Here is a 57,671-nt window from a genome sequence, read left to right as displayed (position 1 = left end):
TATAAAAAAGCCTGCATAATTGCAGGCTTTTTTAATGAGCGTTTTAAGGTTTCGGCTGTGATATAGGCGCTAATAAACTCTCATAGCTCATGTCCAGCCTATAGATATTTTTAAGACGCTGTAGCTGATGACGTGCTTCAGCCTCACGACCATTAAATGCTAATAAACGTGCATATTTAATGATGTGGTACTTCGCTGGATAGCTGCGAACCAATTTTTCAGTATCCTGAATGGTTTGTTCAGAAACGATGGAATATGGATTTAAACGAATAATCGCTACCCGATGTCTAAATTCCGTGAGCAAATAGATCGGCTCATGATTGGTGATTTTCTCCGGTGTTTTTTCATATTTTGATGCCTGACCCAGCTGAATCGCTGCATTGGCATAATCACGATAAATCACCGTAATCAGCACGGCGCCAATCACGAAAACAATGCGGATAAACCACGGAGACAGGCTTAAAGTAGCCGTCTGTGGCTTCGCTGCTTGAAGAATCCCAATAATAAAACCCGCAGGCAGTAAGAAATATGCGTAGTTTTGCGGAAACTCCAACATGGCATGAATAACGAAGACACCGACCATCAATAGGCCAATCACAGATAATGCAGACTTGGCTAACTTCTGTAATTGGATGCCCCAATAAGCGAAATAGGTTAAGAAAGGCACACCAATAATGGCGCCATTCCACAATAAGAAATCCAAAATAAAATTGTGTGAGCTACGAATCCATACAGGCCCTTGTACCGTGTCAGAGATCGAGACAAAAGCGCTACTGGTTTGATGCCAACCATAGCCAAACCAAGGCTGTGCAGCTACGGCATGCGCCATTTGTTGCCAAATGGCTAAACGAGACATATCTCCACCAGCACGTTCGGCTACGTCACGACTTTCTTGAATATTCATGTCGGATATTTGGCTCATGATTTGACTTAATTTTGGCATCAATACAATCAGTGCCACAAAGCCGATAAACCAGGCCAAGCTGTAAAACCAGCGAAGACGGATATAATCTTTGTACTGTGCATAAGCCAAATAGACTAGGACACAGATACTTGCCACCCAAGAGGTGCGAGATTGGCTGAGCGCGACCCCAATTAAAATAGGAATTGCACAAGCGACCAAATAGCGGGTTTTAACTTTTTGCTGTTCATAAACATATAAGCAGGCTAACAAGGACATGAGCAGAAACGTGGCCATGTTATTTGGCTGAGCAAAGTTTGCAAATGGGCGCGTAGTTCCACTAATTTTCATCACAAAAGGAAGAAACGAGTCGAAATCTAACCACTGACATATTGCGATGAGTCCCGTCATGACCCCAGATGCAACAAAGGTATAGCTTAGGTATAGGAAGGTTTTTTCGCGTTTTTCCGTACCTTGCGAGAGGCTGAAACCAAGATTGATACACAGCCAGAAGCTGAACACAAACAGCATACAGAGCAAGGCGATACTAAAATAATATACCTGCCCAAAAGCCAGTTGGATGAAGGGAATCAACGCTAAGAGCAACAGGGGCAAGGAAATTTTTGCCACCATGAGCTTTTCTTTAAAGAAGGTTGCCGCTAAGGCAAACAGAGCAAAGAAGGTATAAAGCTCACCGGTATACGTGGCCCAAGGTCGGTAATGAATCGGAATCAGCCATGCCAATGCAATACAGACTGCCGCACAAAGATACAATAGGGTTTTCATGAATATTCAAGATCAATAGAACGCGCCTATCATACCGTGAAAATGCCTAAACTTGGTGAGGGAATAGTCAGCGTCTGTCGAAGAGCTTGATTTGTACAATGACTCCGGAAAATGCAGGATTTTTTTGTTTGTAACTTAGCCTGCGCATGGAGTTTTGATATAGTAAGACCAATTTCGAATCAACATTAGGAAAATGTTATGTCAGCAGCTCCACGTATTGGTATCTTGGGCGCAGGCGGTCGTATGGGACGCATCTTAATTCAGGCGGTTCAGCAAGCTGGTTATCAATTGGCTGCTGCGGTAGAACGTCCTGAAAGTAGCTTGGTCGGTGCAGATGCCGGTGAACTTGCAGGGATTGGCGCGGTTGGCGTAAAGGTTGTTGGTAACCTTGCTGAAGTTTTAAAAGATTGTGATGTCGTGATCGACTTTACTGCACCTGCAGCAACGGCACAGCATCTTAAACTTTGCCGTGAAGCAGGTGTTGCGATTGTCATTGGTACCACAGGTATGAATGATGAGCAAAAAGCTTATCTCGATGAAACAGCAACAGAAACTCCAGTGGTCTATGCAGCGAACTATTCTGTCGGTGTAAACGTTTCAATCAAACTTCTTGAATTGGCATCAAAAGTGTTTGGCGATACTGTGGATATTGAAGTGATTGAAGCCCATCATCGTCATAAAGTTGATGCACCATCAGGTACAGCGCTAATGTGGGGCGAAGCCATTGCCGGTGCTTTAGGACGTGACCTAAAACAAGATGCTGTGTATTGCCGTGAAGGTCATACGGGTCCACGTGAACGTCAAACCATTGGCTTCCAAACGATTCGTGGTGGTGACATTGTTGGTGAACATACTGCGATGTTTATTGCGGATGGCGAACGTGTTGAAATTACCCATAAAGCGACCAACCGTATGAACTTTGCCTCTGGTGCAGTACGTGCAGCTGCATGGGTAGTCGGTCGTGAAGCACGTAAGTACGATATGAAAGATGTACTGGGTTTTAACGATATTGACGTATAAAAGCGCGTTAAAATCCGTTATAACAACAGCATAAAATTAAAATAAGACGATCAATGGAATGAAAAAAGTCATCTTTATGGCCTGTGCTGTCGCATTCACTGCGGCAGTACAAGCGAAAACCATGGATAATGCCAAACTCACGATTAATAAAAATAATATTAAGGTTTGGACCTACCAAAATGCTCAAAATCCTGTCTTTCAATACAAAGCTGAAACTAGTTTTGATGTGCCCATCGAAAAAGCGGTTTCCCTGATTTTAGATGTGGAAAATGCAGTGAATTGGGTCCCTTATATGGGCAGTGTCAAAGTCTTATCCCGCGATGACCAGAAAGGTGAATTCAGTTTATATATGGTGTTGGATTTTCCTTTTCCCTTAAAAGACCGTGATTTGGTGGTACAAGGCAAAATGCGTAAAGATGCACAGGGCATTATTAGCATCCAAAATAAAGCGGTGAAAAAAGGTTATCCGATCAATCCCAATTATGTACGCCTAACCGACTATGAGGGCGATTGGACCTTCCAGCGTTTAGGCAATCAAAAGGTCAAAGTTTCGACCTATGGCTACGCCAATCCGGAAGGCTCCATTCCGCTCAGTTTCGTGAATATGTTCGTGCAGCAGCAGCCTTATCAAATGCTACAAAAAATGAAAGTGCAGTTGGGTAAAAGCAAAACTGCAACGGCATTTCCCGAAATTTTAAAATAAGCAGCAGTAATGATTCAGTTCAATATGAACGATCAATGACTTTGCATCTCAGGCAGGCGAAATGCAGTCAACTGCTGCATGTGTTGTGTTTCTGGAAGTTCGATGCTGAGTAAGGTCTGTTCTGGAAATTGATGCGGATGTAACTTGATTTGAAATTGCCGCGCGGTCATTTGTTCACAGGCAAAGCGAAGTTTGGCTTGCTGCGGCATCATATTCATGCCGTTTTCAGATTTGGCTTTATAAATATATAGCTTTTGATGTAACCCACCGCTGGTGATCGGTTGGATCTGTTCAAGTTCATATTGCGTCAGTTTTTGGGCACTTAAAAAGCCTTGAATTAAAGATTTACAGATAAAATTTTGCTGGCTTTGAGTGTGCTGTTCGGGTTGGCACGCCATAAGCGTGAGTGTGCTGAAGATGATTAGACCCGCTCGAAGCTGTGTGAAGTCATTCATGTAATTGTCCCCCTATCGTTATTTTTGAGATATCAACCTGATGCATTCAGCTTAAATCTGTTAACTTAATGGGTACAGATACAAGAATGATTAAAAAAAGGGTACAGATGGCTTTTCAATATCAGCAGCTTGCGCAGCAGTTGGCACAGAAAATTTATAGTGGTGAATTGGCCGCAGGGCAGCGTCTGTATGCGCTACGTCAATTTTCACAGCAGCATCAGATCAGTTTAAATACCGCGAAACGCTGCTATGAATTACTTGAAGCCAAAGGCCTGATTTATGTCAAAGAAAAGTCTGGTTATTTTGTGCAATCCTCACAGAAAGCCCAGCAAATTGCCGTGCCGAATCATCCTGATTTTGATTCCCGACCTCGTGAAATTTCGAATTTAGAATTGCAAATTCAGATCCATGAAGCATCTGCAAATAGTCGCCTGATTCATTTGGGTTCAATTCAGTTGTCCCCCAATTTTGTTCCTGTTGAAGCAATCAGACGTTCAATCCAAAGGGCATTAAAGCATTGTAAACCAGAAGATTTTTTATATAACAATCGGCAAGGTCATCCACAATTGCGTGAAGCTTTGTCGGCACATTGGGCTGAAGATGGTTTTTATATGCCTAAGGATGATATTTACATCAGCAATGGTTGTATGCCGGCTTTGTCAGTGATGTTACAAAATCTGAGTGCGGAAGGGGAGAGTGTCATTGTCCCGACGCCGAACTATAACGGGCAATTGCAATTATTGGCTTTATTGAAGCGGAAAATTGTTGAAATTCCTGCCAATACGGAAGGTTTTGATTTAGATCGTTTAGAGCAGGCGATGCGGGATTCAGGCGCGAAAGTATGCTTATTGACTGCAAATTTTCAAAATCCTTTGGGTTTTTGTTTAAGTAATGAAGATAAGGAACGAATTGCACAACTGGCTGAAAAATATCAATGTTATGTGATTGAAGATGATATTTATGCTGAGTGTAGTTTCAATGCAAAGCGACCATTGCCTATCAAATATTGGGACCGGGCGGGCTATGTGATCTATTGTGCGTCGATTTCAAAATCTTTATCGCCTTCTTATCGGGTGGGGTGGTTTTGTCTTCCACCACATTTGCAACATTTGCGTCCCAAATTACTTTTGCAAAATGATTCGGTGAATACGCCTTTGCAGTTAGGACTTGCAGATTTGATTTTTAGTCGTGCTTATCGCCAACATCTTGCTGAATTGCGTCCTAAATTAATGGTGCAAGTCGAGCAGTATCGTCAGTATATTTACGATGCTTTTCAAGGGGTTGATATCCGTCTAAATCGGCCTCAAGGCAGTTATGCACTGTGGTTGCAGATGCCTGAACAAATAGACAGTTTGGCGCTGTATTACCATGCGCAAAAACATGGCATCAATATTGTGCCAGGTTTAATTTTTGGTGAGGACAATCGTTATAACAATTGTATTCGTTTAAATGCAGGGCATGAGCTATCGACAGAAATTCAGCAGGCCATTTTGTTGCTTGCAGATTGGGTGCGTAAGGAATGCAGAAACACAAATGTCATCTAGATTAATGAGTCCATAAAGCATACAAAAAAAGCCTGCATGCAGCAGGCTTTTTGGGCTTAGATTTTTGCCGTTAAAAATCAGCTTTCAGCACAATTCGATAACGCACGTTTCCTGAATGCAAACGTTCAATCGCTTCATTCACCTGAGACATTGGATACATTTCAATTTGTGGTGCAATATTTTGACGTGCGGCGAATCGAAGTAATTCACGCAGTGCTGCAGGAGAGCCTGTTGATGAGCCAGTGACAGATTTAGCACCACTGATCAGCATACCTGCGGGGATTTGCATCGGCTCAAGTGCTAGGCCGAGCATGTGAACGCTTCCATTCGGTGCCAAAGTTGAAAGATAGGCTTGCCAATCCAACGTCACATTGACCGTGCTTAAAATTAAATTGAACTTACCACGTTGTGCTTTAATTGCAGCAAGATCACGACTATTCACCACATGGTCAGCCCCCATAGCTTTAAGTTCATCGGTTTTATCTAAGTTTGAGCTGAATGCGGTAATTTCACAGCCCCAAGCTTTGAGCAATTTAATCGCCATATGACCTAAACCACCAATGCCGATCACGGCAACATGGTGAATGGCCTGAATTTGGTGCTGTAATATGGGATCAAATACCGTAATCCCGCCGCAGAGTAGAGGACCAGCACTGGTTGGATCGAGATCATCTGGAAGTGGAATAACCCATTGCCAGCCCGCACGGACTTTGTCGGCAAAGCCACCTGCATGACCGACGATTGTCGCCGTCTTGGTTCCAGTACATTGCACTTGGCGACCATCGATACACGAGTCACAGTGTTGACAACTTTCTGCTGTCCAGCCAATGCCTACACGCTGTCCGACTTTGAGTCCTTTTGCTTCGCTGCCGAGTTGGGTAATGGTTCCAATTACTTCATGCCCAGGGACTACAGGATATACCGAAGATTTCCAATCATTTTGGATAATAGAAATATCTGAGTGACAAAGACCGCAATACTCGACTTTGACTTCAACCTGATGGGCTTGTAATTCACCTGCATCAAATTGATAGGGAACAAGGGCTTCACCACTGTTCATTGCTGCATAGGCGTGGATCGTATTGTCACTCATTATTCTATCCTTTCTGCTTTTGAGGTCATTCTGCGTGCGTGTATTTAAAGTCACAGTGATTTTCATGATCATTGACCATGCCGATGGCTTGCATCAGAGCATAGCAAGTCGTTGGGCCGACAAATTTAAAACCATGCTTTTTTAATGCTTTGGACATGGCCTGACTTTGAGCGGTTTGTGCAGGGGCGCTGCGATATTCAACTACATCATTATTGGCAATGTGTCCTTCGACAAAATTCCAAAGAAATTCCACAGGATGAATCCCTTGGGCTTTTAACTGTTGCCATGCTTTGGCATTATCACGAATGGCAGTGAGTTTGCCGATATGGCGAATCAAACCTGAATCTTGTAATTTTTCTTGTAATTGTAGGTCACTCAACGCTGCAATTTCGGCAATGGGATATTGAAAAAAATGCTGCTGATAACAGGCCCGTTTTTTCAGCACAGTGATCCAAGACAGCCCCGCTTGTTGTCCTTCAAGACACAGCATTTCAAAGAGATGCTGCTCATCAAAGCTAGGTTTAGCCCACTCAGTGTCGTGGTAGGCAATATATAAAGGATTTTCGGAGCACCAAGCACAGCGTTGTATCGTCATGTTGAATGCTCCTTTTTGACTTAAATTTTAAAAGCTGTCCATTGGTCGTTTTTATTGTCCCAATACAACAGTTCCGCTTGATCGAGATCGGCAAATTGAATCCATACATCTTTACCTGATTTGTCTGCGTAACCGGTGCTGATGAGTAATGCTTCTTCAGTGATCTCCATGATCCAGCCCTGATAAGACTGTCCATTGAGGCTGATTTTTTGTTGATTACCAGATTCTGCAAATTCCACCAGACGATTGATCAACGCTTCTGACATGTATGTTTCCTAAAATTAACGTAAATACGGATAGGGGTTAACGGCATTGCGACCTTTACCACCCAAGTAAATGCCATAATGCAAATGTGGTGCAGTATGTCGAGCATTGCCAGTATTACCTACATAGCCAATGACATCACCTTTTTTGACATAGTCGCCGACGTTTAAGCCACGTTTATGACCATCAAGATGCGCATAATAATGCCAAGAACCTGCGGGCCCCATAATCCATATCACTTTACCACCCAAATTGTTATTACGTAAGTCAGCAACTAAACCTTCTGTAGCACTGAGAACTTTTGTTCCACGTGGAACAATAATATCAATGCCTTCGTGGCTTCGTCCTTGGCTACGCGCTGCGCCCCAAGTATCCTTGAGCGCACTTCGTTTGACTTGATGAACAGGAACAGGCAATTGATTGGATAAACGCATGTTTTGTAATTTTTTCACTTCATGAGCAGGCAATGTACTGCCTGATGGTTTGGGTGGAGTCGACGTACAGGCGCTGAGTAAAAGCAAAATAAAACCAATACCGCTGAACAACCCTTTGCGAAGCTGAAAAAATCCTTGAGTCACATTTGTCCCTATTCAATTGATGAGCAGTTCAAAACTATGGCATAGAATGGCTTTCGAGTTCTAGCGTAGAAATGAGTTTTTTCATGGCGGTTGGAATACCGAGTGCAGTGGCTTGTATCGGGGTATACCACTGTGCGTTGCATTCAATGGCTAAATGCTCTTTTTGATCGGCAGCAACGGTAAATACAGTAGCTTCTAAAAGCCAAGTGAAGTGGGTAAAGCTATGTGATATCTGCACTTGAGTGGTGGTAGGTTTCAGTCCAAGCTGCTGAGTGTAGGATTGAAACTCATGGGGTTGATCAAAAATAGGTAAACACCACAGACCACCCCATAGACCGCTATTCGGACGTTGTATCCACAACCATTCTCCTGCAGATTGAATCAGCATGACTTGGGCCTCTCTCACTGGAACAGGCTTTTTAGGCTTTTTATAAGGTAATTCAGTCTCTAAACCTTGAGCATGTGCTTTGCAGTGCTGCTGCATAGGACAATATAAACAGAGCGGCTTTTTCGGCGTGCAAATGGTTGCACCAAGATCCATAATCGCTTGGGTATAATCGTGGTTGCGTTCAGTGGGGCAAAGCTCACTCGCCAGTTGCCACATGGACCTTTCATGTACAGGTTTCGATAAATCATCTTCTATAGCAAAGAATCGAGACAATACTCGCTTGACGTTGCCGTCCATAATCACGCCATATTGTCTTAAACCCAAAGACATTAGCGCACCTGCGGTAGACGGGCCGATGCCGGGTAGTTCCATCCATTGCTCAAGATTGCTTGGAAAATGTCCCTGACGTGCAACAATACCTGCGGCTTTGTGTAAGTTCCGAGCCCGTGCATAGTAGCCTAAGCCAGCCCAATAGGGTGCCACATCATCCCAAGAAGCATGGCCTAAATCTTCAACAGTCGGAAATCGTTGAATAAATCGATCAAAATATTGTAGGACAGTTTTGACTTGGGTTTGTTGCAGCATAATTTCTGAAACCCACACTTTGTAAGGGTCATCCTTCACTTGCCATGGTAAGTCATGACGACCATGGACATCAAACCAGTCGAGAAGGGCATCAGAAAAGTTAAACATGCAATACAGTCAAAATTGAAAAAACCTGCCTAGTATACATCTTTCAATAGTCATTCTTTTTGTTTAAAACGAAAACTGTATATCAGGGGAAATGCAAAAATAGTAGCCATCAAAAAAGGAGCCGAGGCTCCTTAGTGAGTGTAAATTTAAAGTTTAGCTTTTAAAGCCCCAGCGGGTATCGAGCGCCAATGTTTGGTTTTCATAACGTGGAATAATGTGAATATGCACATGTTCAGTGGCTTCGCCAAAAACTTGTCCATCATTAAACCCAATATGAAAGCCAGTAGGTTGATAACGTAAATTTAATTCATTACGTGCTTGTTCAAGTAAGGACATTAAACTTTTACGTTCTTTATCAGTAATTTCAAAAAAAGAACCAACGTGACGTAGCGGGACAATGACAGCATGTCCTTTAGACAGTGTGTGTGGTTCAGGAAGTACAACTCCAAAATCATTTTTTGCAATCACGTCATATTCGTCAAAATTGCAATATGGACAATTGAGATCTGTCATTGTGCTCTCCTCATTTTTATAAATTAAATATTGGTATTGGTTCTTAGCGCTTTAAGAACCAAGCTGGCGTGCTAACAAGGCATACATGGCTGCTAAGCTTTGCTGTTCTGCAGCAGCGTTATAAGCTAAATCTACGCCGTTGGCTTTGGCACGTTCGTCCGCCATCGGGTTGCTAAAGCCGTGTTTTGCGCCTTCAAAAATATTGATTTGATACTGCACTTGGGCAGCATCCATTTCATTTCTAAAGGTTGCAACATCATCTAAGCTCACCATCGAGTCGAGCTCACCATGTTGCACTAAAATCTCTGCTTGGACTTGTCCTGTTTGTGCAGGAGTTGCTGTAGCAAGTGTTGCATGGAAGGTCACCACAGCTTTTAATGCAGCACCTGAACGAGCTAAATCCAGCACGACTTTTCCGCCATAGCAAAAGCCTATAGCTGCGAGTTTATCTGCATTTACTTCTTTTTGCTGTGCCAAAGTGTTTAATGCAGCAGACGCACGGGTCACAACGGTGTCGGCATGATCAAAAGTCTGCATCATCCATTCATAAGCTTGCTTGGCATCTGTGGTGACTTTTTTATCACCATACATATCCAAAGCGAAAGCAGCATAGCCTTGTTCTGCCAATTCACGTGCACGTTGTTCGGTATATTCATTGCGTCCCCACCATTCAGGTGCAACTAACACACCTGCGATCGCAGTGTCTGACTCTGGAGCAGCAAAATAGCCAAAAAGTTGAGTTCCATCCGCTGCTGTATATTGAATTTCGCGAGTCTTAATTTTAACGGTCATGGTCAAATCCTTATGTGCGGCTACGCAGTTGATGAAGATTTAAAATAAATGGAAATTGGTTTTTGTGAAATAAATATAAGATATCAATGTGAATTTTAAGTCAAATCAATCAAAAAAATTGTAAAAGAAAATAATGGTATGAATAAATATTGAGGAGCACCGAGATTTGTCGATGCTCCTGAAGTGGGTATTGTTATTTAGAGAGAACTTCGATGAGCTCTACATCAAAAATCAGTGTGCTGTTTGGCTCAATGATGTCTGCTGAACCAATTTGACCATAGCCCAAATTTGCAGGAATGAAGAAGCGATATTTTGCACCTTCTTTCATCAACTGTAGACCTTCTGTCCAACCCTGAATGACTTGGCTCACTTGGAACATCGCAGGTTGGTTGCGTGCAATTGAACTATCAAAAACAGTGCCATCAATTAAGCGACCTTCATAGTGAACTTTCACTGTTGAATTGGCTTTAGGTGACTTACCTTTGCCGGCTTGAATGACTTGATACTGCAGGCCAGATTTCGTGACCTGAATGCCCGGTTTTTTGGCATTCTCAGCAAGAAACGCAGTGCCAATAGTCGCATTTGCGTCCGCTTTTTTCTTCAATTCAATCAGTTGTTTCGCTTCGGTTTGCTTTTTATATTGAGTTAAAGCACGAGTCATTTCTTCATCTGTTAATGACGAAGCTTGACCTTTAGAAGCTGCCTTTAAACCTGCAACAAATGCATCAATATCCAAATCCTTAATGGATTCAGCATTACTGCGTCCCATTAAATAACCAAAACTATAACCCACTTGTTCTGCAGCACTACTTTTATTACTGACATCTTTGGCAAATACAGTGCTTGAGCAGAGTGCCAAACACAACATACTGATCTGTAATTTCATGACCGAGTCTCAAAATAAAGCAGGAGAGCAAAAAAGCTCTCCTGTACCGGTTTTATTATTTAACTTCAATGAGTTCTACATCAAAAATTAAAGTACTGTTCGGTGGAATTGTTCCTGGAACACCTTGAGCACCATAACCTAGGTTTGAGGGAATATATAAAGTAGCTTTGCCACCTTCCTTCATTAACTGTAGACCTTCAGTCCAACCCGGAATTACTTGGTTCAACGGAAATTCAATTGGCTCGCCGCGCTGTACTGAACTATCAAATACTGTGCCATCCACTAACTTACCTGTGTAGTGAACTTTAACAACTGATGTAGCTTGCGGTTGTTTACCTGTACCTTCTTTCGTTGTTAGGTACTGTAAACCAGAAGCTGTGGTTTTAACCCCAGCTTTGCTTTTGTTTTCTGTTAAGAAATTATCGCTGCTACTTTGTGCTTGCTTATTGCTTTCGAGCTGCTTGTTTTGCATTTCTTGCTGGAACTCAGCATATGCTTTTTGTAATTCTTCTTCAGTATATGCAGGTTTTGCACGAGCATGGCCTGCACGAACGCCAGTGACAAAGCTATCAATATCTAATTCTGGAGGTGTTTGATGGGCAACTTCATAACCTAGAGCATAGCTGATTTTAGCGACAGCCGAAGCGTTTGCAGCTGGTTGAGTTGATGTTGCTGATTGCGTAGCAGGTGTTTTAGTTGCATAGTAAACAGGAACAAGTGCGGCACCGCCGAGTAATACAGCGACAGCGATAGGTAGGGCCTTACTCATATATTTTCCCACAATTATTTTATATGTAAAAAGTTGCTGAAATTCTAGCAGACTTTTCCTGTTCAGCGCTTACCTATCTCTACGATTAGGTAAGGTGCAGGAAAGATCATCATAGTCATGTTCTTATTTTTATACTATAACGGTATGAATATATAAAACATTTTTTATACAGAATGATGCATGCAACATAAATTTCGCACATAAAAAAAGCCACCGTATTCGGTGGCTTTTTTGAATAGGCTTGAATTAGTCTTGGTCTTTTGAAGCTTTATAACCATAAGAATAGTTATAGCCATAACCATAACCAGCTGAGCTACGTTGAATGTCGTTTAGAATAATACCATTGACCTTCACACCCACTTGTTCAAAGCGGTTCACGGTTAACTCTAGTTCTTTCAACTGAGTTTTCGCATAACGAGCAATCACCAAATTCACACCAGCATATTGCGAAATAATGATACCGTCTGTCACCGCAAGTACAGGAGGAGTATCAATGATCACATGATCAAACATCGGTGAAATCAAATCTAAGAATTCTTTGAATTTACCAGAACTTAAAAGCTCAGATGGATTAGAAGGGCTTTTACCACGAGTAATCACACTCAAATTTGGAATTTCAGTGGTTTTAATGATGCTGTCTAGATCACGCTGACCATTTAAATACTCAGAAAGACCTGGTTGGTTGTCATGATTGAAGTATTTGTTCAAATAACCACGACGTAAATCGGCATCAATAATTAAAACACGTTTATCGCTTTGCGCAAGAATCGTAGCCAAGTTGGTTGAAATAAACGATTTACCAACTTCTGGTGCAGGCCCAGAAATCATGATCAGGTTGTTTTTTGCAGATGTCAGTGCAAAGTGAATGGCTGTACGCATGCTACGCAAACTTTCAATCGCAATATCATCGCTATTTTTAACTGCAAGTACAGGAATGGTCTTTTTCTTCTTGAGTAACTTGATGCGACTTTCTTGAACAAGCGAACGTGGAACGGTGGCATAGACAGGAAGATCCAGAGTGTTTTCAATTTCTGAAGAATCTTTAATTCCCGAACGAAGCATGTTACGTAGTAGTGCAAGTAATGTACCGAGGAAACCACCGAGGAAAATTGAAAGTATCAAGATTTGTAGTTTTTTTGGTGCAATCGGTTGAATTGGCTCTACAGCAGTATCCACAATACGGACATTACCAATTTCACCAGCTTTGGCAATACGAAGCTGTTGGTAAGAATTCAACAACGCTGTATAAAGTTGTTGTTTCACTTCAACTTCACGATAGAGCTGTAAATAACGACGTTGTAAGTCTGGTAATTTTTTTAAGGTGGTATTGAGTTCACCAATTTTGCTATTAATTGCCCCCAATTGTGCATTCATTTGCTGCATCACTGGGTGTTCGCTGGTGTATTTTGCAGACGCCTCAGCTACTTTTTGTTCAAGCTGTGCTTTTTGGGTTTCGAGTGTAATACTTTGAGTTAAATACAACTCAGACTCTTTAGTGACATCTACCGTATTAAACTCTTGACGGAATTTGTTAAATTCGCGTTCCGCAACATCCAGTTGTTGTTTTAGTTCAGGTAGTTGCTCATCCAAAAACTTTAAGGTCTGCGCGCTTTCAGCTGAACGGCGTTCAATATTTTGATGACTGTATGCTGCTAAAATGGCATTTAGAACCTGAGTAATATGTTCTTTATCTTGGCCTTGATAGTTAAGGCCAAGCACGCCCGTCATTTTACCTTTTTCAGCAACAGAATAATTTGCCAAAATACTGTCAACTGCGGCAGGAAGAGACTGCTTTTGAATTAAATAGTGATCTTTGAATTGATCTTTACTATAAATTGAGATTTCCCAAAGGCCTTCTGCAGTACGTAAAGAATTTTTTTGGTTCAATGGTGCTGTTAAAATTGTTTGCTCAGTCTGAAGATCAATTAAAGAAAATTTATTTTCTTGAAACTGTACACTAAGGTTTTTGTCACGATATTGCGCAGGGATATCAAATTGGCGGATTTCAAAACTTTTTTCATTATCTTTGAAAACGACTGATTTATTTTTATATTCGGTGGCATATTCATGCGGTGAAAATAAGCGATCAGTGAAAGAATTTTCAGTACCTGAAATTTTTAGATCGAGATGTAAGTTTTGAATCACGGTACCTAGAACTAAGCGTGATTTAAGAATCTCAATTTCTGCTTGGGCGGGTTGTTTTTGATCAATCATATTAGAAAGATCACCTAACAACGCAGCAGAAGCCCCTTTATTCTCTTCGACCTGTACTAAAGCATTGACTGCATAAGTGTCGGGGGTGGTTCTAAGATAAAGTAAGGCGCAAACAAGACTTAAAATTACACATAGAGCAATTAACTTCCACTGTGCAATCAGAGAGAAAAATAATTCTTTTAAATCAATTGTATCTTCTGTATTGGTATTTTGGCTCATAATCGTACATCAAAAGTTAAATTTGTTTAGTCCAATCTGCAACGCAAGATTGGATCAGTTCTGAGGTCTGGTCAAAAAAGGCTTGATCGTGCTGGTATGGGTCAGGCACATTTTTACCTTGCCAATGTCCTAAACGAAAGGTCTTGCCCTTTGCAAATGGCCACGTTTGTTCAATATGCTTTTGTTGATTTGAACTCATGACTAAAATTAAATCTGATTTCTTGATCAGTTCAGCATTCAATTTTTGGGCAATATGTCCACTCATATCGATGCCAATTTTTTGCATACAGTATTGAGCTTTTTCATCTGCTGGATGTCCAACCATGCCTGAGATTCCCGCTGAATAAATATTCAGATCGGGATGATTCTTTTTCAGAAGATATTCTGCCATAGGACTTCGGCAAATATTACCTACACACACCACCAGAATATTTTTAAATAACATTATTGACCCATTCTGTCGATGTTATAGATCATATTTGAGAAAGGAATCACCTGATTGATCACACGCTGCCAACGAGCCAAGCCAGATGCATCAACATATACAATATCATTGCTACGCATTCTGAACTGGTTTGCGAGTCCAAAGTCACCAATACTGGTTAAATCCAAATGATAAATTTCGGTCATCGGACTATTCATATCACTACGTACTACGTAGATTTTACCTCGACTTGCAGAAAGCGAGTTTACCCCAAGACTTTCGCCCAAGACGTCACTTAAACTCATTCCTTGATCACGCATTGGTAGGGATTGATTTTTACCAGATTCACCCATTACATAAATTTTCTGATTTTCGCGTGAATTGACATAAATTGTATCGTTAGGCTGTATGAGTAGATTATGTAGTGAATAGCCAGCCTTTTCTAACTGAATGCTATTTAAGTTGTAAGTTTGTCCTTGGCGTACCAAGGTAATAGACGTATTATCGCCAAATTGCGTATTCACACCGCCAGCAAGACCAAGTGCAGTATATACGCTGGTAGGTTGGTCGGTGAGATTAAATTGCCCACCTCTCATTACATTACCTTGGACAGAATAACGCTGGCCTTGGTAGGAAAGAACGCGAACAATCACATCTGGAGTTTTTAAATAGCGGGCAAGTTGGCTACGTAACTCCTGATTGACTTTTGTTAGGGATTTTCCGGCAGCTTTATATCGGCCAATAATAGGGAATTGAATATAACCATTTTGGTCGATTTGGTAACCGTTTGATTTAATCGCTTCCTCATTGCTTATTGTATTTGTGGGTGGTGTAATTTCAGGGTACGCCCATAAATAAATAGATAAAATATCACCAGAATTTAATCGATATTGTTGTTGTTGTTGATTGAAAAGGTGAGCAAAATTTTGTTGATTAATCTGTGCGGGTTGAACGGCTGCTAAATTGTCTTGTGATAATTTGATGACATTTACAGTTGAACCTAGATCTGTTTGGAAAATACCTTCTTTTGGTAAATCATATGTTTGAAGACCTGATGTGATTGCACAACCCGTCATACCTAAACTGAGTGCTAACAAGAAGCTATAACGATAGTAACTCACTCGAAATCCTACTTATAAAAATAATTGAATTGTAAAAAGGCAAAAGCCAGATTTTTAAAATATATAACGCAGCATTTTATACTATGTAAAGTAAACATCCTAGGATTTGCTGTCAAAATGTGTTGCTACAGTGTAATGATTATTGTGTGAAATAAAACACATATTTGTTAATCAATAAATAATAAATTCATTTAGGAAATTGGTGTTAAAAATCAAATATCAATATATTGGTTAAAAAATAAACGTTTAATTTTGCAGTTATAATTTTCGATTACGAAAAATAATAATTCCCGAAAAATATAAGGGCGATTTCTGCTATATTATGAGGCGTTTTTCACATGATTAAATCATAAATTATAAGGCTCTGGAATGTTGCAACTCTCGGAACTAAAAATAGCAGTAATTGGGTTGGGCTATGTAGGTTTACCTTTAGCTGTTGAATTTGGTAAAAAAAGCCCAGTTGTTGGTTTTGATATCCATCAAAAAAGAATCGATGAATTAAGAAGTGGTCAAGATCACACTTTAGAAGTTTCGCCTGAAGAATTAAAAAAAGCAGAATATTTACAATTTTCAGCTGATTTGGACGATTTAAAAAATTGTAACTTCTTTATTGTGACTGTGCCAACCCCGATTGATGGTGTAAACCGACCAGATCTAACTCCGTTGCGTAAAGCAAGTGAGACGATAGGCAAAGTAATATCTAAGGGCAATGTTGTTGTTTACGAGTCGACGGTTTATCCAGGCGCAACAGAAGAAGTTTGTATTCCAGTTATTGAAAAAATATCAGGGTTAAAATTTAACCAAGATTTTTACGCAGGCTATAGTCCAGAACGTATTAATCCTGGTGATAAAGTAAATACACTGACTAAGATCAAAAAAATTACCAGTGGTAGCACACCTGAGATCGCAAATTTAGTTGACGCTGTATATAGCAGTATTATCACAGCAGGCACTCATAAAGCTGCAAGCATTAAAGTCGCAGAAGCGGCTAAAGTGATTGAAAATACGCAGCGTGATTTAAATATTGCACTAGTGAATGAGTTGTCAGTGATTTTTGATCGTCTAAATATAGATACCATAGACGTATTAGAGGCTGCTGGTAGTAAATGGAACTTCTTACCTTTCCGTCCAGGTTTGGTGGGTGGTCACTGTATTGGCGTTGACCCGTATTATTTGACACATAAGGCCGAAGAAGTGGGCTATAACCCACAAGTGATATTGGCGGGCCGTCGTATTAATGACAACATGGCGCAATATGTTGCTCAATCTACCATTAAACATATGGTTAAAAATGGAATTGATGTTACCACTGCAACTGTCGGTATCTTGGGTGTGACGTTTAAAGAAAATTGCCCTGATATCCGTAACAGTAAGATTGCGGATGTCATTGCTGAGTTTAAACAGTGGGGCGTAAAAGTTGTGGTTTGTGATCCTTGGGCAGATGCAGCAGAAGTCCAGCATGAATATGGTGTTGAATTAGGTCAGGTTGACGCTGAACACCAAGTTGATAGTTTGGTTGTTGCTGTAGGTCATAATGAATTCCGTGATATGTCCGCTTTAGAATTACGTAATTTGGTGAAATCTGAAAAGCCTGTCATTGCAGATGTGAAAAGTTTATTCGATCGCGATCAATTAACTGCTCAAGGTTTTACTGTATTCCGTCTCTAATCTGAAAATTAAGAAGTTTTATAAATGAAAAAATTTGCCCTTATCGGTGCTGCTGGTTATATCGCTCCACGTCACTTAAAAGCGATTAAAGAAACAGGTAACGATTTAGTAGTTGCTATGGATGTAAACGATTCTGTTGGGATTATGGATAGTCATTTCCCAGAGGCAGAATTTTTTACTGAGTTTGAACAGTTTGAAGCCTATGTTGAAGATCAGAAGCTTAAAGGTCAGAAATTAGATTACGTTGCGATTTGCTCACCAAACTATTTACATGCGCCTCATATGAAATATGCCCTAAAAAATGGTATTGAGGTGATTTGTGAGAAGCCATTGGTTTTAAATTCAGAAGACTTAAATATGTTAGCTGAATATGAAAAACAGTATGGTGCAAAAGTAAACTCAATTCTTCAATTACGCTTACACCCATCAATTATTGCTTTACGCGATAAAGTACAAGCAGCGCCTGCAGATAAAGTATTTGATGTCGATTTAACTTATCTGACTTCACGTGGTAAATGGTATCTAAAATCGTGGAAAGGTGTAGATAAAAAATCTGGCGGCGTAGCAACCAATATTGGTGTGCATTTCTATGACATGCTGCATTTCATTTTTGGTGATATCGTTAAAAATGAAGTGCATTATCGTGATGAGAAAACAGCATCAGGCTATTTAGAATATGAACGTGCTCGTGTTCGTTGGTTCTTGTCTATTGATGCAAATAACCTGCCATCAAATGCTGTAAAAGGTGAAAAGCTAACTTACCGTAGTATTACGATTGAAAATGAAGAATTAGAATTTTCAGGCGGTTTTACAGATTTACATACGCAGAGTTATCAACGTATTTTGGAAGGCAAAGGCTACGGTGTGGAAGAAAACCGAGCAGCAATTGAAACAGTAGAAGTCATTCGTGTTGCTCCTATTGTGGAAAACCCTGCGAACCCACATCCATTATTATTCAAGGTCAAAGCATAATGAAAATTACAAATGACTTAGTTTATCAGGCAACCAATGTTGTATTGGAAAATGATTTTCACTACGACGAATTAGGCCTATTGGTAACCTGTTCAAAAGGTAAATTATTATCTTTTATTGAAAATCCAAAATATATTGTGCAATTAAACCAAAATTCTAGTATTCGTGGTGTTTTTTGTACAAAAGAACTCGCAGAGCTTAAGGCTTTTAGGGATGATATAGATGTAATTATTGTCGATGACCCTAAGTGGTTCTTTTTTTCTTTAGTTGACTATTTAGCAAAAAATAAAAAAAGATTAGAGACAACTATTCACGAAAGTACTCAAATAAATTCTACAGCTTATATTAGTCCTCTTGGGGTTATAATTGGTAAAAATTGTATTATCGAGCCTCATGTTACAATTCATTCAGATGTTACAATTGGTGATAATGTAATTGTGAGGGCTGGCACAGTATTGGGTGGTGAAGGGTTTGAGCATAAAAAAACTCTTCATGGTATCTTGTCTGTTACTCATAATGGTGAAGTTATAATTAAGAATAATGTTGAAATAGGTGTTAATTCACATGTTGCTAAGGGGTTTTCATATCGACCGACAATTATTGGTGAAAGTACAAAATTAGATGCTTTTGTACATTATGCTCACGGTGTGCAATGTGGGAAAGAGTGTCTGATTGTTGCACATGCAATGCTAGGTGGTAATGTTGATATAGGTAACAATGTCTGGATTGGACCTTCAGCAGTGATAACAAATCGTATAACTTTAGAGGATAATTGTTTCATTACTTTAGGGGCAGTTGTTACTAGAAGTGTGAAGAGTGGTGAGACGGTTTCTGGAAATTTTGCAATACCCCATAAAAAATTTTTAAATAATTTAAAAAGGTCACTTGCTAATGATTGAATTTATTGATTTAAAAGCTCAGCAAGCTCGTTTAAAAGATAAGATTGAAGCGGGTATTCAAAATGTATTAACCCATGGTCAATACATTTTAGGTCCTGAGGTAAAAGAGTTAGAAGAAAAACTTGCTGCTTATGTCGGTGCAAAATACTGTATTACATGTGCAAATGGTACCGATGCCTTACAAATTGCACAAATGGCGTTTGGTATCGGTCCGGGTGATGAAGTGATTACGCCCGGATTTACCTATATTGCAACAGCTGAAACAGTTGCAATATTGGGTGCGACGCCTGTCTATGTCGATGTTAATCCAAAAACATATAATTTGGACGTTGCACAATTAGAGGCAGCGATAACCCCGCGTACGAAAGCAATTATTCCAGTAAGCTTGTACGGTCAATGCGCTGATTTTGATGCAATCAATGCAATTGCAGCGAAATATAATATTCCTGTTATTGAAGATGCAGCGCAAAGCTTTGGTGCAACCTATAAAGGTCGTAAAAGTTGTAACTTAACTACTGTGGCTTGTACAAGTTTCTTCCCAAGTAAGCCTTTAGGTTGCTATGGGGACGGTGGTGCGATTTTTACCAATGATGATGAACTAGCAAAAGTGATTCGCCAAATTGCACGACATGGTCAAGACCGTCGTTATCATCACATTCGTGTAGGTATGAATAGTCGTTTGGATACATTACAAGCTGCCATTCTTTTGCCAAAACTTGAAGTTTTGGATGAAGAAATGCAAGTGCGTCAGCGTGTAGCAGAAACCTATACCAAACTGTTTAATGAAGCGGGTGTTAATACTACACCATGTATTGAAACACATAATCAGAGTGCATGGGCGCAATATACCATTCAAGTTGAAAACCGTGATGATGTACAAGCTAAGCTGAAAGAGCAGGGTATTCCTACAGCGGTACATTACCCAATTCCATTGAATAAGCAGCCAGCAGTAGCAAATGAGAATGTAAGCTTACCTGTTGGTGATGCAATTGCTGAGCGCGTAATGAGTTTGCCAATGCATCCTTATTTAACCGTTGATGCTCAAGAAAAGATAATTGCGGCACTTTTGAGTAAATAAGTTGTGAAAAGCCTTCTTGATAAAGTTAATGCAAAGTTAAATGCACAAGGGGGCTTTTTAAAGTCTATTACGTTGTTAGCAGGTGGAACTGCATTTGCTCATGCAATTACAATTTTAGCTTTACCATTTATTACAAGATTATATGCGCCGGAAGACTTTTCTCGACTCGCAATTTATACAAGTTTATTGAGTATACTTTCGGTAATAGCTTGTTTACGATATGAAATTGCTATCCCATTACCAGAAAATGATGCTGAGGCAGAAAGACTGCTTATAATATCTATTATAAATTGTCTTATATTCTCAATAGTCTTATTTGTTTTTTTATGCTTTTATAATCAAAACATAAAGATATGGCTTGATAGTAAATATTTTTCACAAATTACATGGTTATTACCTATAGGTGTGTTCTCTGCGAGTCTATACTCCGCATATAAGTTTTGGTGTACGCGAACTAAAAATTTTAAGGCTATAGCTAAGACCAAATTTGAACAAGCGATCTCATCGGTTATTTCCCAATTGAGTTTAGGGTGGCTGGGAATGACATCAATCGGTATGTTGGTGGGTCAGTTTTTTTATAATAGTGCTGGAGTGTTTAGCCTAATACGTAAAAAGAAAAAAATATCAAGATATAGTTCAAAAGAAATAATTCAAACATATAAAAAATATAATGATTATCCTAAATACTCTGTAAGTGAAGCTCTATTTAATACAGCTAGTGTGCACTTACCTATGCTACTTATTGCTATTATGGCTGCCTCGGAAGAAGCGGGGTATTTATTGTTAGCTTCAAAAATTATGATAATACCAATGGTCCTAATAGGGACAGCTGTTTCACAAGTTTATTATGCTCATGCAAATGATGCAAAAAAAAATGGTGAATTAGCAAAATTCACAAAAAATTGTATGCTAAAGCTACTAAAAATTGGTTTTATACCATTAATTGCTATCGGATTAATTGCACCTTGGGGGTTTTCTTTAATTTTTGGTGATGACTGGAAGAGAGCTGGGGAATTGGTTGCATGGATGACTCCATGGTTTTTAATACAGTTTATAGTGTCGCCAGTCTCGATGGTTTTTCATGTTGCAATGAAACAGAGATTAGCACTTATTTTACAATTTATTGGGTTTTTTCTAAGAGTTGGCAGTATTTTTATAGCACTTATTATTTCTAAGGATTTAGTAAGTGAATTTTATGCATTGAGTGGGTTTATATTTTATCTAATATATTTAGTATTAATTTTATACATACTGAAAGATATTGATAATAAGAGATATTTTAATGAATAAATTATTCTACTTTTTAGAGAGTAAATATGCATATTTGTTATTTTCTATTATTTGGAAAATAATTTTAGACCTATCTTATGTTTTATATGTTGGAAAATATTTTGAGTATTCAGGTTTTTTAAATAACTTTGATTATTCGACTTATATATTAAGTTGGATTTTATGTTTTGTTGGATTATTTTTTTCATCAAAAGTTATTAATAAGCCATCAGATTTTTTCATCTGCTTCTTCTTGCATATTGCAATATTCCCTCTTTTAACATTTATATCTTTTAATGCTATTTATAGTTATTCAACAGTTATTGTTGTTTTTTTAAGCTATATTTTAATTTATTTATATTGTAATTTTAAATTTTTTAAAGTGGTTAGAGTTGCTAATGTAAAAAATGGCCCGATAATATTAAAATATGTTTCATTTGCATTAATAGGTTATTTAATTTTTTGGTATGTTATTTCTGGTGCAGTGAATAATTTTAATTTAGATTTAAGTAAGGTTTATGAGTTTAGGGAGATTAATGCTGAATTAACTAATGTTGGTTTTTTAGCATATTTGAATTCTTGGGTTTATCAAATTTTTACAGTTGCGTTAATGTGTTACGCATTACTGAAAAAAAATTATCTTTTTTTTGGAGTTTTATGTGTAATTCAGACTTTTTTCTTTGGGGTAAATGCACATAAATCTATTTTATTTGCTCCTTTAATGATTTACATTATTTATTTTTATTTTTCAAGTACTAAAGCTCTATCTATACTGCCTTTGTTGCTCTCTATAATGGTAGGTGGGATGTTGGTTTTATCTTTTTATAATCCAATTTCAATTTTACCATCTATGTTTATTAGGCGTACTTTTTTTGTTCCCGCTTTTTTAACATTTAATTATTTTGAATTTTTTTCAAATCATTCATTTAACTATTGGTCAAACTCAATTTTTAAAAGTTTTCTTCCAGAAATATATCCAGAGGGTGTTTCGAAAGAGGTTGGTAATTATCTGGGATCAGGAACAAATGCAAACAATGGCTTTATAAGTAGTGGTTATGCTCAGTTTGGTTATGTTGGTGTTCTTATTTATGTTTTAATCCTTTCATATATTTTAAAGTTTTGTGATTACTTGTCTGAAAAAATTGGTAGTAATTGGTTTTGTATATGTTTGCTTATTATACCGATTAGGAACGTTTTTTTATCATCTGATTTATTCACAACGCTGTTAACTCATGGTTTATTAGTTTCTATATTTATTTTAATTTTAGTTCGCACTTCGAATGATAATGGGTATCAAAAATGAAGAAAATTGCGCATCTTACATCCGTTCATCCAAGATATGATGTCAGAATTTTTGTTAAAGAGTGCTCATCTTTAGCGAAAAAATATCAAGTTAATTTAATTGTTGCAGATGGTAACGGTGATCAAATAATCAATGGTATTCAAATTCATGATGTTGGAAAATTCAATGGCCGTTTAAATCGTATGTTAAAAGCAACACAAGCTGTTTTTGAAAAGGCAAAATTTGTTGATGCTGATATATATCACTTACATGATCCGGAGTTAATACCTATTGGCCTAAAATTAAAAAAACTTGGAAAAAAGGTCATTTTTGATGCTCATGAAGATTTACCTAATCAAATAAAGTCTAAGCACTATTTGCATCCAATTTTTAGATCGTTATTGTCAATGACTGTTAAATATTATGAACAATATGCTTGTTCAAAATTGGATGGAATTATTGTTGCTGCTGAACCAATTATTAAAGAAAAATTTTTAGCAATTAACCCTAGAACAGAAGATATTAATAATTATCCAAAGTTAGAGGAATTAGCAGATATATCTGAATCAAAAAGAATTAAAAATCAAATATGTTATGTGGGTGGTATTACTCGAGTCCGCGGTATTGTTGAAATGGTTAAGGCTATTCAACTAACTGAAGCTGATTGTCAATTAGTCATAGCAGGTAATTTTTCCGATAGTAATTTAGAGGCTGAAGTAAAGTCTTTACCAGGATGGAATAAAGTAAAGTTTTTAGGCTATGTTGACCGAACTGGTATTAGAAACATAATGGAAACTTCATGTCTTGGCTTAGTTACGTTACACCCTACAGATAGTTACTTAAATTCTATGCCAATTAAAATGTTTGAATATATGTGCTCTGGTATGCCAGTGGTTTCATCTGACTTTCCTTTATGGCAAAAAATTATCAATGATTCTCAAAGTGGGAAATTTGTAGATCCATTAGACTCACTTCAAATTGCTAAAGCAATTGATTTTTACTTATTAAATAAGGAGGAGTCATTAAAAGCTGGTCAATCTGGTCGAGATTTCGTTTTAAAAAAATATAATTGGGCGAATGAAGAAGAGAAATTATTTAACTTTTATGATGATATCCTTGGTAAAAATAATGCTAGATAGAAAAACTTTTTGGATTATTAATCAATATAGCTCTACCCCTGAAACAGCTATGGGGGGGAGACATTATTATATTGCTCAGGAATTGGCTAAGATAGGACATAAAGTCTATGTTATTGCTGGTTCTTATAGTCATTTACTAAGAAGTCCTAAGATATTTGATGAAGAGTTTCTCTTTGAAGAAAGAGAAACTAATTTTACTTTTATTTGGGTTAACTTGCCTAAGTATGATGGTGCCCATGATAAAAAGCGAATAATTAATGAATTTATTTTTTCATATAAAATAAGAAAGTTAAAAAATATTATTCAAGATACTCCAGATGTCATTCTGCATTCTTCACCTGCGCTCATAAGTTATTTCGGTGCAAGTTATTTAGCAAGCTATTTTAAAACTCCTTATATTTTTGAGGTTAGAGATCCTTGGCCTCTTACTTTAACGGAGATAGGGGGATATTCAAAAAAACATCCGTTTGTACGTTTTTTACAATGGATAGAAGATAGGGCATACCAAAGAGCAGACTTTGCTTTTTCTAATTTTTTTAATGCGATTGAACATATGCAATCGCGAGGATTAGAATATACGAAATTTCATTGGATTCCGAACGGTATTTCTTTACCAGAAGTTGAAAATAGAGAAGCTATAGATATAACAGTATTAAATAAAATACCCAAAGATAAGTTCATTGTTGGTTATACTGGTACGTTGGGAACAGCTAATGCAATGAATTATTTGATTGATGCAGCAGAGCTTCTTTTAAATAGTCCTTCTATTCATTTTGTATTAGTTGGGGATGGAAAGGAAAAAGCAAGATTAGAAAAGCATGTTACTGATAAAAATCTGACTAATGTGACTTTTATTTCCTCAATACCAAAAAAACAAATACAAAGCATTCTTGAAAAATTCGATGCATGTTATATAGGTTGGCTCAATCACAGAATGTATAGATTGGGAATTGCTGCAAATAAACTTCCAGAATATTTATATTCTGGAAAACCAATTATCCATTCATATTCGGGCGCTGGTGATTTCGTTCGGCAAGCAAATGCTGGTATAAGCATTGATGCAGAAAAACCGCAATTAATTGCAGATGCCATTTTAGAATTATCTCAGTTGCCTGTAAATGAGCGACAACAAATGGGTGAACGGGGCAAAAAATTTGTTCTTGAGAATTTAAGTTATATGGAAATAGCCACAAAAATTGAAAGTATTGTTTTGCAAAGTGATAAGAATAAATGAAAAGATTGCTTGATATTATTATAGCCACTATTGCACTTATTCTCCTTTCCCCCTTATATGCATACGTTGCTTATAAAGTGAAAAAAAATCTAGGTTCACCGGTGTTGTTTCGTCAAGTTCGTCCAGGGCTCAATGGTAAGCCATTTGAAATGATTAAATTCCGTACCATGAAAGATGCAGTAGACGCACAAGGTAATCCGCTACCCGATAGCGAGCGCTTGACGCCATTTGGTAAAATGCTGCGTTCAACCAGTTTGGATGAAATGCCAGAGCTTTGGAATGTCATAAAAGGTGATATGAGTGTGGTTGGCCCACGTCCATTACTTATGGAATATTTGCCTTTATATAATGAAGAACAAGCAAAGCGCCATAATGTGCGTCCAGGTATGACGGGTCATGCACAAGTGAATGGACGTAATGCCATTAGCTGGGAAGAAAAATTCAAATTAGACACATGGTATGTTGAAAACCAGTCCATCTGGCTCGACTTTAAAATCATGTTGAAAACTGTGCAAAAGGTTATTGCTAAAGATGACATTAGTGCAGAAGGTGAGGCAACCATGACTCGCTTTACAGGATCGAAACATAAGGATAAAGAATAATGTCGAATAAATTGATTGGTGTTTATGGTGCAAGCGGCTTTGGTAAAGAGGTTATGCCTCTAGTACGTGCGCAATTTACTGAATTAAATAAAGAACATTTTGTATTTATTGATGACGGTCAAGCAAATACAGATTTAAACGGATATAAAGTACTGAGCTACACGGATTTTATCAATGATTCTAAAACCGATAAACATGTGACAATTGCAATCGCAAATAGCCTAGTACGTGAAAAATTGGTGGCTCGTTTAAATCAGGACAATGTTCAACATTTAGAAATTCAAGCGGCGAATACGGTTATTCTAGATGAAGTTGAAATAGGTGAAGGCAGTCTACTGTGTCCTTTTACATGTATTACTTCAAATATTAAAATTGGTAAATTCTTCCATGCCAACATTTATAGCTATGTTGCGCATGATTGCGTTATTGGTGACTATGTTACTTTTGCCCCAGGTGTAAAATGCAATGGCAATATTCACATTGAAGATCATGCCTATATTGGTACTGGTGCGGTGATCAAACAAGGTACCCCAGATAAACCATTAGTGATTGGTAAAGGTGCTGTGGTTGGTATGGGCGCAGTCGTGACCAAAAGTGTTCCCGCAGGTGTTACTGTTGTAGGTAATCCAGCCCGAATTTTAGAGAAGAAATAAAGATTTTTAAAAAATCAATTTAGGAAATAGATATGTTAAACACTGCATTTGAACCGTGGCCAAGCTTTACGCAAGAAGAGGCAGATGCTGTATCCAAAGTATTACTGTCAAATAAAGTAAACTATTGGACGGGTCAAGAATGCCGTGAATTTGAAAAAGAATTTGCCGCTTTTGCAGAAACTCAATATGCCGTGGCTTTGGCAAACGGTACGGTGGCACTAGATGTCGCATTAAAAGCTTTGGGTGTTGGGGCAGAAGATGACGTGATTGTGACTTCACGTACGTTCTTAGCATCTGCAAGCTCTATTGTGACCGCTGGTGCAAACCCTATATTTGCAGATGTAGAGTTAGATTCGCAAAATATATCTGCGCGTACAATTGAAGCTGTTTTAACACCAAATACTAAAGCAATTATCTGTGTACATTTGGCGGGTTGGATGTGTGATATGGATCCAATCATGCAGCTAGCGCACGATAAAGGCATTTATGTTATTGAAGACTGTGCACAGGCACACGGCGCAAAATACAAAGGGAAATCTGCGGGTTCTATTGGTCATATTGGTGCATGGTCTTTCTGTCAGGATAAGATCATGACCACTGGCGGTGAAGGCGGCATGGTTACCACTAATGACGAAGCCTTATGGAAAAAAATGTGGTCATACAAAGACCATGGTAAAAACTTTGACAGCATTTATAACAAGCAGCACCCGCCAGGTTTCCGCTGGTTACATGATTCGTTTGGCACCAACTGGCGCATGATGGAAATGCAAGCAGTCATTGGGCGTATTCAGTTGAAAAAAATGGCTGAATGGACCAAGGTCCGTAATGAAAACATGCAGAAAATCTATGCAGCCTTTGCTGAAACACCATATATAACTGTCTCACAGCCAAGTGAGGAATATGTACATGCAGCATATAAATGTTATGTTCAAGTGAATCCAGAGCATTTACCTGAAGGTTGGTCACGTGATCGCATTATGAATGAAATCACGGCACAAGGTGTCCCATGCTTTAGTGGTTCATGCTCTGAGGTTTATTTAGAACATGCTTTTGATGGAACGCCTTGGCGCCCTGAACAGCGTTTAGCAAATGCACAAAAACTTGGAGAAACTAGTCTGATGTTTATTGTGCATCCAACCTTAAGTGAAAGTAGTTTAAGTACAACAATTCACGCAATTCAAAGTGTACTTTCAAAAATTTAATTCATTTTCTGTGTGGCGAGTCTCAATAATTGAACTCGCTTACATTTTTACATTTGTTTAAAAATGCTAGATCGACTAAAAACATTTTTAGTTCAATTATATAAATAGCATAGAGAAGACTAATCCTGTGAAATCAGTCATTATGCCCTTGGTGAATTCTCCTCGATACGCCAAACAATTATTTTTAGTAATTTTAGATTTTTTAGCGTTTCCAGTTCTCATTTGGTTTTGTTATGCGTTACGTGAATTTAATTTAGGTGCTGAAGTTGTTCCCAATATTGCCTTCGGCTCACTTTGGGTAAGTACTCTTGCTGTAGCTATGTCACTCATTTGTGGACTTTATCATTTTATTGTTCGTACATTTAACGAGGTTTTTTTTACGCGTTTAGCAATTGCTACAGGATTAACAATCTTAGGTTTATATGCTTTAGCGTATTGTAGTCATGCATTTATACCCACTTCAATTCCGTTGATGTTTGGTTTTTTAATGTTTGCTTGGGTGTGGTTTAGTCGTAGCGCAATTCGTTTTATCGTGAGAGCTAGTTTACAGACGAATATGCCCAAAAGAAAAATTGTGATTTATGGTGCAGGTTATGCAGGTCAACAAATTGCGGCTATGCTAAATCGTTCTGATGAGCATTTTCCATTATTTTTTATCGATGATGATGAGTCACTTACAGGGCAAATTATTGGTGGATTAAAAGTTTATAATGCTGATCAAGGACTTAAGCATCTTGATCAAGAAAAAGTAGATGAAATCTTAATTGCATTACCCTCTGTAGGACGTACACGTAAAAGTGAAATTGTGAAGTTCTTAGAGCCAGCGCATATTAAAATTACTGAAATTCCTGGCTTAACGAAATTGGTCGATGGTGATATCCATGTTTCCGATATTCGTGAAGTTGATATTATTGATTTATTAGGTCGAGATCCTGTTCCACCTATTCCTGAGCTGCTCGCTAAAAATATTCATAATAAAGTTGTAATGGTAACAGGAGCAGGAGGCTCAATTGGGTCGGAGTTGTGTCGGCAAATTATTAAAAACCACCCGCAAAAATTAGTAATATTTGAACTCACTGAGTTTGCACTATATAGCATTGATAAAGAGCTACGTCTGAATTGTAATATTGAAATTATTCCAATTTTAGGAACAGTATTAGATGAAGCTAAACTTGAGCGAGTCATTGAACAATACCACGTGCAAACCGTTTATCATGCAGCAGCTTATAAACATGTCCCCTTAGTTGAATGTAATCCTTTAGCAGGATTAAAAAATAACTCTGTGGGTACAGCTTTTAGTGTAAATGCAGCTGTTAAAAAAGGCGTGGAAACCTTTGTATTGATTTCAACTGATAAAGCAGTCCGCCCAACCAATGTGATGGGTGCTTCGAAGCGAATGGCAGAGCTATATTGCCAAGCAATGGCTGAGGCGCAAAATCAAACACAAATTAGTATTGTGCGTTTTGGTAATGTTCTAGGTTCTTCAGGTTCGGTCGTACCTTTATTTAAACAGCAAATTGCCAAAGGTGGCCCGATTACCGTTACACATCCTGATGTCACTCGTTACTTCATGACAATACCCGAAGCATCACAATTGGTTATTCAGGCTGGAGCTCTCGGCACAGGTGGTGATGTATTTTTGTTAGATATGGGAGAACCTGTTAGAATTCAGGATTTAGCACGTCAAATGATCGCTTTAAGTGGTTTAAAAGTTCGTGAAGAAGGAACAGATATTGGCGATATAGCAATTCGCTATTCTGGACTACGTCCTGGTGAGAAATTGTATGAAGAGTTATTGATTGATCAGGAAGATACTCAAGTGACGGATCATAGTCGTATTCTCCGCTCATTTGAAAAACATTATCCTTTAGAACAGTTATTGCCTATTTTTGAGCGAATTTATAACTTAACTGCAATTGAAGCCGATGTTAATTGGGCATTGGAGCAATTGGAGTTCTATGTTGATGGTTATCAACGTGGCAAAGAAATTCAGGTCAATTAATATTTTTTAGTTTATGAATGTAAAAAAGGAGCCATGAGGCTCCTTTTTTACATTGGGGTATTATTCTACCGTTACAGACTTCGCCAAGTTACGTGGCTGATCGACATCTGTTCCACGCAGCACTGCAACATGGTATGAGAGCAGTTGAACTGGAATGCTATACACAATCGGCGCCAAGATTTCATTCATACTTGGTACATAAACCACGTGTTGACGATCTTTCGCTTTGATCCCGCTATTTTCATCTGCAAAGACAAATAACTCACCGCCACGTGCTTGAACCTCTTCCATATTGGATTTGAGCTTATCTAACATGTCATCTTGTGGAGCAAGAATCACCACAGGCATATCATTATCTACCAGTGCCAATGGACCGTGTTTTAATTCACCAGCCGCGTAGCCTTCTGCATGGATGTATGAAATCTCTTTAAGTTTTAAAGCACCTTCAAGTGCGATAGGGAACTCAGTTCCACGACCCAAGAATAGGCAGTGATTTTTTTCAACAAATAATTCTGATAGACGTAGAATCTCAGCATTATTTTGTAAAGTATCTAAAATCACTTTTGGTGTATGCCAAAGCGCTGCAATAATTTCAGAGACACGGTCAGTTGAAATGCTTTGCTTAATTTGACCAATTTTCAATACTAATAGCATCAATGCCGCAAGCTGTGTGGTAAAGGCTTTAGTCGACGCAACACCAATTTCAGGGCCTGCGAGTGTTAACAAACTGTAGTTGGTTTCACGTACCATCGACGAGGTTGCCACGTTACAAATGGTCATGGTGGTGATATTTAAACTTTTCGCTGCTGCACGTTTTTGCGTATCACGCAGTGCAGCTAAAGTATCGGCCGTTTCACCTGATTGAGAAATACAAACATACAGTGTGTTATTCACAATCACAGGCGAGCGATAACGGAATTCACTGGCAATTTCGACTTGGCAAGGTACATCGATCAGTTGTTCAAACCAATATTTGGCAATCATGCCGGCATGGTAGCTGGTACCACATGCGATGATTTGCACTTGTTGAATTTGGCTGAAATCTTGAACTGCATTGGCAAGGAAATCATCACGAAGCGCATTACCATTTAATGCTTGTGAAATCGTTTGCTTAATCGCTTCAGGCTGCTCATAAATTTCTTTGAGCATATAGTGTTTATATTCACCTTTTGAAGCATTGCTTACAGTCGCATCAAGCTCTTTGATTGGACGATTCACCAATTTACCATCGACGAATACTTCAATAGTATTACGTGTCAAACGTGCAATATCACCTTCTTCAAGGTAGATAAAACGGTTGGTAATTGGTAAAAGTGCCAATTGATCCGAGCTAATAAAGTTCTCGCCAATACCGACACCAATCACGAGAGGTGAACCTTCACGCACCGTGATTAATTCATCAGGATGGTCTGTATGTACGATACCCAGTGCATAAGCACCTTTGAGTTGAGGCACCACACTTTTAACCGCTTCTAAAAGACTCGGGGTGCTTTTTAAAGCGTCATTGACTAAATGTGCAACAACTTCTGTATCTGTTTGTGAGGTAAAAACATAACCAAGCGCTTCAAGATCATCTTTAAGCTCTTGATAGTTTTCAATAATACCGTTATGAACAACAGCCACATTGCCTGAAATATGCGGATGGGCGTTATTTTCAGTTGGTTTACCATGGGTTGCCCAGCGCGTATGTGCAATACCGACCGAACCTGCGATATCTGCTTCTTCAACGGCTTGTTCAAGATTTGCAACTTTACCTACGCGACGTTCACGTAGAACATGGCCTTTATTAATCAGCGCTAAACCCGCAGAGTCATATCCACGATATTCAAGACGCTTTAAGCCTTCAATTAAAATATTGGTAATACTACGTTCTGCAACGCCACCGACAATACCGCACATAATTTAATCCTCTTATTTCTTCAATTTTTGGGGACGTTGATAGTTTTCTTTGGCAAATTGCTTCGAACGTTCTACCGCAAGGCTATTGTCTGCCACGTCACGTGTAATGGTTGAGCCAGCACCCACTGTTGCACCATGACCAATGGTGACAGGAGCGACTAATGAGCTATTTGAGCCGATAAAGGCTGAGTCACCGATAATGGTTTTAAATTTGTTTGCGCCATCATAGTTGCAGGTAATGGTGCCTGCGCCAATGTTTGAACCTGCACCGACTTCTGCATCACCTAAATAGGTGAAGTGGTTGGCTTTTGAGCCTAACCCGACAGTGGTATTTTTAACTTCAACAAAGTTACCAATATGTACTTCTGCAGCTAATTTTGCGCCAGGGCGTAAACGTGCAAATGGACCGATTTGAGCGTCTTCACCAACAATGGCACTGTCAAAAACGCTATATGGTTGAACTTTAGTGCCTGCCGCAATCTTGGAGTTTTTAATGATACAACCTGCACCAATTTCAACGTTATCACCGAGTTCAACATCACCCTCGATAATTACGTTGATATCGATACGGACATCTTGACCGACAGTCAGTGTGCCACGTAAGTCGAAACGGGCAGGATCAATCAGGTGAACGCCTTGTTGCATCAGTTGTTTGGCTTGGAAACTTTGAAATTCACGCTCTAATGCAGCCAATTGTACGCGGTCATTGACACCTTCCACTTCAAAAGCACGTTCTGGTTCAACAGATGCCACTTCGAGACCGTCAGCAATTGCCATGGCAACGATATCGGTCAGGTAATATTCACCTTGCGCATTATTATTGCTTAATTTTGGCAACCATTCGTGCAATTTAGCATTACTTACGGCATAAATACCGGTATTAAATTCTTTGATTTTACGTTGTTCTTCAGAGGCATCTTTGTGTTCAACAATGGCTTGAATTTTGCCATTTTCACGTACAATACGACCATAACCTGTCGCATCATTAACCGTTAGGGTTACTAAACCAATGCCAGTATGAGTCGAAACATCCAGTAATTTTTGTAATGTTGCTTCAGTGATGCAAGGCACATCACCTGAGAGAATCAAAGAAATCCCAGTTTTTGCTAGGACAGGGAGAGTCACTTTGACTGCATGGCCTGTACCCAATTGTTCTGCTTGTTCAACCCATTTGACATTTTCATGTGCAAACGCGTTTTGAACCATTTCACCGCCATGCCCATAGATGGTAATTATTTCTTCTGCATTTAATTTTTTCGCAGTGTTGATGACATGGCCGAGTAAAGGTTGTCCTGCGAGTGGTTGTAATACTTTGGGTAAACGAGAACGCATACGTGTCCCTTTACCTGCAGCAAGAATAATAACGCTAGTAGACATGTTTAATCCTAGGTGTTTCTATTACATAGACAAAATATAAAAATAAATACAGATGCAAAGCGCAGCCCAAAGGCCCGCAATAATATCGTCAAACATGATGCCAAAGCCACCACCGACTTGACGGTCAATGACACGAATAGGCCACGGTTTCCAGACATCAAATAAACGGAATAAAGCAAAACCAATCAATGCCCAAGTCCAGCTCATTTGCCCAAGATATAAAATTGGGAGGAAGGTAATGGACTGACCGGCAAATTCATCCCATACGATGCGGCCATCATCATGAACACCCATGACTTTGGCGGTTTGACCGCAAATATAGATCCCAATAATCGACATGATGATCATGACTATAATGGAGTTGAAAAAGCCGATTGCAAGCCAACCTGGAATAAACAACAAAGCAAAAGCAGAGCCAAAGGTGCCCGGTGCTTTGGGTGCAAGACCCGAGCCAAATCCCACGCCACAAAAGGCGATGACTCGGTTAAACCAAGACATGGATTTAAAGTTAATGGCTGGCTTATGCAAAATGCTGGTATCCCTTAAATTTTATGACTTGGTCCACACCGTGGTTGTTATAACGGATTCCCAAATTTGGGGTGATTTGACCGATTTTACTAATGTTTACATCTAATTTTAGTTGCAGAAGTTTTTGATAATTCTGCGGACTTATTGTAAAGCATAACTCATAGTCATCTCCACCCGCGAGGGCGTATTGCCACTGCTTTTCTTGTTGTAATTGTTTTACATCGTGATCGATAGGAAGTTGATCTAATTCAATTTCTGCACCGACGTGTGAAGCAGCGAGGATATGTCCTAAATCTTGTGCGAGCCCATCAGAGACATCAATCATACTGTTGGCTAAGCCTTTGAGCTGTTGGCCCAATAAGCAACGTGGTGTGGGATAATCTAAACGGCGTTGTAAGCGATGACCTAAATGGTTTAAGCCAAATGCAGCATCACCGACTTGTCCGCTGACGCAGATATAATCACCGACTTGGGCACCTGAACGTGGGACAGCTTGTCCTGATTCTACCCAGCCGAGGGCTGTAACTGAAATCGTCAGATGAGGACTTTGTGTGGTATCACCACCAATTAAACTCACACCAAATTGATCGCAACAATCATATAAACCCTGACTAAAGCCTTTGAGCCAGTCATGATCAATTTGGGGTAGGCTTAATGCCAGTAAAATACTATGCGGTTTGGCGCCCATTGCAGCAATGTCAGAAAGGTTGACGGCTACAGATTTCCAGCCAATGGCATGTGGGTTGGTGTCGAGAGGAAAATGACGTCCAGCAACGAGAGTATCGGCACAGATGACCAATTGTTGCTGTGGAGGAGGGGTGAGCAAGGCTGAGTCATCACCGACTCCTAAATCGACAGCACTACTGCTGTGACGATTAAAATAGGTATCAATGATAGAGAACTCAGCCATACAACGTACTACTTAATAAATTAATTAGCTTGTTGCTTTTCTGCTGCACGCAATGTAGTCGCTAAACGATCCAATACACCATTGATGTACTTATGGCTGTCTGCACCGCCAAAATGTTTAGCTAACTCGATCGCTTCATCGAGTACGACACGGTAAGGAATCTCAAGGTGTTCTTTGAGTTCATACGAGCCTAAACGAAGGGTTGCAAGTTCAACGCCATCTAAGGCTTCAACTTCGCGATCGAGTACAGGGATTAAAAGCGCATCCAATGCTTCATGATTGGCAACAACCTCGGTCAATAACTCGTGGTAATAGCCGAGGTCGACCTTGTGCATGGCATTTTCCACACGCGTACGTGCTTCAATCTCATGCACAGGATTGCGGCTCATTTGCCATTCATAAATTCCTTGTACAGCAAAGCGACGTGCTTTACGTTTTGCTGCATAAGTTGCTTGAAGTGTTTGCGACATAGCGTTAAATAGCCTTTAACAAGTTAACCATTTCAATAGCAGTCAAGGCAGCTTCACTACCTTTATTACCTGCTTTTGTACCCGAGCGTTCAATCGCTTGTTCAATACTATCCGTAGTCAATACACCATTAATTACTGGTAAGCCAGTGTCTAAACCAACAACGCCTAAACCTTTGGCACATTCGCCAGCAACAAAATCGAAGTGAGGCGTGCTACCACGAATCACTGCGCCAAGCGCGATGATGGCATCGAAACGATCTGAAGCTGCAAGTTTCTTTGCAACCACTGGAAGTTCCCAAGCACCCGGTGCATGAACAATAGTGATATTATCCTCTGATACGCCATGACGTTTCAATGTATCAACGGCACCTTCTAGCAAATGTTCAACAACAAAGCTATTAAAACGACCAACTAAAATCGCATAACGGTCTTCGTTCGCGAGATGTAACATACCTTCAATACGGCGAACTGCCATAGCAACCTCGATTATTTCTCTGATGTTTGATTTGCGGTGATGTATTCCACCACTTCTAAGTTAAAGCCTGATAGTGCATTAAAGCGTAATGGCGAGCTAAGAAGCTTCATTTTTTCCACGCCTAAATCACGTAAAATTTGTGCGCCAACACCAATGGTTTGGTACTGCTGTGACAGTGCTGCATTGGATTTAACATTTTTCGGTGCAGTTAAATTTTCTAAAGCAGGGCCTAAGTCCTGTAAATGACGCTGACCAATCCACACTAAAACACCACGATCGCTGGATGCGATTTCTTTGAGTGCTTTATCGAGATTCCACGCTGGAGCGCCATCTTGTTTATTCAGTTTTAATAAGTCACGAACTGGGCTGAAACCGTGTACACGTACAGTGGTCACGCCTTGCTTTGGTTCGCCTTTCACAAGGGCTAAATGAATGTCTGGATTACCAATTTCACGGTAACGGAACAATTCAAATGTACCGTATTCTGTATCTAGTGTTTGCTGGTCTAGACGTTCAACCGTTTGTTCATTGGTCATGCGGTAGTGAATCAGATCTGCAATGGTTCCCATTTTTAAGCCATGCTTTTCAGCAAACACTTCAAGGTCTGGGCGACGCGCCATAGTGCCGTCTTCATTGATGATTTCACAAATCACAGATGCGGGTTCTAGGCCGGCTAAACGCGATAAATCACAGCCTGCTTCAGTATGACCTGCACGGTGAAGGACGCCACCAGGCTGTGCCATCAGCGGGAAAATATGGCCTGGCTGTACGATGTCAGCTGGTTTAGCATGTGCAGCTACCGCTGTTTGAATGGTGTGCGCACGTTCAGCAGGTGAGATGCCTGTTGAAATGCCATTTGCTGCTTCAATAGACAAGGTAAAGTTGGTACCGTGCTGCGCACCATTGGCATCAACCATGAGTGGTAAATTTAACTGTTGGCAACGCTCTTTGCTGAGCGTTAAGCACACAAGACCACGCGCATGCGTAATCATGAAGTTGATATCTTCAGGGCGTACGTGGGTCGCAGCGATAACAAGGTCGCCTTCATTTTCACGATCTTCATCATCCATCAGGATGACCATTTTTCCTGCACGAATATCAGCTACGAGCTCTTCAACAGTATTGAGCGGCATCAATCTTCACCTTTTTTTTGTCTCGAATGACATTTACTTGCATTGATTGTTGCATAGTCTAACGTTTTTTTGCGTTCTTTGCCTATGCTTATCATTTTCCTTTAATGGCTCATTGTTATACACAGTCGTCAGAACCTTGAAAAGAGGACTTTATTTGAATTGTGCCATTTATGCTGAATCTTTAAACACTTGAAAAGCATAAAAATGGGTAAGCTTATACAGATTTTAAATAATTCAAATGAAAGAGATGAACAGTTTGTCGGAAAACTGTCGGTCTTTAACTCCATGAACTGTCACATAAAAATCAATCACGTTGATGCAGCCACATGGCTCTCTAAATATTGCCGAATCATCATCTTATTGGCATTTAAAATAGTTTTTTGCAAATGTGGATCTGCGGCTGCACGCGCAATTAAAATGGCACCGGCAAGTTGGCAGATGATGGCCCAAGCATGTTCTTCGCTACCGAGATGCTGACTAAATAAAGCCTGACCGCGCAGTAATTCCTTTTCATAGGCCTGTTTAATCGTGTCATCTGCACGAGCTACTTCGGTCGCAAGTGTCGGCAAAACACAGCCTTGTTCAGGATGTTCAAGGTGGGAAGGGGTTAAATAACGATCTAATTCAAAATTAATCCAGTCGGCTGCATTATGATGCGGGTTGCTTTGCCACATATCAAAACTGTGTTGTAACTCATGTTCAATTAAGGCTTTAAGTAGCTCTTGTTTAGACGAAAAATGTGAGTAAAAGGCGCCACTGGTGACGCCAGCGGCTTTCATGAATCCATCCACACCTGTTGCAGCAAAGCCATTTTGTTTCGCAATTTGCCCCGTAATGTTGAGCAATTCTTGTCGTTTTTGTTGTTTGTATTCGGGTTTATAGCGCATGTGCATGACCCTAAAAAATTATGATTGACGATAAATTAATCATAACATAGTATTTGTTATAGTAACGATCGTTATTTAATAAAGTGTGGTTTAAAACCGACGCGTAAATAAAATGAGCGTGGAATAAAAATAAAACAGCAATGGAGTGAGACTATGCAACAAATCAACAAGACTTCAGCAAAAGTCGCTTTAGTGATTGGTGCAGGTGATGCAACCGGCGGTGAAATTGCCAAGCGTTTTGCCCGGGAGGGTTATATTGCCTGTATGACACGTCGGAATGCAGACAAATTACAGCCTTTAATTGATGAGATTGAACAACTGGGTGGTAAAGCCTATGGTTTTGCTTCTGATGCTCGAAAAGAAGAGAAAGTGATTGAACTCATCGAGCATATCGAATCAAACATTGGCCCGATTGAGGTGATGGTCTTTAATATTGGTGCCAACGTCCCTTGTAGTATTTTGGAAGAAACCGCACGTAAATATTTCAAAATATGGGAGATGGCATGTTTCTCGGCTTTTTTAACTGGTCGGGAAGTGGCAAAACGCATGGTGACACGTGAACGAGGCACGATTATTTTTACTGGCGCAACAGCAGGTGTGCGCGGTGCGGCTGGCTTTGCCGCTTTTGCTGGAGCAAAACATGCGCTTCGTGCCTTGGCACAAAGCATGGCACGTGAACTAGGGCCAAGAAATATTCATGTGGCGCATGTGGTGGTTGATGGTGCAATTGATACCGATTTTATTAAAGATACGTTCCCTGATCTTTATGCTAAAAAAGAGCAAGATGGTATTTTAAATCCAGTACATATTGCAGAAAATTATTGGCATCTCTCACAGCAACCACGAGATGCATGGACGCATGAATTAGATCTGCGACCATGGATGGAACATTGGTAAGCACTGATTTAAGAATATTAGGAAAATAAACAAAAAAAGGACGAAAAAAAATGAAAGTCATTGAATTTTATTTTGATGTCGGCAGCCCATATAGCTATATCGGTTTTCATCGCATTCAACAGATTGCGCAGCAGTATCAAGCCGAGCTGATTTGGAAGCCGATGCTACTCGGTGGAGTGTTTAAAGCCACAGGCAATAGTAGCCCAATGGCGGTACCTGCGAAGGCACGTTATTCCATGATTGATCTTCAACGTTGGGGAAAGTTATGGCAGATACCCGTACAGATGAATCCGTATTTTCCGATCAATACTTTGCAGTTGATGCGTTTGATAACCTCAGTCCAATTATTTCAGCCTGAAGTATTTCTCAATGTACTGACGGGTATTTTTAACGCAATGTTTGGTCAGCCACGCAATTTAAATGATCTCAATGAATTAATTCAATTGATGCAGGAGCTTGGATTGGATGTAGAGCAAGTTAAATCATGGCTTGAAGATGAAAAAGTAAAGTCTGAGCTTAAAGTTATTACCGAAGAAGCCATTGAACGGGGTGTTTTTGGCGCGCCAAGTTGGTTTGTCGATGATGAATTGTATTGGGGTGTCGATCATTTACATTTTGTTGAGGCGGCTTTACAGGCTTCATCACGATCAGCCTAATTGGACGAATACTTGAGTGAATGCTACTGAATATGAGCACCAGTTTTAGGACGGGAATGCAGAAGTCATTGTAGATGTAAGTAAAATTATAGAATGGATCATGGCTGATTGTCTTACTTACATCTACTTTTACTCAGCTTTCATTTGTATTGAGTCTTATTTTTGGCGTACTAACTTAAAAAACTTAAGCTTTATTCCGTATATAAATAATGCTGACATTTGGTGCAATTTACGGTGCATGAATCGCTTGCATAAATACCTTTACGAAAGAATCGTTTATTGCCGCAAAAGATACAGATAAATTCATCTTTATGATTTTTAGCGCTTGGTAGCTCTTGGTAAACGAGTCTTAATCCATTGTCTTTATAACGATAATTTCGACCATAAATTTGTTTAGCAAGCCAATAGTCCAAACTTGTAAATTTTATGGCAATACAACTGATGATACAAAAAGGAAATAGCCATATAGATTCAAATGCTTTGGAAACAGACGCCCAACCTGAAAATACACTTGTGAAAGTAAAAAACATGACCGCGAAAGCACCAAAGAAGAAAAGATAGAATACTTTGCTTTGGAAAGAGCTTAATTTGTTTAAGTATTTGAGATGATGTTCATAGGTCGAAATATCATCTTGGTTGGGCACAAATGCGGGATAACGTGCTTGCTTAGGTTTGTCTGACACTTGATCACCAAATGAATGACCACAGGCACTACAAAAGTGATGTTGTACTAATGCTTTTTCTCCACAGGAGACACAATATTTCATAGCTATTTAAATATTTTTAATTAATAAAGTTATTTGTTTAGCAAGCATAAGAAAATTTGCAGCTTTTTAAAAGAAATTTTAATGAATTCATTGAAGAGGCTTCTAACAAAAAAGCGAACCGAAGTTCGCTTTTTATCTCATGTATTGTTCAACGCTGCTTAGAAGAAGCCCATTGGTTTGGTGTCATAGCTCACCAACAAGTTTTTGGTTTGTTGATAATGATCAAGCATCATTTTGTGGTTTTCCCGGCCGATCCCTGATTTTTTGTAGCCACCGAATGCTGCGTGTGCAGGGTAGATATGATAACAGTTTGTCCATACACGACCTGCCTGAATAGCACGACCCGCACGATATGAAGTATGCGCTGAACGCGACCAAACCCCTGCACCTAAACCATAAATGGTGTCATTGGCAATTTTAATGGCATCATCAAAGTCTTTAAAGGTTGCTACTGAAAGCACAGGGCCGAAGATTTCTTCTTGGAAAATCTTCATGTCATTGGTGCCTTTGAAAATGGTTGGTTCAATATAGAAACCTGTTCCGACTTCATTTCGAGGGTCACCACCAGTAATCAGCTGAGCACCTTCGCTTTTACCTGTCGCGATACAGCCCAAGATTTTGTCTTGCTGCTCTTGAGATGCTTGTGCGCCAATCATGGTGTCGGTATCTAAAGGATGACCGGTCTTAATACGTTTGACACGCTCAACCGCCATTTCCAAGAATCGATCTGCAATGCTTTCTTGTACCAATGCACGTGAAGGACAGGTACAAATTTCACCTTGGTTCAGCGCAAACATGGCAAAACCTTCGAGCGATTTATCAAGGAACTCATCATCTTTGTCCATGATGTCTTCAAAAAAAATGTTCGGTGATTTTCCGCCAAGTTCTAAAGTCACAGGAATGATATTTTCAGTCGCATATTGCATGATCATTTGACCGACAGCGGTTGAACCTGTGAAGGCGATTTTTGAGATGCGTGGGTTGGTCGCTAGTGGACGACCGACTTCAACACCATAACCATTCACAATATTCAGCACGCCCGGTGGGAGTAGGTCTTGAATGAGTTCAGCCAAGACCAAGATGCTGACAGGCGTTTGCTCCGCAGGTTTCAACACGATGCAGTTTCCCGCAGCCAATGCTGGAGCAAGTTTCCAAGCCGCCATCAAGATTGGGAAATTCCACGGAATAATTTGACCGACCACACCAAGTGGTTCATGGAAATGGTAAGCAATGGTATTTTCATCAATTTCAGAAATGCCGCCTTCTTGGGCACGGATACAGCCGGCAAAATAACGGAAGTGATCGATACACAGTGGAATATCAGCGGCTAAGGTTTCACGAATCGGTTTACCGTTGTCCCATGTTTCTGCAACTGCAAGGAGCTCTAGGTTTTCTTCAAGTCGATCGGCAATTTTTAATAAAATATTTGAGCGTGTCGTTGGGGAAGAGGCGTTCCATTGGGCTTTAGCTTTATGCGCTGCATCCAAAGCCAATTCGATATCTTCAGCAGAAGAACGTGGCACTTTGGTAAAAACTTTACCGTCTACAGGGGAGATATTTTCAAAGTATTCACCTTTCACTGGCGCGACCCATTGGCCACCAATCAGGTTTTCATACTGAGCTTTAAACTGAACTTTTGAACCGGGTTGATTAGGATCGACATAACGCATATGAATTTTCCTTTGCTTGTTTATTATGATCTTGTTGGGCTGCCTATCTGTGGCAATCTACAGCTTTGGTATAAGGTACTTTTGTACATTATTTGATTAGCATAGCTTGTATAAGGTTGGAAAAAGGTTGGAGACAAGAAGGTTTACAATATTTTTTTTCAGTCTTAAAAACAAAAGCCGGGAAACGGATTTTTAGTCATGAATTGTTGTGAGAATAATGAATGATGATACAGAAGGATTTATCTGAAAAACGACAGAATGTCGAACGGTTAAGGCAGGGCATGAGTCTGTCAAAGCAGCAAACCTCGCAATTGAATGAGAGCATTGCGAGTTCTTGGCAGCGATCGGCGCAGGCGGAAATTCCGGAAAATCGGAGTGCTGCGCCTTTGGTAAATTTAAGCCCTCAAAGTCAACAACAGTCGGCATTGCATCATGCGTTGCAACATTGTGCCGAAGATTTAAAACACATTGCCGAACAGTCGTCGATGGTACTTGCCGTGGGCGATGTGGGTAGCACGATTATTTGGAGTGCGTCGAGTCGGCAAATGCAAAGTGCTGCGGAAAGTGTGCATTTTATTGCAGGTGGGCAATGGCGCGAAGAATTGGTCGGCACCAATGCATTAGCGTTGTCTTTAAAAACTCAGCAGTCGAGTTGTGTGTTTTCAAATGAACATTACATGCCATCAGTACATGAATGGGTCTGCTATGCAGCACCGATTATCGATCCACATACGCAGCAAATTTTGGGCGTGGTTGATTTATCCACCGTGTGGAAAAACCACAATAGTTTAGGGCTACTTGCGGCCGAACGCTGCGCTTCGATTATTCAATCGGCTTTACTCGATTTTCAAAAACAGCATTTGTATATTCGGGCCTTTGCTGTGCCGCAAGTGTTATTTAATGGCAAAGTGATGGTGCTGACCCCGCGGCAAATAGAAATTTTGACCATCTTGGCGCTATGTCCACAAGGCATGACCTTAGATACTTTGCATCAAGCCTTATATGGTGAACGCAAGGTGAGTGTTGGGACTTTAAAAGCGGAAATGTCGCAGCTACGCGATATTTTGGGCGGCATGCTAGGCTCACGTCCCTATCGTTTATTGGCACAAGTCGAAGCCGATTTTTTGCAAGCCGAGCAAGCTTTAGATGCAGGTTATCTCGATTCTGCATTAAAACTGTGTTCAGGGGTTTTCTTGGCTAAAACTGAAAGCCCATTTTTAGGGGCATGGCGTGATTGTCTTGAGTCACGATTGAGCCAAGCGATTTTTAATGCCAAGGAAACAGATGTTCTGCTCAAGCATGTCGCGCGTTTTCCTGAAGCTATCGATGCGGTTGAACGCCTGATTGAGCTGATGCCGAGATCACATCCCGTACATCAGACTTTGTTGAAACTAAAACATTAATTTGCAATGTGATTCAGGCTATTAAAGGCCTTTATTGGCCAGCCATTCAAAGAGCTGGGTATAGACTTGTTCTCGCGCGGTTTTTTCCGAAAGTACTAAATCATGCAAGCCATTGTGAATGGTTTGAATGGTGACATCGCCTTGAATTTTCTTGGCATATTTTTGGATATCTTTTACACCCAAAATCACATCACTGGTCTGCGCTGCTTTACCCCATTTTTTGGGATTTTTAGTTTGATGTGAATGCATCACTAATACTGGCACATCAATCTTCACACCTTGATGAATTTCCTTTTGAGCTTCATAAATACTGCGGACGAAACTGATATATACCATTGGGTAGCGAGTTTTTTTCCAGTCTAAATTAAAGTCCCACTCACCTTTTAAATCTTGATGTAGGCTCGCCGTATACCATTTATTCAGTTCACTTGGAAATTTTAAATTGGGAAAGGTTTTTGCCAATTTACTCAGCTGTGGAATACCCAGTGCGCGTTTCACTGGATTCATGTTGAAATCATAAAATGGGCTGTTAACCCAAAGGGCTTGAATTAAAGGATGATTTTGATGATGCGCCACATACAAAGTGGTGGTTAAGCCACCGGTAGAATGACCACAGAGCAGCAAGGCATCATGACCTTCATCAGCAATGATCGTTAGGGCTTGATCTATTTCGGCATCGTATTCAGACAGTGCATGCACATTATAGTATTTTTGATGCGGGCGGATTGAGCGACCATATTTTCTTAAATCTAAGGCATAAAAGTCGAAACCGTGCTGATTGAAGCGTTCCGCCATTTCGGTTTGGAAAAAATAATCGATAAAACCATGGATATAGAGCACCGCTTTGGAGGTAGGAGCCGTGGCTTTTTTGCGAACCAGTGTGGCAACCACTGGGCCTTCATAATCATCCGGGAAGGTCAGCGTGGCTTGTTCATAGCCTGCGCCCAAAATGTCAGGCTGATACTGAATTGGTGAATGGCTCATTATTATACTCATTAATATTATTGGACATTATGCTTTATCCTTGATGAGTCATGAGCTTTTGTCAAATGAATAATCGATGCTGTTTTACCGACTAAAAAAGAGTGACCTCAGTATGAAAGCGACCAATCTATAGTCGCTTCCCTGAAATAAAACGTGAAATGGATTCAGTTGACCTACATCACTAAACTCAAAGGGTAATGTAGGCACTTAGGTCACTTAAACATGAAGACCTTTAAGGGCTTAACTTAAACGGCCGCTTTGAAGTCGACCACAGAGGCATTGGCTTTAAGCGCTGCCTTGAAAATATCAACCACTTGAGCATGAGTTGCTTTACGTGGGTTGGTGAGCATACAGGCATCTTTTTGTGCATTTTCAGACATGATGCTGAGGTCTTGTTCTTTCACACCGAGTTCAGAAAGGCTCGATGGAATGCCAATCGAAGCAGAGAGTTCACGGATTGCTGCAATCGCTGCATAAGCCGCTTCAGTCACCGTTAAACCGTCGGTTGGCACACCCATGAGCTGTGCGATACGTGCATAGCGGTCAGGGCAGGCGATCAGGTTAAATTCGCAAACGTGTGGTAGCAGCACGGCATTACATACGCCATGTGGCAAGTTGTAGAAGCCGCCAAGTTGGTGCGCCATCGCGTGGACATAACCTAAAGATGCATTGTTAAATGCCATCCCTGCTAAGTACTGTGCATAGCTCATCGCATCACGTGCTTCTAGGTTTTCGCCATTGGCGACGGCAGGGCTGAGCCATTCACTGATCATTGCAATGGCCTTTTCAGCACAAGCATCGGTAATGGGATTAGCTGCTGTAGAAACATAAGCTTCGACCGCATGCGTTAATGCATCCATACCGGTTGCTGCAGTGAGCGCCGCAGGTTTTGCAATCATTAGTTTCGGGTCATCAATGGCGATAAGAGGCGTACAACGCCAATCGACAATCGCCATTTTAACGTGGGTGTCGGTATTGGTAATAATACAGAAACGGGTCATTTCTGATGCCGTACCTGCGGTGGTATTAATCGCAATGAGTGGAGTCATTGGGACTGTACTTTTATCGATGCCTTCATAGTCACGAATATGGCCACCACCCGCAGTCACTAAGCCAATGCCTTTGGCACAGTCATGAGAAGAGCCGCCGCCGAGAGAGACAATAAAGTCACAGCCATTGTCATTGTAGGCATCTACACCGCTATGTACGTTGGTGTCAGTTGGGTTGGGTTCTGCGCCCGGGAAGATGTGACTTTCTACGCCAGCTTCAGTTAAATACCCGGCAATGGTGTCTGCCACACCAAATTTGTATAGACCGGCATCGGTCACAATGAGCGCTTTTTTAGCGCCAAGATTTTGCGCCTTTGCGCCAATTTCTTTAGCGCAGCCGGGACCAAAAAGTGAAACACAAGGGATGTAAAAACCGTTTGTTTGATCTGCAATATTTTTAAAAGCCATGGTGCGATTCCTTCTACCATTCATTGTCATTTGTTATGGGTGATACTCACCTAAACTGAGTATTGCGAGGGATGTTTTAAATTCACACCTACCAAAGACCTACCAAATTTAGGGCTTTGTATTGAACTTATTTAATTGATTGAAATTTAATCATTAATTATTTTTGTTATTTTCTAAGATTCGCTAAAAGTCGTATACATTTAAGCCAAAATAGGCGTTGCGATGATTGGATGCATGATCGAGTTATCAGATTATAAAATCTAACTAAAACTACTATCAATTTACTAAATGCCCCAAAGCGCTCGAATCAGGATAGGCTATAACAAATAACGAGATAGTCACTTTTGTGCATTTCGCTTTTTGCAGTGCGAAACAAAAGATTAATTAAACGAGTTAAATAATGCCTAGTGAAAATTTGAAAACGAAACGTCCTTTATATATTCCTTATGCCGGAAATACACTTTTAGAACTCCCACTTTTAAATAAAGGCTCTGCGTTTAATGAAGATGAACGTAAGAGCTTTAATTTGCACGGTTTAATTCCACACGTCACGGAAAGCATTGAAGAGCAAAGTCAGCGTTCTTATCAGCAATATTGTGCATTTAATAGTGATATCAATAAGCATATTTACCTGCGTAATATTCAAGACACCAACGAGACGCTGTTCTATCACTTAATTGAAAACCACCTCAGTGAGATGATGCCAATCATCTATACACCAACAGTGGGTGAGGCTTGTCAGCGCTTCTCGGACATTTATCGTCGTCATCGTGGGATCTTTATTTCATATCCTGACCGTGATCATATTGACCAAATTATTCATAACGTGAATAAAAAGAACGTGAAAGTGATCGTTATTACGGACGGTGAACGTATTCTTGGTCTTGGTGACCAAGGCATTGGGGGGATGGGGATTCCGATTGGTAAGTTGTCACTGTACACCGCATGTGGTGGGATCAGTCCAGCTTATACATTGCCGATTACTTTAGATGTCGGAACTAATAACCAACAGCTGTTGAATGACCCGATTTATATGGGATGGAGTCAGCCTCGTATCAGCGGTGAAGAATATTATCAATTTGTCGATGACGTGATTAAAGCCATTCAACAACGTTGGCCAAAAGCGCTGATTCAATTTGAAGACTTTGCACAAAAAAATGCGATGCCTTTATTGGAAAAATATCGCGATAAAATTTGCTGCTTTAATGATGATATTCAAGGAACAGCAGCAGTGTCTGTCGGAAGTTTAATTGCGGCATCACGTGCAGCAGGCAAGCAGCTCAAAGATCAAATCGTCACATTCTTAGGTGCAGGTTCAGCAGGTTGCGGGATTGCAGAGCAGATCATCAAGCAAATGGTGGCGGAAGGTTTAACCGATGCTCAAGCGCGTGCGCGGGTGTTTATGGTCGATCGCTTTGGTTTAATTACTGAAAATCAGCCGAATCTTTTAGATTTCCAACGCAAACTTGCGCAAGCACCGGATAACGTTGCTCATTGGGCTGATGCCGAATCTATGATTTCACTGTTGGATGTGGTGAAAAATGCCAAACCTACGGTACTGATTGGTGTTTCGGGACAACCGGGACTGTTTAGCCAAGAGGTCATTGAAAAGATGGCTGCGAATTGTGAACAGCCTATTGTGTTGCCACTGTCTAATCCAACATCGCGTGTCGAAGCGGTGCCTGCAGATATTATCGAGTGGACCAAAGGTAAGGCCCTGATTGCGACTGGCAGTCCATTTGCACCAGTGAATTATCATGGCAAGATTCATCAGATTTCACAGTGTAATAACTCCTATATTTTCCCGGGGATTGGTCTCGGTGTGATTGCATCTGGGGCGAAACGTGTGACTGAAAATATGCTGATGGCATCGAGTACGGCGTTGGCAGACTGTTCACCAAAATTGGCAGATCCAAATGCCGATTTATTGCCAAGTTTGGATTATTTACAGGATATTTCGAAGAAAATCGCATTGAAAGTGGCATTAGCTGCGATTGCTGATGGTGTTGCGCCAAATGTCAGCATTGAAGTACTAGAACAGGCCATTGAAGAGAATTTCTGGAAACCTGAATATCGTGATTATGTCCGTGTGACTTATTAATTTGGTCTAAAGATGCTGATTGAACAGAATCGATTTTGCATCGGATCGAAAAAATACCCTAATCCAGATTAGGGTATTTTTTTATGTGTAGCGACACGCTTTGTTCTAAGAAATACGAAAAATAATCGTGAGGGTCGCTTTAAATTTTGCGTTTATCCAATTGGTTGGAAATGTGATCTCCACAGGCTTGAACCAGCATCACGATTGCGACCAAGACCACTATCACTGCTAGCATGATTTGTATATCAAAGCGTTGATAACCGTAACGGTAAGCAATATCCCCCAAACCACCTGCACCGATAGCCCCTGCAATGGCAGAAGAATTAATCATGGTCACCAAGGTCACAGTAAAGCCCGCGACGATGCCGGGAAGTGCTTCAGGGAGTAGCACATGCCAAATGATTTGTTTGCGATTACAGCCGATGGCTTGAGCAGCCTCAATCAGACCTTGATCGACTTCACGTAAGCTTACTTCTGCAATGCGTGCAAAAAAAGGCGTGGCCGCAAGGGTTAAAGGCACGACAGCGGCCCAAACGCCATAACTGGTGCCCACGATAAAGCGCGTGAGCGGAATGAGCGCCACCATTAAAATCAGAAAAGGCACCGAACGGGTAATATTGACCAGCCAACCTAGGGTGTGGTTTAGGCTTTTTGAAGGATAAATCCCGTGCTCAGCACTACACACCAATACGACTGCTAAAGGCAGACCGATCAGAAAGGCCACAAAAGCTGAAACGCCGACCATCAGTAAAGTATCAATGGTTCCACTAATCAGTAAATCAATGAGTTGATCGTGCATAGCCAAGTACCTCAATCTGTGCGATATGGTGTTTAAGTTGTTCAGATAAGGCGTTGATCTCTAAATGGCTGTGGTCTACAGCAACAATCAACGAGCCAATTAAATGCCCTTGAATACTATCGATATGACTTTGATACAGATGTACTGGCGCCTGAAATTGATCAAAAATAAACTTTAAGTCAGGCGACTGTTGTAGTGTCGATTCATATCGTAATTTTAAAATGATTTGATCATTTGAATCTGACGGTTGTGGCTGAATGTCGCTTGGTAAATCAAGTTGTTCAAGGTTGAGTAACTCTTGTGTGATCTGCTGTTGAGGCGTAGAAAACACTTTCCAAACCTGTCCTGCTTCTACAATTTCGCCTTGATCGATCACCACAACCTGATCGCAAATCTCTCGAATGACCTGCATTTCATGGGTAATCAACACAATGGTGATACCGAGCTTTTGATTAATTTCTTTAAGCAAAGACAGCACAACAGAAGTACTTTCTGGATCGAGTGCAGAAGTCGCTTCATCACAGAGTAAAATTTCTGGATGATGAACTAACGCTCGTGCAATCCCAACACGTTGTTTTTGCCCGCCCGAAAGTTGAGAAGGGTAGTGCGCTGCTTTATTTTCAAGACCTACCAACTTCAGCACTTCATTCACTCGCTGAGCGATATCGGCTTGACTGAAATTGGCGATTTTAAGGGGCAGCGCGATATTGTCATACACGCTTTTGGCAGACATCAAATTAAAATGCTGAAAAATCATGCCTATGCGTTGACGCAGAGCAATCAACTCTGCGTGATTTAGGCGAGATAATTCCTGTTGATGGATGTGAATACTGCCATCACTGATTTGTTCTAAGCCATTCAGCGTTCGAATCAGCGAAGATTTACCCGCGCCGCTTTTCCCAATAATGCCGAATATTTTGCCTTGTGGAATATTCAGATTGATATCTTTTAAGGCATGCACCTGCTGTCCTTGCACATCATAAAATTTATTTAAATTTTTGATTTGGATATGCGGGACGGCAAATTCAACCGATGAACCGAAACTCACCATGAGCGACTCCTTATTTCCAACCAGGGAACCACAGTTTTGCACCAAAATCTGCGTCCAATGCCTGTTTAACTTTAGGTGAGTTTTGATAAATATCGACAAATTTACGCAGTTTATCGTCACGATCGACATAGTCATCACGTACGGCAAATAAGATGGCAAAACGCTTGTCAGTATTGGAGTCAAACAGTAAGGCATTTTCAGGATCGGCAGTTTTTGCTAGACGTAAATAATGTGGATAGCCAAAAGCCAGATCGACATCATCAATTGCACGTGCCGTTTGAGGGCCTTCCACCTCAATAAATTGAAGCTGTTTAGGATTCGCTGCAATGTCATTTAAAGTCGATAAAAAGTTATCTGGTTGTTTCAGTTCAATGAGCTTGGCTTGCTGTAGCAGTTGTAAGGCACGGCCCTGATTGACAGGATCATTTGGAACCACCACTTTGGCTTTATGGGGTAAATCAGCAAAGTTTTTATACTTTTTTGAATACAGTCCGACATGGGTTGCAGCACCGACATCAAAGGCTTTGATTTTAAAATCCGTTTCTTTTTTTGCATTATCTAAAAACGGCTGATGTTGGAAAAAGTTCGCATCAATATCGCCGTGGTTTAGGGTGATATTTGGGGTATTCCAGTCTGAAAATTCCACCAATTTCACGTTCAGCCCTTGCTGCTTGGCTTCATCTGCAGCGACTTGTAAGGGTTTAGCAAAAGATGGGCTAATCCCAATCACCAATTCACTTTGATGACTTTTCTTTTGTTGATTCCAAATAACTAAGCCAATCACCAAGATGGCCACGATCACACCAATCAGTGTGAATTTAGATTTTGCTGTTTGTGCCATGGCACACCTCTATATTTCGAAATAATTAAATTTTTTGTCTAAAATATTGTTTTTTAATTGCAGCTTATGCTGTCTCAACGTTTTTAAGTGCTGCCTGAGATGATGTGTCGGAAGTGCGACATCGGTAGCGATGAGCGGGATGTGTCGTCGCTAAATGGTCACCTTGTTGAAACAGTTTTTGCCTTAAACTGCCAGTGTCATACGCAGTTTTATAGCGACCACGTTGCTGTAATTCAGGAATGACCAAACGGATAAAATCTTGATGTGACTCAGGTGCAACGGTGCGAGTCAGATTAAATCCATCGATGCCAGTTTCATCCAAATAATCAATCAACTGTTCTGCAACGTTGGCGCCACTCCCAACAAAGAGCGGATAACGCCCACCTAGAACGTGCTGAGCACGCAAATCTTGGCGAGTAATTTTTTGCTCTTTAAATTTTTGATTGACCGATGCGATGCTATTGGTCTGCTGATATGGAATGGCTTCATCTTCTGCAAAGTTGGCGAGATTCATCCCAATCGAGCTGGAAAAGTGTGCCAGTCCCGCTTCAGGGTTGGCATAGCGAATGTATTCAGCCAATTTCTCTTGGGCGAGCTCATCGGTCTCTGCAGTCACTACCGTAATGCCTACAAAGAGTTTGATGGCTTGTGGGTCACGACCTTGCGCTGCGGTTTGGCTGCGAATTTTTTGTACCTGATTTTTAACTTTTTCTGCGCTGTCTGCACCGATAAACATACCTTCCGCATGTTGTGTGGCAAAAGCTAAGCCACGTGGTGAAGCACCGGCCTGATACAACACAGGGGTGCGCTGTATCGAAGGGGAAACTTGAAATACCCCTTGGCTTTGATAGAACTTCCCTTGATGTTGAATGGCATGTACTTTTTTGGGGTCACTAAAAATGCGATGTGCTTTATCTTTTTGAACCGCATCATTTTCCCAAGAGCCTTCCCAAAACTTATAGCAAAGCTGCAAAAACTCTTCAGCTTGTTCATAGCGTAGATCATGATCTTTCAGGCCTTTTTGCCCAATGAGGCGTTCTGCACTGTCTAGATATCCAGTCACGATATTCCAACCGATTCGACCTTGGGTCAGGTGGTCTAGGCTGGCAAATCGACGTGCAAATTGATAAGGCGTTTCATAGCTCAAATTGACTGTTACACCAAAACCTAAGTTTTCAGTGACCGCAGCCATTGCAGAAATCAGGGTGCTGGGGTCATGGCTCGGCAGTTGGATCGACTCTTTAAGTGTGAGATCAATATTGCCTTCATAAACATCATAGACCCCGGTGATATCCGCAATAAATAGCCCGTCAAACAGCCCTTGCTCCAAGGTTTTGGCAAGATCGGTCCAATAGCTTAGTTCATTAAAGCGGTGTGACTCATCGCGTGGATGGGTCCATAAGCCATGATTGATATGGCCGACACAGTTCATGTCGAAGGCATTCAGTAAAATTTTCTTGGCAGAATGTGATTGGGTATCTGCTGTGGTGATTTGGCTCATTACAAGGTCCCTCGACGTGGGGGTAATACGCCATTTAGGAGGTAATTGGCAATGAAAAAATATTTCCAACGCCCTGCATCATGCAAGGTATGGACACGTGCATTACGCCAAAATCGATCTAGACCATCTTCACGCTGACTGCCACGGCTGCCTGCAAGCTCAATCAATTTTGATGCCGCTTTCAGTGCGGTTTCAGTACTATGCGCACGCACTTTCGCGACATCTAGAGAAGCTTTTGCGATGTTTTCAGCATTGGGCTGTGGGCGAGCAGCATCGATGGCACGAGCGGCTTGTTTCAGCAAGACCTCACTGGCGCGAACATCTGCGGCAATGCGACCGAGTTCGTATTTGGTTAAAGGATCTTCGCTTGCAAGATCAAGACCTGAATCAATCCATGGTCGAGCTTGGTGTACGCGGCTCAAACTTTCTTCAAAGGCTGCGCGGGCTATACCGACTTCAATCGCAGCATGCATAATTTGCGCAAATGGCCCAACCAATGTCGGCTCCGTAAATGCCCGATCAAAGGGAATGACATCTATGGCAGGAACTGCAACTTGGTGAAATTTTACAGAGCCGCTACCCGTGGTGCGCTGTCCAAACCCTGTCCAATCATCGATCAACTCTAGACCTGCACTTTCACGTGCAATAAAGGCTAAATATTCACGACCATCAGGGTCTTTGACCAATGTGGGAATACGATGCGCAAATAAACTGCCGGTGCAATAAAACTTTTCACCATTCACTACAAAACCATTGTCATGAGGGCTAATCGACGTTTGTTTTTGCGCAGCGGTTTTGGTTTTAAACTCGGCTAAGGCATTGCCAAAACGAGCGCCAGCAAGCACTTCGGCATAAAGCTTTTGCTTTTGTTCAGTTGTGCCGGTGTTTCGTAATACTTCCAATGCATAAAAATGGTTTTGTGGAATTTGCCCAATTGAGCCATCTACACCACTCATAAGCGCAATCACTTGCGCCACGGTATAACTTGAAACTTCGGCACCGCCAAATGCCTTGGGAACTGTGATTGCCCAGAGACCAGATTGACTATAGGCCTCGATTTCATCAAACGGCAGTATGCGTTCGGCATCACGTTGCACGGCATTTTTTCTAAATTGTTCGGCTAATTGTTTTGCAATTTCAAGTGCTTCTGCATCGGACTGAATAATATGCGCAGGTGTTGTTGATATGGCCTGTAGCGAATTAATATTTGGAAATGAGGTCATCAGAATTCTCCTTAAATCCACGCATGGCGTGCAGGTAATTTATGATTTAAGTAATAGTCGCCTAAGGTATGCAGCTTCCAGCGCACAGGATCATGTAAGGTGTGTACTCGGGCATTGCGCCAGTGTTGATCAAGGTTATGGGCACTCAAACTTGCACGGCTGCCGCCTAATTCAAGGAGTTTTTCAGAGATCTGTAAGGCTGCATCATTGGCATAGATTTTAGCTTCAGCGACACGAATCGAAGCTAGAGCGGCTTGTTGTTCACTCACCTGATCAAGCTGATCTAATTCATCGAGGTAATCTGCGGCTTCATCTAAAAGTAAAATCGCAGCATCCAATAAAACTGCAGATTTACCCACCTCTTGTAGGGTGTAGGGCTCAAAACTGGCTTTCTCAACTTGTGCATCCACAATCGGACGGGCTTTTTGTACCGCAGAAAGGGTGTCTGCAAAGGCAGCTTCTGCAATCCCGACATCGATCGCGACTTGCATCAATTGTGAAAAGGCACCGCGATACGTTGGCCCTGCAGAAAGCTTACGTTCATCAAAAATTAATAGGGGGTCTACTACCACATGGTTTAGTTTGACGGTGCCACTTGATGTTGTGCGCTGACCAAAACCATTCCAGTTATCAATCACTTCTACGCCTGTAGCATGTCGATCAATGATGGTCAGGACAACATGACCTTCAGGGTGAACGGCTTTAATCGCCAACCAATCTGCAAAACTACTGCCGGTTGAATAGAACTTTTCACCATTAACAACATACCTTCCATTTTCAATGCGCAGCGTAGTATTTAAGGTTTTGGTATCTTTGGTATTGCGCTCTGGGCCACCATTGGCTAAACGTTTTCCCTGTAAAATTTCATTAAAAATAAAGGCTTTTTGTTCATCCGTTCCCATGAGGTCAATCATATACAGCAAGGCAATTTGGTTTTGTGGAATTTGGCCCACGCTAGAATCTGCTTTGTTGATAATGCGAAAAACCTGCGCCAGTGTCTTGTTCGACACGTAGGCACCGCCAAATTGCTTGGGTATACGAATGCCACCTAAGCCTTTTTGACTGAATAAGTCGATTTCTGCAAAAGGCAGCAGGCGGTTCTGATCACGTTCATTTCGACCTTCCAAAGCAAAATCGGCAACATGATACGCTGCATGGATTGCTTCTAAGTCATTTTCAATAACATGAATATTTTCAGAGATTAAATGAGACATAATGACACCTTTAATAGATATCAAAACGCTACTCGTAAATGCGGGATTTTTTAAATGATGGATTATTCTTAACTTAGCAAAATGTCTGTTTAGCATTTAATCTGCATAAAAAATATGCAAATTTGATAAAATAAGTGTTTGATTTAAAACAATAGATGTAGGAAAAACAACAAGAGGATTGATGATGAAAATCTGGTGTTAGCAACTTTGTAGATATTCAACTTTAAAAATAATATATCTAAGACAGGGGCTTAGCTGTTTTTTTTAATACTTTTTATTAATGGTGATCAATCAGCTTGAACTCCAATAGATGCTCAATATCATAGAGCTATGCAAAGATTAAAAAAAGGGCTATAAATTGATTCAAATGTTTTTCAATCTGCAATAAAAAAGCCCCCATCTTTCGATGAGGGCTTTTTGAATTTGGAGCGGGAAAGGAGACTCGAACTCCCGACCCCAACCTTGGCAATAGTCACCGACATAAAATATCTCGAATTACATAAATTGTATTTTAATAAATCCTATATATAACAATTATATAAAGTCTTTATTTTATGTAGTGTAACTTAAAGTAGGGTGAGGTACTTTGGTTTTTGGTCACTAAAATTATTGTGATAATCAACAATAATAACAGACACATACATACTGAATCTAAGGGGGTTTTACTGATTGGTATAATTTGGTGTTGAGGCTATACGATCTGGAATTACGATTTCTATTTTGCCTTTTGGCGTAAGACGTATAAATATAGCCTTTCTACTTTCTTATCTAAAAATTCATCTTTGTTGCACTTCGACTGATAATCTAAGCCGCTAAACTTTTATTCATCATCTTCCGCAAACATTGTTTCAATTTCATCCCACTGCGGAAATTTATACTTCTTTTTATCCACTTCAAATTGCAGGCCTACTGCATTAAGTACACATTCAAATATGCTAAATGAGCCTGTAAAGTGGCCATTTTCTATCTCTGAAATTGTTGTTTTATTGATGTTCGTTTTTTCTGAAAGATTTTTCTGTGTATAGCCCAGAGCTTTTCTTGCCAAACGTATTTCTTTACCTATTTCTTCTCTTGTAGCCATATCAATTTTAACCTTAGAAATTTGTTTGCTATATAGCGAACTTTTTATAAATTATGGCAAATATTCGCTATATAGCAAACTTTTTTATAGTGATTTTTGAATATTATTGAATTAATAAGGTTCGATTTTGCCTTAAATTATTTGAATGGAGCTCATATGTGTATAGTATTTTCAATATTTTTTAGAATTAGGCTAACCTGTCTCTTGATGCAAAATCAATAATTACTTGGACATCTATTCTTGTTTTATCTGGACATTTTTTTCTGCTTTAGGGTTAAATGAAACTACACAAAGATGTGGAACTTTGATTAAAGAACAGGCGTGGAACGTGAAAAATCACAAAAAAGCCGTTCCAGTGCGCTGAACCCTGGAACGGCTTTGACTAAGATATTGATGCTTATAGGAAAATTTCAAGAATTTCGTATAACGTGTATTATGTTAATTTTAGAGATGCTTAATTATTTAAAACTATAATTTTTCAATATTTTTCATCCTAAGAGCTTGCCCATTTTTATATTCGTAAAATTCGTAGGTGCAACCTGAATTTGTATTCATAATTAATGCATAATCCTTACTTTCTTCGAATGTAACTTTAAACATTCTGAATGGACAGGATTCGTATCTTTGACCTTCCTTATAGCCGTAGGTCATTTGTACTATTACAGGTCTGTCTGCTGGTACTTTAAACTCTCCAAAATTAGTTGCACTTTGAGGTGCATAAGGCATATTTAAACTTTTAGGTGCGTATTCAAATTTTTGGAATCCCAGAGTTTTAACACTTGTAAAAGCTAATCCTCCATCCTTATCTTTTGATAATTCTTTTTTAGTCTGTGAATTTGGATAAATATATATTTTTTTTCCTATTCCATAAAAAACTCGTACATTAGCTGTTTTTCCAGATGCCGGTTCTTTATATCGACTACCTTGATTAAGAATGGAATCGTTCACTTTATACACAGTTGCACAACCTGAGAGTGAAAATAAAAAGCTGATAATTAATATTTTTTTCAACTTGATTTTACCAAAATTAAAATAGTGGGATGAATTTTAAACCTTAAAGGAAGAGTTGAAAAATTATTTCTAATAAGGCCAGCTAATAAACTTAGTGAAATATATCTGTAAAAAATAAAAATTAGCCGTTTATTTAGCATAATAGCTATATACGAAATTTGATCTGTAAGCATGAGCGTGCATGTATTGGGGCAGATCACCCTTATCTCAGAGCTAAGGACTCATCTATTCTAAGTACATCAGGAATAGGAAGTTCCGCAACAAAAACAAAAACAAAAACAAAAATGATAAGTTCTAAAACATGGAAGATAGGTACGACAGGAGTTATACCTTACACTACCTCATACGAAAAAGCCCAACATCCTGTTGGGCTTTTTTTATTTAAAAAAAGATAAAAATTAAGGCTATAGCCTCAATTTTTTAACTTCGTATAACGTGTATTATGTTAATTTTAGGAAATCTTAAGTTTAAATAACTTCAAAAAACTGGTGTTGAATTCCTAATTTTCCATCTTTGTATTCAACCATATAAATTCTTTTATCTTTATAATCATCACAATAAGTAACTGATATTAAGTAAAGCTGTTGAAAATCATCTCCCTTTTCAAAAAAACTTATATTAGAAACTTTCCCCCAGTCAAAAGATGCATTATTTCCACAAGAACAAGGCTCATAATAAGATTCATGATTATGCCAATATTTTTCAAAAATTTTTCTTTTGAAATTAATACAAGATTTCTTGTCTGCTTTATCAAATTCATCGCCTAAATGTAATTTTTCGATTTCATACATATCGGAATAGTATGCTTTCAAAAAATCCGTAAGAATTTTTTCTTTATCTTGTTGTATTACCTCAGCATTACTAATTCTATCAAACATTTTTGAAAAGCTTAGTAGAAGCTCAATATCTTCACGCATTTGAAATTCACATTAAAATTAAAAAATAAGAGTATCTCTGTTTTAATTTTAATGCCATTTAACATAATGGCGGTTATACGAAACGAGGGCAGCAGCTCTCGTTTTTTAATGTGGAAACTGCTAGAATACTTGTACGCCATTGACGTACAAAGAATCTATGTTATTCATTGAAACCAGTATCTTTACCAAGCAAATCAAAGACCTTGTATCTGATGAGGAATATCGTCAACTTCAACAAGATCTATTGGTTCAGCCAGATAAAGGTGACTTAATCAAGAATGGCGGTGGCATTCGAAAAGTACGTTGTGCTCAAGGTAATAAAGGCAAAAGTGGCGGTATCAGAGTAATTTACTATTGGGTAAATGAGGATGATCAAATCTTTTTCTTGGTGGCTTATCCAAAATCTGTAAAAGATAATCTAACGGATAAAGAAACCGCCATTCTGCGCCAACTCGTGAAGG

55 protein-coding genes are annotated in these 57,671 nt (G+C 39.9%); 20 read left to right on the top strand and 35 right to left on the bottom strand.

From position 1 onward, the window contains the following. Positions 1-43: 43 nt before the first annotated feature. Entirely contained in the window at positions 44-1,687 is a 1,644-nt protein-coding gene (locus tag FTV50_RS14255; RefSeq protein ID WP_180024810.1) for a PglL family O-oligosaccharyltransferase, read from the bottom strand. A gap of 198 nt (positions 1,688-1,885) precedes the next feature. Here FTV50_RS14255 and dapB point away from each other — a divergent pair, with 198 nt between their 5' ends. Next, entirely contained in the window at positions 1,886-2,707 is an 822-nt protein-coding gene (dapB, locus tag FTV50_RS14250) for a 4-hydroxy-tetrahydrodipicolinate reductase (protein WP_078194102.1), read from the top strand. 58 nt (positions 2,708-2,765) lie between these two features. Next, a complete protein-coding gene (locus FTV50_RS14245; protein ID WP_078191634.1) occupies positions 2,766-3,410 on the top strand; it encodes an START domain-containing protein in 645 nt (214 codons plus the stop codon). A gap of 32 nt (positions 3,411-3,442) precedes the next feature. On the opposite strand, the gene FTV50_RS14240 is transcribed toward FTV50_RS14245, so the two are convergent. After that, a complete protein-coding gene (locus tag FTV50_RS14240; RefSeq protein ID WP_257223924.1) occupies positions 3,443-3,865 on the bottom strand; it encodes a hypothetical protein in 423 nt (140 codons plus the stop codon). Between the two features lie 107 nt (positions 3,866-3,972). Here FTV50_RS14240 and FTV50_RS14235 point away from each other — a divergent pair, with 107 nt between their 5' ends. Next, entirely contained in the window at positions 3,973-5,409 is a 1,437-nt protein-coding gene (locus FTV50_RS14235; RefSeq protein WP_180024809.1) for a PLP-dependent aminotransferase family protein, read from the top strand. Between the two features lie 70 nt (positions 5,410-5,479). On the opposite strand, the gene FTV50_RS14230 is transcribed toward FTV50_RS14235, so the two are convergent. The 12 genes from FTV50_RS14230 to FTV50_RS14175 all read right to left on the bottom strand — a co-directional run bounded on the left by FTV50_RS14230 (position 5,480) and on the right by FTV50_RS14175 (position 15,913). Continuing rightward, entirely contained in the window at positions 5,480-6,502 is a 1,023-nt protein-coding gene (locus FTV50_RS14230) for an NAD(P)-dependent alcohol dehydrogenase (protein ID WP_180024808.1), read from the bottom strand. Positions 6,503-6,527: 25 nt separating this feature from the next. Next, positions 6,528-7,097 carry a DNA-3-methyladenine glycosylase I gene (locus FTV50_RS14225; protein ID WP_180024807.1) on the bottom strand — a complete coding sequence of 190 codons (570 nt, stop codon included), beginning with the start codon at positions 7,095-7,097 and terminating at the stop codon, positions 6,528-6,530. A 20-nt stretch (positions 7,098-7,117) separates the two neighbouring features. Beyond that, a complete protein-coding gene (locus tag FTV50_RS14220; protein WP_180003637.1) occupies positions 7,118-7,363 on the bottom strand; it encodes a hypothetical protein in 246 nt (81 codons plus the stop codon). 15 nt (positions 7,364-7,378) lie between these two features. Continuing rightward, complete coding sequence (locus tag FTV50_RS14215; protein ID WP_218949567.1) at positions 7,379-7,906, bottom strand: M23 family metallopeptidase; 528 nt, start codon at positions 7,904-7,906, stop codon at positions 7,379-7,381. A 67-nt stretch (positions 7,907-7,973) separates the two neighbouring features. Continuing rightward, a complete protein-coding gene (mutY, locus tag FTV50_RS14210; RefSeq protein WP_180024805.1) occupies positions 7,974-9,020 on the bottom strand; it encodes an A/G-specific adenine glycosylase in 1,047 nt (348 codons plus the stop codon). A 153-nt stretch (positions 9,021-9,173) separates the two neighbouring features. Beyond that, positions 9,174-9,533: an HIT family protein gene (locus tag FTV50_RS14205; protein WP_180022942.1), complete on the bottom strand. Its 360-nt coding sequence runs from the start codon at positions 9,531-9,533 to the stop codon at positions 9,174-9,176. A 51-nt stretch (positions 9,534-9,584) separates the two neighbouring features. After that, on the bottom strand, positions 9,585-10,325 hold the full coding sequence (locus FTV50_RS14200) for a dienelactone hydrolase family protein (protein WP_180024804.1): 741 nt from the start codon (positions 10,323-10,325) through the stop codon (positions 9,585-9,587). Positions 10,326-10,518: 193 nt separating this feature from the next. Continuing rightward, on the bottom strand, positions 10,519-11,211 hold the full coding sequence (locus FTV50_RS14195; RefSeq protein ID WP_180024803.1) for an FKBP-type peptidyl-prolyl cis-trans isomerase: 693 nt from the start codon (positions 11,209-11,211) through the stop codon (positions 10,519-10,521). Positions 11,212-11,266: 55 nt separating this feature from the next. Continuing rightward, positions 11,267-11,980: an FKBP-type peptidyl-prolyl cis-trans isomerase gene (locus FTV50_RS14190; protein ID WP_078191625.1), complete on the bottom strand. Its 714-nt coding sequence runs from the start codon at positions 11,978-11,980 to the stop codon at positions 11,267-11,269. Between the two features lie 246 nt (positions 11,981-12,226). Continuing rightward, positions 12,227-14,413, bottom strand: a complete 2,187-nt coding sequence (locus tag FTV50_RS14185; protein WP_180024802.1) for a polysaccharide biosynthesis tyrosine autokinase — start codon at positions 14,411-14,413, stop codon at positions 12,227-12,229. A 16-nt stretch (positions 14,414-14,429) separates the two neighbouring features. Next, positions 14,430-14,858, bottom strand: a complete 429-nt coding sequence (locus tag FTV50_RS14180) for a low molecular weight protein-tyrosine-phosphatase (protein ID WP_180024801.1) — start codon at positions 14,856-14,858, stop codon at positions 14,430-14,432. Further along, on the bottom strand, positions 14,858-15,913 hold the full coding sequence (locus tag FTV50_RS14175; RefSeq protein ID WP_180024819.1) for a polysaccharide biosynthesis/export family protein: 1,056 nt from the start codon (positions 15,911-15,913) through the stop codon (positions 14,858-14,860). Before FTV50_RS14175 ends, FTV50_RS14180 begins: the two co-directional genes overlap by 1 nt. A 417-nt stretch (positions 15,914-16,330) precedes the next feature. On the opposite strand from FTV50_RS14175, the gene tviB reads away from it, so the two are divergent. The 12 genes from tviB to FTV50_RS14115 all read left to right on the top strand — a co-directional run bounded on the left by tviB (position 16,331) and on the right by FTV50_RS14115 (position 29,958). Continuing rightward, a complete protein-coding gene (gene tviB, locus FTV50_RS14170) occupies positions 16,331-17,626 on the top strand; it encodes a Vi polysaccharide biosynthesis UDP-N-acetylglucosamine C-6 dehydrogenase TviB (protein WP_180024818.1) in 1,296 nt (431 codons plus the stop codon). 24 nt (positions 17,627-17,650) lie between these two features. Then, positions 17,651-18,598: a Gfo/Idh/MocA family protein gene (locus FTV50_RS14165; RefSeq protein WP_180024800.1), complete on the top strand. Its 948-nt coding sequence runs from the start codon at positions 17,651-17,653 to the stop codon at positions 18,596-18,598. Further along, complete coding sequence (locus FTV50_RS14160) at positions 18,598-19,497, top strand: UDP-3-O-(3-hydroxymyristoyl)glucosamine N-acyltransferase (RefSeq protein WP_180024799.1); 900 nt, start codon at positions 18,598-18,600, stop codon at positions 19,495-19,497. Before FTV50_RS14165 ends, FTV50_RS14160 begins: the two co-directional genes overlap by 1 nt. Further along, positions 19,490-20,575: a DegT/DnrJ/EryC1/StrS aminotransferase family protein gene (locus FTV50_RS14155; RefSeq protein ID WP_180024798.1), complete on the top strand. Its 1,086-nt coding sequence runs from the start codon at positions 19,490-19,492 to the stop codon at positions 20,573-20,575. The genes FTV50_RS14160 and FTV50_RS14155 overlap by 8 nt, the downstream gene beginning before the upstream one ends. Positions 20,576-20,578: 3 nt before the next feature. Beyond that, positions 20,579-21,865, top strand: coding sequence for an oligosaccharide flippase family protein (locus FTV50_RS14150; RefSeq protein WP_180024797.1), 1,287 nt, complete (start codon positions 20,579-20,581; stop codon positions 21,863-21,865). Then, a complete protein-coding gene (locus FTV50_RS14145) occupies positions 21,858-23,147 on the top strand; it encodes a hypothetical protein (RefSeq protein WP_180024796.1) in 1,290 nt (429 codons plus the stop codon). The genes FTV50_RS14150 and FTV50_RS14145 overlap by 8 nt, the downstream gene beginning before the upstream one ends. Continuing rightward, positions 23,144-24,265 (top strand): glycosyltransferase, encoded by a 1,122-nt coding sequence (locus FTV50_RS14140; protein WP_180024795.1) that lies wholly within the window; start codon positions 23,144-23,146, stop codon positions 24,263-24,265. The genes FTV50_RS14145 and FTV50_RS14140 overlap by 4 nt, the downstream gene beginning before the upstream one ends. Then, positions 24,255-25,499, top strand: a complete 1,245-nt coding sequence (locus FTV50_RS14135) for a glycosyltransferase family 4 protein (protein ID WP_218950749.1) — start codon at positions 24,255-24,257, stop codon at positions 25,497-25,499. Before FTV50_RS14140 ends, FTV50_RS14135 begins: the two co-directional genes overlap by 11 nt. After that, positions 25,496-26,101 carry a sugar transferase gene (locus tag FTV50_RS14130; protein WP_180024794.1) on the top strand — a complete coding sequence of 202 codons (606 nt, stop codon included), beginning with the start codon at positions 25,496-25,498 and terminating at the stop codon, positions 26,099-26,101. Before FTV50_RS14135 ends, FTV50_RS14130 begins: the two co-directional genes overlap by 4 nt. Next, positions 26,101-26,754 (top strand): acetyltransferase, encoded by a 654-nt coding sequence (locus tag FTV50_RS14125; RefSeq protein WP_180024793.1) that lies wholly within the window; start codon positions 26,101-26,103, stop codon positions 26,752-26,754. The genes FTV50_RS14130 and FTV50_RS14125 overlap by 1 nt, the downstream gene beginning before the upstream one ends. 32 nt (positions 26,755-26,786) lie before the next feature. Continuing rightward, complete coding sequence (locus FTV50_RS14120) at positions 26,787-27,956, top strand: DegT/DnrJ/EryC1/StrS aminotransferase family protein (RefSeq protein WP_180024792.1); 1,170 nt, start codon at positions 26,787-26,789, stop codon at positions 27,954-27,956. Between the two features lie 127 nt (positions 27,957-28,083). Further along, positions 28,084-29,958: a nucleoside-diphosphate sugar epimerase/dehydratase gene (locus FTV50_RS14115; protein ID WP_180024791.1), complete on the top strand. Its 1,875-nt coding sequence runs from the start codon at positions 28,084-28,086 to the stop codon at positions 29,956-29,958. 60 nt (positions 29,959-30,018) lie between these two features. Here FTV50_RS14115 and glmS read toward each other — a convergent pair whose 3' ends face one another. The 8 genes from glmS to FTV50_RS14075 form a co-directional block, all read right to left on the bottom strand. Beyond that, complete coding sequence (gene glmS / locus FTV50_RS14110; protein WP_180024790.1) at positions 30,019-31,857, bottom strand: glutamine--fructose-6-phosphate transaminase (isomerizing); 1,839 nt, start codon at positions 31,855-31,857, stop codon at positions 30,019-30,021. 12 nt (positions 31,858-31,869) lie between these two features. After that, positions 31,870-33,234 carry a bifunctional UDP-N-acetylglucosamine diphosphorylase/glucosamine-1-phosphate N-acetyltransferase GlmU gene (gene glmU / locus FTV50_RS14105; protein WP_180024789.1) on the bottom strand — a complete coding sequence of 455 codons (1,365 nt, stop codon included), beginning with the start codon at positions 33,232-33,234 and terminating at the stop codon, positions 31,870-31,872. Positions 33,235-33,255: 21 nt separating this feature from the next. After that, complete coding sequence (locus FTV50_RS14100; RefSeq protein ID WP_078194116.1) at positions 33,256-33,732, bottom strand: phosphatidylglycerophosphatase A; 477 nt, start codon at positions 33,730-33,732, stop codon at positions 33,256-33,258. A gap of 22 nt (positions 33,733-33,754) precedes the next feature. Next, a complete protein-coding gene (thiL, locus tag FTV50_RS14095; protein ID WP_180024788.1) occupies positions 33,755-34,672 on the bottom strand; it encodes a thiamine-phosphate kinase in 918 nt (305 codons plus the stop codon). Positions 34,673-34,692: 20 nt separating this feature from the next. Continuing rightward, complete coding sequence (nusB, locus tag FTV50_RS14090) at positions 34,693-35,142, bottom strand: transcription antitermination factor NusB (RefSeq protein ID WP_180024787.1); 450 nt, start codon at positions 35,140-35,142, stop codon at positions 34,693-34,695. A gap of 4 nt (positions 35,143-35,146) precedes the next feature. Next, positions 35,147-35,617, bottom strand: coding sequence for a 6,7-dimethyl-8-ribityllumazine synthase (ribE, locus tag FTV50_RS14085; RefSeq protein WP_111885509.1), 471 nt, complete (start codon positions 35,615-35,617; stop codon positions 35,147-35,149). An 11-nt stretch (positions 35,618-35,628) separates the two neighbouring features. Beyond that, positions 35,629-36,750, bottom strand: coding sequence for a bifunctional 3,4-dihydroxy-2-butanone-4-phosphate synthase/GTP cyclohydrolase II (gene ribBA / locus FTV50_RS14080; RefSeq protein WP_067765588.1), 1,122 nt, complete (start codon positions 36,748-36,750; stop codon positions 35,629-35,631). Positions 36,751-37,058: 308 nt separating this feature from the next. Further along, the gene (locus FTV50_RS14075; protein ID WP_180024786.1) at positions 37,059-37,637 is read right to left on the bottom strand and encodes a TetR/AcrR family transcriptional regulator; all 579 of its coding nucleotides are present in this window, start codon (positions 37,635-37,637) and stop codon (positions 37,059-37,061) included. 153 nt (positions 37,638-37,790) lie between these two features. Here FTV50_RS14075 and FTV50_RS14070 point away from each other — a divergent pair, with 153 nt between their 5' ends. Then, complete coding sequence (locus FTV50_RS14070) at positions 37,791-38,534, top strand: SDR family oxidoreductase (protein ID WP_180024785.1); 744 nt, start codon at positions 37,791-37,793, stop codon at positions 38,532-38,534. A gap of 50 nt (positions 38,535-38,584) precedes the next feature. Next, a complete protein-coding gene (locus FTV50_RS14065; protein WP_180024784.1) occupies positions 38,585-39,190 on the top strand; it encodes a 2-hydroxychromene-2-carboxylate isomerase in 606 nt (201 codons plus the stop codon). 191 nt (positions 39,191-39,381) lie between these two features. Here FTV50_RS14065 and FTV50_RS14060 read toward each other — a convergent pair whose 3' ends face one another. Together FTV50_RS14060 and FTV50_RS14055 are read right to left on the bottom strand one after the other, a co-directional pair. Beyond that, on the bottom strand, positions 39,382-39,873 hold the full coding sequence (locus tag FTV50_RS14060; protein ID WP_180024783.1) for a hypothetical protein: 492 nt from the start codon (positions 39,871-39,873) through the stop codon (positions 39,382-39,384). Positions 39,874-40,115: 242 nt separating this feature from the next. Then, positions 40,116-41,627 carry an aldehyde dehydrogenase family protein gene (locus FTV50_RS14055; protein WP_180024782.1) on the bottom strand — a complete coding sequence of 504 codons (1,512 nt, stop codon included), beginning with the start codon at positions 41,625-41,627 and terminating at the stop codon, positions 40,116-40,118. A 221-nt stretch (positions 41,628-41,848) separates the two neighbouring features. On the opposite strand from FTV50_RS14055, the gene FTV50_RS14050 reads away from it, so the two are divergent. Then, the gene (locus FTV50_RS14050) at positions 41,849-43,030 is read left to right on the top strand and encodes a transcriptional regulator (protein WP_180024781.1); all 1,182 of its coding nucleotides are present in this window, start codon (positions 41,849-41,851) and stop codon (positions 43,028-43,030) included. Positions 43,031-43,051: 21 nt separating this feature from the next. On the opposite strand, the gene FTV50_RS14045 is transcribed toward FTV50_RS14050, so the two are convergent. Continuing rightward, on the bottom strand, positions 43,052-44,014 hold the full coding sequence (locus FTV50_RS14045; protein ID WP_180024780.1) for an alpha/beta hydrolase: 963 nt from the start codon (positions 44,012-44,014) through the stop codon (positions 43,052-43,054). Between the two features lie 245 nt (positions 44,015-44,259). Then, positions 44,260-45,471: an iron-containing alcohol dehydrogenase gene (locus FTV50_RS14040; RefSeq protein WP_111885501.1), complete on the bottom strand. Its 1,212-nt coding sequence runs from the start codon at positions 45,469-45,471 to the stop codon at positions 44,260-44,262. Between the two features lie 400 nt (positions 45,472-45,871). Here FTV50_RS14040 and FTV50_RS14035 point away from each other — a divergent pair, with 400 nt between their 5' ends. Beyond that, positions 45,872-47,572, top strand: coding sequence for an NAD-dependent malic enzyme (locus FTV50_RS14035; protein WP_180024779.1), 1,701 nt, complete (start codon positions 45,872-45,874; stop codon positions 47,570-47,572). Between the two features lie 139 nt (positions 47,573-47,711). Here FTV50_RS14035 and FTV50_RS14030 read toward each other — a convergent pair whose 3' ends face one another. From FTV50_RS14030 to FTV50_RS13990, 9 genes are all read right to left on the bottom strand, one after another. After that, positions 47,712-48,371 carry a methionine ABC transporter permease gene (locus FTV50_RS14030; protein ID WP_180024778.1) on the bottom strand — a complete coding sequence of 220 codons (660 nt, stop codon included), beginning with the start codon at positions 48,369-48,371 and terminating at the stop codon, positions 47,712-47,714. Then, the gene (locus FTV50_RS14025; RefSeq protein WP_180024777.1) at positions 48,352-49,422 is read right to left on the bottom strand and encodes a methionine ABC transporter ATP-binding protein; all 1,071 of its coding nucleotides are present in this window, start codon (positions 49,420-49,422) and stop codon (positions 48,352-48,354) included. Before FTV50_RS14025 ends, FTV50_RS14030 begins: the two co-directional genes overlap by 20 nt. 10 nt (positions 49,423-49,432) lie before the next feature. Beyond that, complete coding sequence (locus FTV50_RS14020; protein WP_180024776.1) at positions 49,433-50,263, bottom strand: MetQ/NlpA family ABC transporter substrate-binding protein; 831 nt, start codon at positions 50,261-50,263, stop codon at positions 49,433-49,435. Between the two features lie 64 nt (positions 50,264-50,327). Next, on the bottom strand, positions 50,328-51,764 hold the full coding sequence (locus FTV50_RS14015; protein WP_180024775.1) for an LLM class flavin-dependent oxidoreductase: 1,437 nt from the start codon (positions 51,762-51,764) through the stop codon (positions 50,328-50,330). Next, the gene (locus FTV50_RS14010; protein WP_180024774.1) at positions 51,764-52,987 is read right to left on the bottom strand and encodes an SfnB family sulfur acquisition oxidoreductase; all 1,224 of its coding nucleotides are present in this window, start codon (positions 52,985-52,987) and stop codon (positions 51,764-51,766) included. Before FTV50_RS14010 ends, FTV50_RS14015 begins: the two co-directional genes overlap by 1 nt. Before the next feature lie 11 nt (positions 52,988-52,998). Next, complete coding sequence (locus FTV50_RS14005) at positions 52,999-54,225, bottom strand: SfnB family sulfur acquisition oxidoreductase (protein WP_218950748.1); 1,227 nt, start codon at positions 54,223-54,225, stop codon at positions 52,999-53,001. 796 nt (positions 54,226-55,021) lie between these two features. Further along, positions 55,022-55,282 carry a helix-turn-helix domain-containing protein gene (locus FTV50_RS14000; RefSeq protein ID WP_180024772.1) on the bottom strand — a complete coding sequence of 87 codons (261 nt, stop codon included), beginning with the start codon at positions 55,280-55,282 and terminating at the stop codon, positions 55,022-55,024. 468 nt (positions 55,283-55,750) lie between these two features. Continuing rightward, positions 55,751-56,293 (bottom strand): hypothetical protein, encoded by a 543-nt coding sequence (locus tag FTV50_RS13995; RefSeq protein ID WP_180024771.1) that lies wholly within the window; start codon positions 56,291-56,293, stop codon positions 55,751-55,753. A gap of 467 nt (positions 56,294-56,760) precedes the next feature. Then, positions 56,761-57,210 carry a hypothetical protein gene (locus tag FTV50_RS13990; protein ID WP_180024770.1) on the bottom strand — a complete coding sequence of 150 codons (450 nt, stop codon included), beginning with the start codon at positions 57,208-57,210 and terminating at the stop codon, positions 56,761-56,763. Between the two features lie 157 nt (positions 57,211-57,367). Between FTV50_RS13990 and FTV50_RS13985 the strand changes: the two genes are divergently transcribed. Continuing rightward, a partial coding sequence (locus FTV50_RS13985; protein WP_180024769.1) for a type II toxin-antitoxin system RelE/ParE family toxin occupies positions 57,368-57,671 on the top strand: 304 nt, incomplete at its 3' end.

Origin of the sequence: Acinetobacter sp. YH1901134, from assembly GCF_013416965.1 — a bacterium.
Classification (GTDB): domain Bacteria; phylum Pseudomonadota; class Gammaproteobacteria; order Pseudomonadales; family Moraxellaceae; genus Acinetobacter; species Acinetobacter amyesii.
Note: the sequence above shows the minus strand (reverse complement) of the source record. Positions and strands in the feature narration are given on the sequence as shown.

Excerpts from the sequence above, each read along its gene's own strand:
- FTV50_RS14255 (WP_180024810.1), bottom strand. The coding sequence starts at position 1,687 with ATGAAAACCCTATTGTATCTTTGTGCGGCAGTCTGTATTGCATTGGCA.
- dapB (WP_078194102.1), top strand. The coding sequence starts at position 1,886 with ATGTCAGCAGCTCCACGTATTGGTATCTTGGGCGCAGGCGGTCGTATG.
- FTV50_RS14245 (WP_078191634.1), top strand. The coding sequence starts at position 2,766 with ATGAAAAAAGTCATCTTTATGGCCTGTGCTGTCGCATTCACTGCGGCA.
- FTV50_RS14240 (WP_257223924.1), bottom strand. The coding sequence starts at position 3,865 with ATGAATGACTTCACACAGCTTCGAGCGGGTCTAATCATCTTCAGCACA.
- FTV50_RS14235 (WP_180024809.1), top strand. The coding sequence starts at position 3,973 with ATGGCTTTTCAATATCAGCAGCTTGCGCAGCAGTTGGCACAGAAAATT.
- FTV50_RS14230 (WP_180024808.1), bottom strand. The coding sequence starts at position 6,502 with ATGAGTGACAATACGATCCACGCCTATGCAGCAATGAACAGTGGTGAA.
- FTV50_RS14225 (WP_180024807.1), bottom strand. The coding sequence starts at position 7,097 with ATGACGATACAACGCTGTGCTTGGTGCTCCGAAAATCCTTTATATATT.
- FTV50_RS14220 (WP_180003637.1), bottom strand. The coding sequence starts at position 7,363 with ATGTCAGAAGCGTTGATCAATCGTCTGGTGGAATTTGCAGAATCTGGT.
- mutY (WP_180024805.1), bottom strand. The coding sequence starts at position 9,020 with ATGTTTAACTTTTCTGATGCCCTTCTCGACTGGTTTGATGTCCATGGT.
- FTV50_RS14205 (WP_180022942.1), bottom strand. The coding sequence starts at position 9,533 with ATGACAGATCTCAATTGTCCATATTGCAATTTTGACGAATATGACGTG.
- FTV50_RS14200 (WP_180024804.1), bottom strand. The coding sequence starts at position 10,325 with ATGACCGTTAAAATTAAGACTCGCGAAATTCAATATACAGCAGCGGAT.
- FTV50_RS14195 (WP_180024803.1), bottom strand. The coding sequence starts at position 11,211 with ATGAAATTACAGATCAGTATGTTGTGTTTGGCACTCTGCTCAAGCACT.
- FTV50_RS14190 (WP_078191625.1), bottom strand. The coding sequence starts at position 11,980 with ATGAGTAAGGCCCTACCTATCGCTGTCGCTGTATTACTCGGCGGTGCC.
- FTV50_RS14185 (WP_180024802.1), bottom strand. The coding sequence starts at position 14,413 with ATGAGCCAAAATACCAATACAGAAGATACAATTGATTTAAAAGAATTA.
- FTV50_RS14180 (WP_180024801.1), bottom strand. The coding sequence starts at position 14,858 with ATGTTATTTAAAAATATTCTGGTGGTGTGTGTAGGTAATATTTGCCGA.
- FTV50_RS14175 (WP_180024819.1), bottom strand. The coding sequence starts at position 15,913 with ATGACGGGTTGTGCAATCACATCAGGTCTTCAAACATATGATTTACCA.
- FTV50_RS14165 (WP_180024800.1), top strand. The coding sequence starts at position 17,651 with ATGAAAAAATTTGCCCTTATCGGTGCTGCTGGTTATATCGCTCCACGT.
- FTV50_RS14160 (WP_180024799.1), top strand. The coding sequence starts at position 18,598 with ATGAAAATTACAAATGACTTAGTTTATCAGGCAACCAATGTTGTATTG.
- FTV50_RS14155 (WP_180024798.1), top strand. The coding sequence starts at position 19,490 with ATGATTGAATTTATTGATTTAAAAGCTCAGCAAGCTCGTTTAAAAGAT.
- FTV50_RS14145 (WP_180024796.1), top strand. The coding sequence starts at position 21,858 with ATGAATAAATTATTCTACTTTTTAGAGAGTAAATATGCATATTTGTTA.
- FTV50_RS14140 (WP_180024795.1), top strand. The coding sequence starts at position 23,144 with ATGAAGAAAATTGCGCATCTTACATCCGTTCATCCAAGATATGATGTC.
- FTV50_RS14135 (WP_218950749.1), top strand. The coding sequence starts at position 24,255 with ATGCTAGATAGAAAAACTTTTTGGATTATTAATCAATATAGCTCTACC.
- FTV50_RS14130 (WP_180024794.1), top strand. The coding sequence starts at position 25,496 with ATGAAAAGATTGCTTGATATTATTATAGCCACTATTGCACTTATTCTC.
- FTV50_RS14125 (WP_180024793.1), top strand. The coding sequence starts at position 26,101 with ATGTCGAATAAATTGATTGGTGTTTATGGTGCAAGCGGCTTTGGTAAA.
- FTV50_RS14120 (WP_180024792.1), top strand. The coding sequence starts at position 26,787 with ATGTTAAACACTGCATTTGAACCGTGGCCAAGCTTTACGCAAGAAGAG.
- glmS (WP_180024790.1), bottom strand. The coding sequence starts at position 31,857 with ATGTGCGGTATTGTCGGTGGCGTTGCAGAACGTAGTATTACCAATATT.
- glmU (WP_180024789.1), bottom strand. The coding sequence starts at position 33,234 with ATGTCTACTAGCGTTATTATTCTTGCTGCAGGTAAAGGGACACGTATG.
- FTV50_RS14100 (WP_078194116.1), bottom strand. The coding sequence starts at position 33,732 with ATGTCTTGGTTTAACCGAGTCATCGCCTTTTGTGGCGTGGGATTTGGC.
- thiL (WP_180024788.1), bottom strand. The coding sequence starts at position 34,672 with ATGGCTGAGTTCTCTATCATTGATACCTATTTTAATCGTCACAGCAGT.
- nusB (WP_180024787.1), bottom strand. The coding sequence starts at position 35,142 with ATGTCGCAAACACTTCAAGCAACTTATGCAGCAAAACGTAAAGCACGT.
- ribE (WP_111885509.1), bottom strand. The coding sequence starts at position 35,617 with ATGGCAGTTCGCCGTATTGAAGGTATGTTACATCTCGCGAACGAAGAC.
- ribBA (WP_067765588.1), bottom strand. The coding sequence starts at position 36,750 with ATGCCGCTCAATACTGTTGAAGAGCTCGTAGCTGATATTCGTGCAGGA.
- FTV50_RS14075 (WP_180024786.1), bottom strand. The coding sequence starts at position 37,637 with ATGCGCTATAAACCCGAATACAAACAACAAAAACGACAAGAATTGCTC.
- FTV50_RS14070 (WP_180024785.1), top strand. The coding sequence starts at position 37,791 with ATGCAACAAATCAACAAGACTTCAGCAAAAGTCGCTTTAGTGATTGGT.
- FTV50_RS14065 (WP_180024784.1), top strand. The coding sequence starts at position 38,585 with ATGAAAGTCATTGAATTTTATTTTGATGTCGGCAGCCCATATAGCTAT.
- FTV50_RS14055 (WP_180024782.1), bottom strand. The coding sequence starts at position 41,627 with ATGCGTTATGTCGATCCTAATCAACCCGGTTCAAAAGTTCAGTTTAAA.
- FTV50_RS14050 (WP_180024781.1), top strand. The coding sequence starts at position 41,849 with ATGATGATACAGAAGGATTTATCTGAAAAACGACAGAATGTCGAACGG.
- FTV50_RS14045 (WP_180024780.1), bottom strand. The coding sequence starts at position 44,014 with ATGAGCCATTCACCAATTCAGTATCAGCCTGACATTTTGGGCGCAGGC.
- FTV50_RS14040 (WP_111885501.1), bottom strand. The coding sequence starts at position 45,471 with ATGGCTTTTAAAAATATTGCAGATCAAACAAACGGTTTTTACATCCCT.
- FTV50_RS14035 (WP_180024779.1), top strand. The coding sequence starts at position 45,872 with ATGCCTAGTGAAAATTTGAAAACGAAACGTCCTTTATATATTCCTTAT.
- FTV50_RS14030 (WP_180024778.1), bottom strand. The coding sequence starts at position 48,371 with ATGCACGATCAACTCATTGATTTACTGATTAGTGGAACCATTGATACT.
- FTV50_RS14025 (WP_180024777.1), bottom strand. The coding sequence starts at position 49,422 with ATGGTGAGTTTCGGTTCATCGGTTGAATTTGCCGTCCCGCATATCCAA.
- FTV50_RS14020 (WP_180024776.1), bottom strand. The coding sequence starts at position 50,263 with ATGGCACAAACAGCAAAATCTAAATTCACACTGATTGGTGTGATCGTG.
- FTV50_RS14015 (WP_180024775.1), bottom strand. The coding sequence starts at position 51,764 with ATGAGCCAAATCACCACAGCAGATACCCAATCACATTCTGCCAAGAAA.
- FTV50_RS14010 (WP_180024774.1), bottom strand. The coding sequence starts at position 52,987 with ATGACCTCATTTCCAAATATTAATTCGCTACAGGCCATATCAACAACA.
- FTV50_RS14000 (WP_180024772.1), bottom strand. The coding sequence starts at position 55,282 with ATGGCTACAAGAGAAGAAATAGGTAAAGAAATACGTTTGGCAAGAAAA.
- FTV50_RS13990 (WP_180024770.1), bottom strand. The coding sequence starts at position 57,210 with ATGCGTGAAGATATTGAGCTTCTACTAAGCTTTTCAAAAATGTTTGAT.